General features: G+C 74.3%; 42 protein-coding genes and 3 pseudogenes (1 of these 45 running past the window's edge). 23 read left to right on the top strand and 22 right to left on the bottom strand.

The window, feature by feature from the left end; translation table 11 throughout:
* A pseudogene (locus AB0D08_RS07890) lies at positions 1-92 on the top strand (transglycosylase family protein); the annotation flags it as partial.
* Positions 93-174: 82 nt separating this feature from the next.
* Here AB0D08_RS07890 and AB0D08_RS07885 read toward each other — a convergent pair.
* Together AB0D08_RS07885 and AB0D08_RS07880 are read right to left on the bottom strand one after the other, a co-directional pair.
* Positions 175-555, bottom strand: a pseudogene (locus AB0D08_RS07885) (discoidin domain-containing protein); the annotation flags it as partial.
* A 114-nt stretch (positions 556-669) separates the two neighbouring features.
* Positions 670-3051, bottom strand: a pseudogene (locus AB0D08_RS07880) (discoidin domain-containing protein); the annotation flags it as partial.
* A 318-nt stretch (positions 3052-3369) separates the two neighbouring features.
* Between AB0D08_RS07880 and AB0D08_RS07875 the strand changes: the two are divergent.
* Positions 3370-3564, top strand: a complete 195-nt coding sequence (locus AB0D08_RS07875) for a DUF1918 domain-containing protein (RefSeq protein ID WP_033823726.1) — start codon at positions 3370-3372, stop codon at positions 3562-3564.
* A 37-nt stretch (positions 3565-3601) separates the two neighbouring features.
* The gene (locus tag AB0D08_RS07870) at positions 3602-4291 is read left to right on the top strand and encodes a DedA family protein (RefSeq protein ID WP_359886923.1); all 690 of its coding nucleotides are present in this window, start codon (positions 3602-3604) and stop codon (positions 4289-4291) included.
* On the opposite strand, the gene AB0D08_RS07865 is transcribed toward AB0D08_RS07870, so the two are convergent.
* Both AB0D08_RS07865 and AB0D08_RS07860 read right to left on the bottom strand, forming a co-directional pair.
* Entirely contained in the window at positions 4252-4995 is a 744-nt protein-coding gene (locus AB0D08_RS07865; protein ID WP_033823725.1) for a PIG-L deacetylase family protein, read from the bottom strand. The two genes, AB0D08_RS07870 and AB0D08_RS07865, sit on opposite strands and share 40 nt — an antisense overlap.
* A gap of 44 nt (positions 4996-5039) precedes the next feature.
* On the bottom strand, positions 5040-5696 hold the full coding sequence (locus tag AB0D08_RS07860) for an NAD(P)-binding domain-containing protein (protein ID WP_033823724.1): 657 nt from the start codon (positions 5694-5696) through the stop codon (positions 5040-5042).
* A 278-nt stretch (positions 5697-5974) separates the two neighbouring features.
* On the opposite strand from AB0D08_RS07860, the gene AB0D08_RS07855 reads away from it, so the two are divergent.
* The 5 genes from AB0D08_RS07855 to AB0D08_RS07835 all read left to right on the top strand — a co-directional run bounded on the left by AB0D08_RS07855 (position 5975) and on the right by AB0D08_RS07835 (position 12745).
* Positions 5975-8977: a polysaccharide lyase family 8 super-sandwich domain-containing protein gene (locus AB0D08_RS07855; RefSeq protein WP_359886920.1), complete on the top strand. Its 3003-nt coding sequence runs from the start codon at positions 5975-5977 to the stop codon at positions 8975-8977.
* 176 nt (positions 8978-9153) lie between these two features.
* A complete protein-coding gene (locus AB0D08_RS07850) occupies positions 9154-9561 on the top strand; it encodes a YciI family protein (protein WP_359886917.1) in 408 nt (135 codons plus the stop codon).
* Between the two features lie 8 nt (positions 9562-9569).
* On the top strand, positions 9570-10715 hold the full coding sequence (locus AB0D08_RS07845) for a DUF6596 domain-containing protein (protein WP_359886914.1): 1146 nt from the start codon (positions 9570-9572) through the stop codon (positions 10713-10715).
* A gap of 91 nt (positions 10716-10806) precedes the next feature.
* Complete coding sequence (locus tag AB0D08_RS07840) at positions 10807-11565, top strand: DUF2071 domain-containing protein (RefSeq protein ID WP_149037951.1); 759 nt, start codon at positions 10807-10809, stop codon at positions 11563-11565.
* A 79-nt stretch (positions 11566-11644) separates the two neighbouring features.
* Positions 11645-12745: an ionic transporter y4hA gene (locus AB0D08_RS07835; RefSeq protein ID WP_359886911.1), complete on the top strand. Its 1101-nt coding sequence runs from the start codon at positions 11645-11647 to the stop codon at positions 12743-12745.
* Between the two features lie 29 nt (positions 12746-12774).
* Here the strand turns inward: AB0D08_RS07835 and glmS are convergent, their stop codons facing one another.
* Complete coding sequence (gene glmS, locus AB0D08_RS07830) at positions 12775-14598, bottom strand: glutamine--fructose-6-phosphate transaminase (isomerizing) (protein WP_033818516.1); 1824 nt, start codon at positions 14596-14598, stop codon at positions 12775-12777.
* Positions 14599-14681: 83 nt separating this feature from the next.
* Positions 14682-14957, bottom strand: coding sequence for a hypothetical protein (locus AB0D08_RS07825; RefSeq protein ID WP_359886908.1), 276 nt, complete (start codon positions 14955-14957; stop codon positions 14682-14684).
* A gap of 163 nt (positions 14958-15120) precedes the next feature.
* Between AB0D08_RS07825 and asnB the strand changes: the two genes are divergently transcribed.
* The 7 genes from asnB (at position 15121) to AB0D08_RS07790 (ending at position 25259) form a co-directional block, all read left to right on the top strand.
* Positions 15121-16980, top strand: a complete 1860-nt coding sequence (gene asnB, locus AB0D08_RS07820; protein ID WP_033818514.1) for an asparagine synthase (glutamine-hydrolyzing) — start codon at positions 15121-15123, stop codon at positions 16978-16980.
* 168 nt (positions 16981-17148) lie between these two features.
* Complete coding sequence (locus AB0D08_RS07815) at positions 17149-18267, top strand: hypothetical protein (RefSeq protein ID WP_033818513.1); 1119 nt, start codon at positions 17149-17151, stop codon at positions 18265-18267.
* A gap of 300 nt (positions 18268-18567) precedes the next feature.
* A complete protein-coding gene (locus AB0D08_RS07810) occupies positions 18568-20004 on the top strand; it encodes a pyridoxal-dependent decarboxylase (RefSeq protein ID WP_359886905.1) in 1437 nt (478 codons plus the stop codon).
* 94 nt (positions 20005-20098) lie between these two features.
* Positions 20099-21484: a GNAT family N-acetyltransferase gene (locus AB0D08_RS07805; RefSeq protein WP_359886903.1), complete on the top strand. Its 1386-nt coding sequence runs from the start codon at positions 20099-20101 to the stop codon at positions 21482-21484.
* A gap of 302 nt (positions 21485-21786) precedes the next feature.
* The gene (locus tag AB0D08_RS07800) at positions 21787-23049 is read left to right on the top strand and encodes a MurT ligase domain-containing protein (protein ID WP_051814153.1); all 1263 of its coding nucleotides are present in this window, start codon (positions 21787-21789) and stop codon (positions 23047-23049) included.
* An 80-nt stretch (positions 23050-23129) separates the two neighbouring features.
* The gene (locus tag AB0D08_RS07795) at positions 23130-23858 is read left to right on the top strand and encodes a glutamine amidotransferase (RefSeq protein WP_033825146.1); all 729 of its coding nucleotides are present in this window, start codon (positions 23130-23132) and stop codon (positions 23856-23858) included.
* A gap of 375 nt (positions 23859-24233) precedes the next feature.
* Positions 24234-25259, top strand: coding sequence for a 6-phosphofructokinase (locus tag AB0D08_RS07790; protein WP_033825147.1), 1026 nt, complete (start codon positions 24234-24236; stop codon positions 25257-25259).
* Between the two features lie 70 nt (positions 25260-25329).
* Here the strand turns inward: AB0D08_RS07790 and AB0D08_RS07785 are convergent, their stop codons facing one another.
* From AB0D08_RS07785 to AB0D08_RS07775, 3 genes are all read right to left on the bottom strand, one after another.
* Positions 25330-26862 (bottom strand): M28 family metallopeptidase, encoded by a 1533-nt coding sequence (locus AB0D08_RS07785; RefSeq protein WP_359886900.1) that lies wholly within the window; start codon positions 26860-26862, stop codon positions 25330-25332.
* 193 nt (positions 26863-27055) lie between these two features.
* Positions 27056-28003: a hypothetical protein gene (locus tag AB0D08_RS07780; protein WP_359886898.1), complete on the bottom strand. Its 948-nt coding sequence runs from the start codon at positions 28001-28003 to the stop codon at positions 27056-27058.
* Between the two features lie 168 nt (positions 28004-28171).
* Positions 28172-29545: a hypothetical protein gene (locus AB0D08_RS07775; RefSeq protein ID WP_051814155.1), complete on the bottom strand. Its 1374-nt coding sequence runs from the start codon at positions 29543-29545 to the stop codon at positions 28172-28174.
* A 501-nt stretch (positions 29546-30046) separates the two neighbouring features.
* Here AB0D08_RS07775 and AB0D08_RS07770 point away from each other — a divergent pair.
* On the top strand, positions 30047-31570 hold the full coding sequence (locus tag AB0D08_RS07770) for a sigma-70 family RNA polymerase sigma factor (protein WP_359886895.1): 1524 nt from the start codon (positions 30047-30049) through the stop codon (positions 31568-31570).
* A 21-nt stretch (positions 31571-31591) separates the two neighbouring features.
* Here AB0D08_RS07770 and AB0D08_RS07765 read toward each other — a convergent pair whose 3' ends face one another.
* Complete coding sequence (locus tag AB0D08_RS07765; protein ID WP_359886894.1) at positions 31592-32263, bottom strand: DUF4232 domain-containing protein; 672 nt, start codon at positions 32261-32263, stop codon at positions 31592-31594.
* Between the two features lie 242 nt (positions 32264-32505).
* On the opposite strand from AB0D08_RS07765, the gene AB0D08_RS07760 reads away from it, so the two are divergent.
* Positions 32506-32925 (top strand): VOC family protein, encoded by a 420-nt coding sequence (locus tag AB0D08_RS07760; protein WP_359886892.1) that lies wholly within the window; start codon positions 32506-32508, stop codon positions 32923-32925.
* Between the two features lie 273 nt (positions 32926-33198).
* Here the strand turns inward: AB0D08_RS07760 and AB0D08_RS07755 are convergent, their stop codons facing one another.
* The gene (locus AB0D08_RS07755) at positions 33199-34299 is read right to left on the bottom strand and encodes a glycoside hydrolase family 3 N-terminal domain-containing protein (protein ID WP_359886889.1); all 1101 of its coding nucleotides are present in this window, start codon (positions 34297-34299) and stop codon (positions 33199-33201) included.
* A gap of 154 nt (positions 34300-34453) precedes the next feature.
* On the opposite strand from AB0D08_RS07755, the gene AB0D08_RS07750 reads away from it, so the two are divergent.
* Complete coding sequence (locus AB0D08_RS07750; RefSeq protein WP_359886887.1) at positions 34454-35332, top strand: DUF1906 domain-containing protein; 879 nt, start codon at positions 34454-34456, stop codon at positions 35330-35332.
* A gap of 15 nt (positions 35333-35347) precedes the next feature.
* Here the strand turns inward: AB0D08_RS07750 and mgrA are convergent, their stop codons facing one another.
* Positions 35348-36388, bottom strand: coding sequence for an L-glyceraldehyde 3-phosphate reductase (gene mgrA, locus AB0D08_RS07745; protein ID WP_033825151.1), 1041 nt, complete (start codon positions 36386-36388; stop codon positions 35348-35350).
* A gap of 165 nt (positions 36389-36553) precedes the next feature.
* Here mgrA and AB0D08_RS07740 point away from each other — a divergent pair, with 165 nt between their 5' ends.
* From AB0D08_RS07740 to AB0D08_RS07730, 3 genes are all read left to right on the top strand, one after another.
* Entirely contained in the window at positions 36554-37138 is a 585-nt protein-coding gene (locus AB0D08_RS07740; RefSeq protein ID WP_033825152.1) for a TetR/AcrR family transcriptional regulator, read from the top strand.
* Complete coding sequence (locus tag AB0D08_RS07735; RefSeq protein ID WP_033825153.1) at positions 37135-37971, top strand: oxidoreductase; 837 nt, start codon at positions 37135-37137, stop codon at positions 37969-37971. Before AB0D08_RS07740 ends, AB0D08_RS07735 begins: the two co-directional genes overlap by 4 nt.
* Positions 37972-38135: 164 nt before the next feature.
* A complete protein-coding gene (locus AB0D08_RS07730) occupies positions 38136-39092 on the top strand; it encodes a cytochrome c oxidase assembly protein (RefSeq protein ID WP_359886928.1) in 957 nt (318 codons plus the stop codon).
* 249 nt (positions 39093-39341) lie between these two features.
* Here the strand turns inward: AB0D08_RS07730 and AB0D08_RS07725 are convergent, their stop codons facing one another.
* The 8 genes from AB0D08_RS07725 to AB0D08_RS07690 form a co-directional block, all read right to left on the bottom strand.
* Complete coding sequence (locus AB0D08_RS07725; protein WP_033825154.1) at positions 39342-39929, bottom strand: hypothetical protein; 588 nt, start codon at positions 39927-39929, stop codon at positions 39342-39344.
* Between the two features lie 53 nt (positions 39930-39982).
* Complete coding sequence (locus AB0D08_RS07720) at positions 39983-40720, bottom strand: urease accessory protein UreD (protein WP_359886883.1); 738 nt, start codon at positions 40718-40720, stop codon at positions 39983-39985.
* Positions 40704-41405, bottom strand: coding sequence for an urease accessory protein UreG (ureG, locus tag AB0D08_RS07715; RefSeq protein ID WP_033825155.1), 702 nt, complete (start codon positions 41403-41405; stop codon positions 40704-40706). Before ureG ends, AB0D08_RS07720 begins: the two co-directional genes overlap by 17 nt.
* Entirely contained in the window at positions 41395-42072 is a 678-nt protein-coding gene (locus tag AB0D08_RS07710) for an urease accessory UreF family protein (protein WP_033825156.1), read from the bottom strand. Before AB0D08_RS07710 ends, ureG begins: the two co-directional genes overlap by 11 nt.
* Positions 42073-43815, bottom strand: coding sequence for an urease subunit alpha (locus AB0D08_RS07705; protein ID WP_359886880.1), 1743 nt, complete (start codon positions 43813-43815; stop codon positions 42073-42075). It lies immediately after the preceding gene.
* Positions 43808-44119 (bottom strand): urease subunit beta, encoded by a 312-nt coding sequence (locus AB0D08_RS07700; protein ID WP_033825159.1) that lies wholly within the window; start codon positions 44117-44119, stop codon positions 43808-43810. Before AB0D08_RS07700 ends, AB0D08_RS07705 begins: the two co-directional genes overlap by 8 nt.
* Positions 44116-44418: an urease subunit gamma gene (locus tag AB0D08_RS07695; protein WP_033825160.1), complete on the bottom strand. Its 303-nt coding sequence runs from the start codon at positions 44416-44418 to the stop codon at positions 44116-44118. The genes AB0D08_RS07700 and AB0D08_RS07695 overlap by 4 nt, the downstream gene beginning before the upstream one ends.
* Before the next feature lie 321 nt (positions 44419-44739).
* Entirely contained in the window at positions 44740-45666 is a 927-nt protein-coding gene (locus AB0D08_RS07690; RefSeq protein ID WP_033825161.1) for a TetR/AcrR family transcriptional regulator, read from the bottom strand.
* Between the two features lie 77 nt (positions 45667-45743).
* Here AB0D08_RS07690 and AB0D08_RS07685 point away from each other — a divergent pair, with 77 nt between their 5' ends.
* On the top strand, positions 45744-46628 hold the full coding sequence (locus AB0D08_RS07685; protein WP_033825162.1) for a siderophore-interacting protein: 885 nt from the start codon (positions 45744-45746) through the stop codon (positions 46626-46628).
* A 60-nt stretch (positions 46629-46688) separates the two neighbouring features.
* On the opposite strand, the gene AB0D08_RS07680 is transcribed toward AB0D08_RS07685, so the two are convergent.
* Positions 46689-47240, bottom strand: a complete 552-nt coding sequence (locus AB0D08_RS07680; RefSeq protein ID WP_033825163.1) for a DUF4240 domain-containing protein — start codon at positions 47238-47240, stop codon at positions 46689-46691.
* A 66-nt stretch (positions 47241-47306) separates the two neighbouring features.
* Positions 47307-48404, bottom strand: a complete 1098-nt coding sequence (locus AB0D08_RS07675) for a DUF5937 family protein (RefSeq protein ID WP_359886875.1) — start codon at positions 48402-48404, stop codon at positions 47307-47309.
* 101 nt (positions 48405-48505) lie between these two features.
* On the opposite strand from AB0D08_RS07675, the gene AB0D08_RS07670 reads away from it, so the two are divergent.
* Positions 48506-48871, top strand: partial view of an MFS transporter gene (locus AB0D08_RS07670; protein ID WP_359886872.1) — the 5' portion only. 981 nt of this gene lie beyond the right edge of the window; the window shows 366 of its 1347 coding nt (coding positions 1-366); its start codon is at positions 48506-48508; the stop codon falls past the right edge of the window.

Below are 48871 nucleotides of genomic sequence, written 5' to 3'. Positions count from 1 at the left end.
AGGCCCAGCAGATCAACGTCGCCGAGAAGGTCCTCGCCTCCCAGGGCCCCGGCGCCTGGCCGGTCTGCTCCGTCAAGGCCGGCCTCACCAAGTAAGGCCGAGGCACGACACACCGACGCCCCGCCCACCCGACCAGGGTGCGCGGGGCGCCGGCGCGTCCGGCCGCGGGTGCGGCTACGAGCCGAACGCCTGGAGCTCGGAGAGCTGGCCGGCGGGCCAGCCGGAGTTGGCGGTGAAGGTCAGCCGCAGGTAGCGCGCACCGGTCGCGGGCAGGTTCACCGTGACGGTGTTCCCGCTCGCCGGGTCGAACCCGTACGCGGTCGCGCCGACCACCGTCGCGAAGCTCACGCCGTCCGCCGAACCCTGCACCGCGACCGTCTCGCTGCGCGCCCCCCAGGCCGCGGCCGGCGGCAGCTCGAGGACCAGCCGCTTGACCGCCGCCTGGCAGCCGAGGTCGACCTGGACCCACTGCGGGAAGGCGTTGTTGGCGCTCTCCCAGTACGAGTCCGCGTTGCCGTCCACCACATTGCCCGCGCCGTAGGTCTGCGTGGAGCCGGACGCGGTCGCCGGACGCCCCTGCGCCAGGTTGCCGGTGGCCGGGCAGGCCGGCGTGGTCGGCGAGGAGCTGGGCGAGGAGGACGGCGACGGCGAGCCCGTCCCCGTGCCGCCGTAGACCTGGAGCTCGGAGAGCTGGCCGGCGGGCCAGCCGGAGTTGGCGGTGAAGGTCAGCCGCAGGTAGCGCGCACCGGTCGCGGGCAGGTTCACCGTGACGGTGTTCCCGCTCGCCGGGTCGAACCCGTACGCGGTCGCGCCGACCACCGTCGCGAAGCTCGCGCCGTCCGCCGAGCCCTGCACCGCGACCGTCTCGCTGCGCGCCCCCCAGGCCGCGGCCGGCGGCAGCTTCAGTGTCACCGAGCTCAGGTTCTGCAGGCAGCCGAGGTCGACCTGGACCCACTGCGGGAAGGCGTTGTTGGCGCTCTCCCAGTACGAGTCCGCGTTGCCGTCCACCACGTTGCCCGCGCCGTAGGTCTGCGTGGAACTGGACGCGGTCGCCGGGCGGCCCTGCGCCAGGTTGCCCGTGGTCGGGCAGGCCGGCGGCGTCGAGGGTGAGGAGGACGGTGACGGCGACGGGGAGTTGGACAGGGACGGGCTGGGCGAGGAGGTCCCCTGGCCGCCGCCCGGCACGCCGTCGTACGTCCAGACCGGTGCGGGCCAGGTGCCGGTGCAGGTGGAACCGGTGTTCCAGCCGGAGTTGCCGCCGCCGTCGGTGATCGCGAAGCCGGTGCCGACGCAGTTGTGGACCGGGGTGGCGGCCTGGGCGATGTTCTTCGCGGTCACGTTGGTGAACCGCATGGTGGCGTTGGCCTGGGCCTGGACGGCGTAGGTCCCGGCGCCGTTGATGGTGACGTTGGTGAAGTTGATGCCGTTGGCGGCGCCTTCGATGGTCTGGATCGCCTCGTAGGAGCTGTCCAGGATGTCGGTGTCGGTGATGTTGACGGTGGCGCCGGAGATCGGCTCGTTGAGGCCGCTGAACCAGACGGCACCGACCCCGAAGTTCCAGTTGAAGTCGCTGTTGCCGGTGCGGATCAGGGTGTTGCGGGCGGCGGTGATGGTGCCCGCGACGGCGGTGCCGCTGCCGGAGTTCACCCCGGGGTAGCGGTTGGCGATGTGCAGGCCGCCGCCGTTGGTGATGGTGTCGGACATGACGTTGTCCGAGATGGTGAAGTCCTTGCCGCCGTAGGTGACGATGTTGTTCGCCAGGATCGGCAGCACCACGGTGTTGTGGGTGAAGCTGTCGTTGACGTTCGGCTTGTCCTGCGGCCAGGAGGCCAGGCCGTCGTCGCCGGTGTTGCGCACGAAGGTGTTGGTGACGGTCGAGTTGGTGACGCCAGTGTGGAAGTTCACGCCGTCGGCGGTCTGGTCCAGGATCCGGCTGTTCCTGATGGTGAGCTGGTCCATCGGGCCGTCCATCCAGGCGCCGACCTTGGTGTGCTGGAGCCAGAGGTTGTCGATCACCGAGTTGGACATCGCGCCGCCGATGGCGTTGACCTGGTCCTCGTCAACCCGCTCGCGGATGTCGCCGATGATCGCGAAGTTCTTCAGCGTGACGCCCCGGCTCGGGCCGCCGCTGTTCACGTACTTGCCGTAGATCCCGGCCGCGTGCGAGCGGTTCACCGGGTCCCGGCCGCCGAGCACGCTGTACCAGGGGCCGGCGCCGGTGAGCGTCACGCCGTCCACGATCACGTGGTCGTAGAGGGTGAAGCTGCCCTGCGGGATGTAGACCGGCTTGCCCTGCGCCCGACCGGCGTCGACCGCCGCCTGGAACTTCGCGGTGGAGTCGGTGGCGCCGGTCGGGTCGGCGCCGAAGTCGGCGACCACGTCGAGCGCCCCGGCGGGCCTGGCGATCGGCGCGGCCACGTTCTCGAAGTCGGCCAGGTCGACGGTGAAGCTCGGCGACTGCGCGGTGGACGCCACCTGGAGGCGGATCTTCGTCCCGGCGGGGTAGGTCGTGCCCAGCAGGGTGCGGGTCTCGTCGTAGAAGTGGTGCGGGTTGGTGTCGCCCGGGTTGTTGTTGAACGGGTAACCACCGTAGTACCAGCTGTACTTGGACGTCACGTCGACGCTCTTCAGCCTGCTGCCGTTGACCAGCAGGTCGAGCGAGGCGTCCCGCCCCTTGCCGTCCGCAGTATCCGGCAGGCTGTAGCGGAAGTCGATGGAGTTGGCCGCCGCGGACAACGTGAACTCCACGTACTGGCCGGGCGCGTTCAGCGTGACGGCCTGCCGCCCGGAGGCCTCCGAGGTCAGGTGCCCGTAGAGCCGGTCGGGGCCGATGACGGTGCCGTTGGTGGCCGCGTACTCGGCCTCCTGCTCGACGAACGGGACCGTGGCGCCACGACCGGGCACGGCGAGCGGCGACAGCGCGGGAACGCCGGCGGCGTGCGCCGCCCCGGCGTTGGCCAGTACGGCGGTCAGCAGTCCGGCGGCGCCCAGCGCGGTCGCGGTGAGCGCCGCGACGGTACGGGATCCGCGGGTTCGGGGTGGTGGCTGCATCTGCGGCTGCACATCCTTGCGGCTCGGTGGGGGAGAGCTCGGGGTGGGTGCACCCGGTGGCGGCCGTGGCCGCCCGGGCCTGCCGAGACTACGAGCCGCCGATGCAGGAAGTCCATACACGTGCGCAAAAACAGGACGACTGTCTGCAAGATTCAGCGCACACCCGGAAGTCGACGCGCGCGCGTCAGACCCCGCCGCACCGCACGGCCCGATCCCCGCGCCACGCCGGAGGGGCACGCCATTGCGCCGGGCAGCCGGGCGCAGCACAGTGGAAGACACCAGTCCGTCCGACTTCCCGGAGCAGAGCAGGAGCACAGCATGCAGGCCATGGTTGGCGACCGGCTCCACATCCACAGCAGGTCAGTGGGCATGGAGGACCGGCAAGGCGAAATCATCGAAGTCCGGGGGGCCGACGGTGCCCCGCCGTACCTGGTCCAGTTCGAGGACGGCCACGAGGGTCTGATCTACCCCGGGCCCGACACCAGCATCGAACCGCACCTGGAACACCGGTAGTCCCCGCCCGGCCGGCGCCGGCCGGGAGCCGTCGACCATGACCGCCTCCCTGCCCGGCCCGCTGGCCCAACTGGCCCCGCTGCTGGACGACTACGGTTATCCGGCGGTGGGCCTCTTGGTGTTCCTGGACAACTGCGCCGTGCCCGTCCCGGGCCAGACCATCCTGGTGCTGGCCGCGGTCTACGCCGGCACCGGCCGCCTCTCCATCGCCGCCGTGGCGGTGATCGCCGTCCTGGCGGCCGTCGCCGGGGGCTGCCTCGGCTACCTGATCGGCCGCCGCGGCGGCCCCGCCTTCGTCGGGCGCTGGGGCCGCTACCTGCGGCTCACCCCCGCGCGGATGGCCCGCGCCGAGCACTTCTTCGAACGGCGCGGCAGCCAGGTGGTGCTGGTCGCCCGGTTCGTGGACGGGCTGCGGCAGGCCAACGGCATCGTGGCGGGCGCCGCGCGGATGCCCTGGCACCGCTTCCTCGCCGCCAACGTCGCGGGCGCCGTGCTGTGGGTCGGCGTGTGGGCGGGCGCCGGCTACCTGGCGGGCGACAACATCGCCGCGCTGTACGACCGGGCCGTGCGCTACCAGGTCTACCTGCTGGCCGCGCTCGGTCTGCTGGTGCTCGCGCTGCCGGTCCGGTGGCTGCTGCGGCGCGGGCGGGCCGGGTCCGGCGCCCGGTCCCGCCGGCCCGGCGCCGCTCAGCCGCGCAGCGGTACCACCTCGAAGGACGACGCGTAGCGCACCCCGAGCCGCTCCCCCGTGGCCCGGCCGATCCCGTCCAGGAAGCCGCGCGCGTCGGCCATCGCCCCGCCGAGCCCGGCCAGGTACGCCCCGTGCGCCTCCAGCGAGGCCACCCCGCGGTCGAAGTGCTCGCTGGTGTCCACCGCGTGCCGGGCCTGCGGCGAGGCGGCCGCCCAGACCTGGCGGACGCCGTCCCAGGGCTGGTGGCCCTCGGCGGTCAGCTCGCGGAACACCCAGCGGTTCCCGGCGTCCCGGGCAGCGTCCAGGGTGGCCCGGCCTGTGGCGATGTGGTCCGCCTGGTTGGGGAACGAGCCGAAGTAGGTGTCCCGGAAGTTGGTGGTAATCACGATCTCCGGCCGGTGCCGGCGGACCGCGCGGGCGATGTCCCGGCGCAGCGGCAGCCCGTACTCGACCGTGCCGTCCGGGTACCCGAGGAACTCGACGGTGTCGACGCCAACCAGGGCGGCGGAGGCGATCTGCTCCTGCTCCCGTACGGTGCGGCACTCCTGGGGGTCCATCGAGTCGATGCCCGCCTCGCCGCTGGTCACCATCACGTAGACCACCCGCTTGCCCTGGGAGGTCCACCGGGCGACGGCCGCGGCGGCGCCGTACTCCATGTCGTCGGGGTGGGCGACCACCGCGAGGGCGGTCCGCCAGTCCTCGTCGAGCGGTTCGAAGGGCGGTGGGCTCTGATCGGTCATCGGTGTCCCCGTGGGTGGTCGGTCGCGGTGGCGGGTGGCGGCGGTCAGTCGGCGGTGGTGATCGAGTAGTTGAAGTCGACGTGCCCGAAGTGCCGCATCAGGTCGAGCCAGAACGGCATCAGCATCTCCAGGCCGCGGGCCGCCGTGATGCCGCCGAGGTCGAGGACGGCGGCGCTCGGCCAGCCGAACTCCACCAGCAGGGCCCGTACCACGGCCTTGGCCTCGGGGTCCTCCCCGGCGATGAACAGGTTGTGGGTACCGGGCAGCCGGGCCGGGTCGACCATCACGTCGGCGTTGACCGTGTTGAGCGCCTTGACCACCCGGGCGTCCGGGAACTCCCGCTGGATCTGCTCGGCGACGCTGTCGGTGTTGACCGGGTCCAGGCTGACCTCGCCGGTGGCGGAGAAGACCAGCGGGTTGGAGACGTCGATCAGCACCTTGCCGGCCAGCGGTCCGGCGCCGGCCAGCCGCAGCGCCGAGAGCGCGACCGTGCCCGCGGTCGCATTGATCACCACCTCGCCGAAGTCGGCCGCCTCGGCGAAGGTCCCGGCGTGTCCGTACGGCCCGGAGCGGTCGGCCCACTCGTTGGCGGCGGCGTTGTCCTTGGTCCGGGAGCCGATCGTGACCTGGTGGCCGAGCGAGACCAGCTTCGCCGCCAGCGTCCGGCCCACGGTGCCCGTGCCGATTACTCCGAACCTCATCGATGCTCCCCAGTGCCGTTCCCGCGAAGGGCCTCCCGGTCGGTGGGCGGCTGCCCTCGACCCCTGCGCGAACCATAGCCCGGTGCGGCGCTGAGCCGGGGTCATATCCGCCGCCATGTCGGCCGGGCCGCCGCCGGAACGGGCGGCGAGGACGACGGGCCGCGAGGGCCTTTGACGCGCGGAGGGAAGGCGCTTACCGTCGTCCGCGACCGGAACGGCGGGCGCGATCCCGCCCGCGCCACCGTCCCCGTCCCGGTCCTCCCGGCTTGGAGGCCCCGATGGACACCGCCCCCGCGGCCGGCCCGGCCGCCGACGGACCGGCCGGCCGCCCCGGCGCCGCGCCCGCGCTGACCCGTCGCCGGCTGCTGCGGGCCGGGGGCGCCGCCGCGGTGGCCCTGACCGGGTCCTGGGCGGCCGCCCGCGCCTTCGATCCCGGCACCGAGGGCACCACCGACGCGGCCGCCGACAACCCCGGCGACCCCTACGACACGCTGCGGCAGCGCTGGCGCGAGCTGCTCACCGGCACCGGTTTCGACGCCACCGCCGCGCCCTACGACCGGGCCCTCACCGCCCTCGGCACCCGGGCCGCCGCCGCGCTGGACACCATGGCACCGGCCGCCGGCACGCTCTGGCCCGACCTCCCGCTCGGCACCGCCTCCGCCAACATCACCGCCGGCTACGTCCGGCTCCGCACCCTGGCGCTGGCCTGGGCGCAGCCCGGCACCGGGCACACCGGCGACCCGGCGCTCGCCGCCGCCGTGGCCACCGGCCTCGACCACCTGCACACCCACGCCTTCACCCCCACCGCGACCGCGTACGGGAACTGGTGGGACTGGCAGATCGGCGCCCCGCAGGCCCTGCTCGACACCGTGGTCCTGCTCCACGACCGCCTGACGGCCGAGCAGGTCGCCGCCTACTGCGCCGCCGTCGACCGGTCCGTCCCGGACGACAAGGTGGCCGTCTACGCGGAGACCAGCACCGGCGCCAACCGGGTCGACCTGTGCCGGGTACTGGCCGTGCGCGGTGTGCTGGGCCGCAGTGCGGCCAAGCTCGCCACCGCCTCCGCCGCGCTGTCGCCGGTCTTCCCGTACGTGCTGGCCGGGGACGGCCTGTACGCGGACGGCTCGTTCGTGCAGCACACCTCGGTGCCGTACACCGGCTCGTACGGCGAGGTGCTGCTGGGCGGGCTGAGCAGGCTGCTGGGGCTGCTGGCGGGTTCGCCCTGGGAGGTGACGGACCCGCTGCGGCAGAACGTCTTCGACGCGGTGACCCGCGCGTACGCGCCGTTCGTGTTCAACGGGCTGGCCATGGACGCGGTCGCCGGGCGGGCGGTCAGCCGGGGCTCGCAGAGCTCGGACCAGCGCCACCTCCAGCAGGACGACCACACCCGTGGGCACGCGCTGATGAGCCACATCCTGCGCCTCGCGGACTCGGGCGCGGCCCCGGCCGGGCAGTCGGCCGGCTGGCGGGCGATGGTGAAGGGCTGGATCGCCCGGGACGGGTACCGTCCGTACCTGGCCGACGGCTATCTCGACGTGCCCGAACTCGCCCGGGCCGAGCGCCTGTTGGCCGACCGGTCGGTGACCGGCTCGCCGGAGCCGGCCGGGGCGGTGGTGTTCGGGATGGACCGTGCGGTGGTCCGCCGGGCCGGCTGGGCGGCCTCGCTGAGCCTGTGCTCGGCCCGTACCTCGTTCTACGAGACCGGGAACGGCGAGCACCTGCGCGGCTGGCACAGCAACAGCGGGATGCTCTCCTGGTGGGGTTCCTCCTTCGGCAACGGCCAGTACTCGGACGCCTTCTGGCCCACCGTGGACCCGTACCGGCTGCCCGGCACCACCGTCTCCGCCAAGCACCTGGCGGACGCCGAGGGCGGGGCCTGGGGCGAGGCCCGGCCCGACTCGCTGTGGGCGGGCGGCGCCTGCGACGGCACGTACGCGGCCGTCGGGCAGGACCTGCGCGGGCTGTCCTCCACCCTGCGCGGCCGCACATCGTGGTTCCTGCTGGACGATGCGGTGGTCTGCCTGGGGGCCGGGATCTCCTGCGCCGACGGGGCCGCGGTGCGGACCGTGGTCGACAACCGCAATCTCGGCGCCGCCGGGACCCCCGCGCTGACCGTGGACGGCGTGACGCAGCCCGGCACGCCGGGGCGCGGTGACCGCTTCCCGGCGGCGCGCTGGATGGCGCTGGCCGGGGCCGGCGCCTACCTGTTCCCGGACGGCGCCGCGGTGGACGCGCTGCGCGAGGCCCGGACCGGCAGCTGGCACGACATCAACGGCGGCGGCGCCACCGATCCGCTCACCCGGCACTATCTGACGCTGTGGATCGACCACGGCACCGACCCGGCCGGGGCGGGCTACCACTACCAGCTGATGCCGGGCGCGGACGCCGCCGCGGCGGCCGCCCGGTCGGCCGCGCCGACCGTCACCGTGCTCGCCAACTCGGCCTCGGTGCAAGCCGTTTCGGATTCCACCTCGGGCGTGACGGCGGCCAACTTCTTCGCCGCCGGGACGGCCGGTCCGATCACCGTGTCGGCGCCGTCCTCGGTGCTGCTGCGGGAGCGGGACGGGACGCTGACGGTGACCGTCTGCGACCCGTCCAGGACCGCCGCCACCGTCCACGTCACCGTCGCCCGGTCCGGCTGGCGCAGCGCCGAGCCGGGGCCGGGGGTGAGCGTGCTCGGGCTCGGCGAGGCCGTGACCCTGCTGGTCGAGACCGGCGGCGCGCAGGGTGCCTCCCGGACCGTCACGCTGCGCACGGCCGGCTCCGCCGCACCGCCGGCCCGGGTGGTGCTGGTCCCCGCGGCGCGGGACGCGTACCTGCGGGACGGCCCGTACGGCGACAGCAACTACGGCACCGCCACCACCCTGACCGTGAAGAGCACCGGCACCCCCGGCAGCGGCTTCGACCGGCGGGCGCTGTTCGGCTTCGACGTGCCGGCCCTCGCGGGCGAGGTGCGGCGGGCGGTGCTCTGGGTGCACGGCGCGGTCGCGGACACCGACGGGACGCAGACCGCGCTGCAGTGCTTCGCGGCCTCCGGCGGCTGGACGGAGACGGCCGTCACCTGGAACCGCTCCCCGGCCCTCGGCCCGGCGCTCGGCAGCGGCGCGATCTCCACCACCGCCGACTGGATCGGCCTGGACGTGACCGCGGCCGTCGCGGGCGTCCCGGGCCCGCTCTCGCTGGCGCTGTGGCAGCCGTCCGGCCGCCCCGGGCTCGCCGTCGACCTGGACGGCCGGGAACACCCGGCCTTCGCGCCGTTCCTGCAGCTCGTCACCGACTGACCCGCCGCCCCCGGCCACCCCGGCGGGCCGGTCGGTGGCACGCTCCGGCATCCCGACGAAGGCTGCGGCATCCCGGCCGAGAAAATTCCGGCGGGTGTGTCGAGAACCCGGGACCGGCGCCGTCCCAGTGGTGAACGTGACCACAATGGGTCGCATCAGCACCGAGGAGAGACACCATGGCCAAGTACCTGCTGCTCAAGCACTACCGCGGCGCCCCGGCCCCGGCCAACGACGTCCCGATGGACCGGTGGACCCCGCAGGAGATCTCGGCGCACGTCCAGTACATGCACGACTTCGCGGCCCGCCTCGAGCGGACCGGGGAGTTCGTCGACGGCCAGGCACTCGCCCCCGAGGGCACCTGGGTCCGCTACGACGGCGAGGGCCGCCCGCCGGTGACCGACGGCCCGTTCGCCGAGACCAAGGACCTCATCGCCGGCTGGATGGTGATCGACGTGGACAGCCACGAACGCGCCGTCGAGCTGGCCGGGGAGCTGTCGGCCGCCCCGGGCGCGGGCGGCGAGCCGATCCACGAGTGGCTCGAGCTGCGGCCGCTCCTGGCCGCGCCGCCCACCATCACGGACTGACCCCGTCGATGGACGAGGCACTGCTGCGCGGCCTCACGCCGGGCGTCCTCGGCATCCTCGTCCGCCGCGGAGCCGACTTCGCGGCGGCCGAGGACGCCGTCCAGGACGCCCTGCTCGAGGCCGTCCGGACCTGGCCCGACGACCCCCCGCGGGACCCGAAGGGCTGGCTGGTCACCGTCGCCTGGCGCCGGTTCCTCGACGCGACGCGGGCGGACACCGCCCGCCGCCGCCGGGAGGACCGCCTCGACGAGGAGCCGCCGCCCGGGCCGGCGCCCGCCCTGGACGACACGCTCCGGCTCTACTTCCTGTGCGCCCACCCGTCACTGACCCCGTCGTCGGCGGTCGCGCTCACACTGCGCGCCGTCGGCGGGCTGACCACACGCCAGATCGCCCGCGCCTACCTGGTGCCCGAGGCGACCATGGCGCAGCGGATCAGCCGGGCCAAGCGCACGGTGGCCGGCGTGCGGTTCGACCGGCCGGGCGACGTCGCCACCGTGCTGCGCGTCCTCTACCTGGTCTTCAACGAGGGCTACTCGGGCGACGTCGACCTCGCCGCCGAGGCCGTCCGGCTCACCCGGCAGCTGGCGGACGCGATCGACCACCCCGAGGTGGCGGGACTGCTCGCGCTGATGCTGCTCCACCACGCCCGGCGGGCCGCCCGGACCGCGCCGGACGGCGCTCTGGTGCCGCTCGCCGAGCAGGACCGCGGCCGGTGGGACACCCGGGCGATCGCCGAGGGTGTCGCCGTCCTGCAGGCGGCGCTCGCACGCGACCGGCTGGGCGAGTTCCAGGCCCAGGCAGCCATCGCGGCCCTGCACGCGGACGCGCCGACCGCCGAGGAGACCGACTGGGTGCAGATCGTCGAGTGGTACGACGAACTCGTCCGGCTGACCGGCAGCCCCGTCGTCCGGCTGAACCGGGCGGTGGCCGTCGGGGAGGCGGACGGCCCGCGCGCGGGCCTCAGGGCGCTCGCGGCGCTGGACGACACGCTGCCCCGCCACACCGCGGTGGCGGCGTACCTGCACGAGCGCGACGGCGACCTGGCGACCGCGGCACGGCTGTACGCCGAGGCCGCCCACCACGCACCCGACCTCGCCGAGCGCGACCACCTGACCCGGCAGGCCGCCCGGCTCAACGCCCGGCTGCGCCGATGACGGCCGCTCCCGCCCGGGCGGGGCGGCACCGGCCGTTCCCGCCGGGCCCGGGCCGGCCGGGGCGGCGCAGCCGGGGCGTAGGATCGCGGCCGTGGCCATCCAGCCCGCTCCTCCGGAGCCCGTCACGCCCGGGCCGCCGCGCGCGGTCGGCGCCACGCTGCTCACCCAGTCCTGGCTCGATCTGACCTTCCTGCACTGGGAGGTGGAGCCGGAGCGGGTCGCCCCGCTGCTGCCGGCCGGGGCCCGGCCGGACACCGTGGACGGGGTGAGCCACGTCGGGCTGGTCGCGTTCCGGATGCACCGGATCGGCTGGTTCGGCCTGCCCGGGCTGCCGTACCTGGGGAGCTTCCCGGAGACCAACGTCCGGCTGTACTCGGTGGACCGGCACGGGCGGCGCGGGGTGGTGTTCCGTTCGCTGGAGGCGTCCCGGCTGGTCCCGGTACTGGCGGCCAGGGCCGGCTTCCGGCTGCCGTACGTGTGGGCGCGGATGGCGGTCCGGCACGAGGGCGACACGGTCACGTACACCAGTTCGCGGCGCTGGCCGGGGCCGCGGGGGGCGCGCAGCCGGATCACCGTCGAGGTCGGGCCCGAGCTGGCGGAGCCGAGCGCGCTGGAGCACTTCCTGACCGCCCGCTGGGGGCTGCACAGCTCGTTCGCGGGCCGCCCGCTGTACCTGCCGAACGTCCATCCGCGCTGGCCGCTGCACCGGGCCCGGCTGCTCGGCCTGGACGAGGACCTGATCGCGGCGGCGGGTCTGCCCGGGGTCGGCGGAGAGCCGTGCAGCGTGCTGTACTCGCCGGGCGTTCCGGTGCGCTTCGGTCTCCCCTCGCGGGCCCCGGGCTCCGGCTGACGGTGCGTCCGTCCGGCGCCGCCGCTCGGGCGGGTGTCACTTCCCGGCCGGGGCGCGCCGGTCTGCCAAGCTCGACGGCATGATCACTCGGATCCGCCCGCTCGCCGCGCAGTGGACCACCGTGGTGCCGGTGCTGGCCCTCGTCCTGCTGCTGCTGACCTGGAAGCGTTCGCTGCCGGGCCCGGTGGTGGCGGTGGTGGCCTGTTTCCTGGCCGGGGCGGTGCTCGCGGCGGTCCACCACGCCGAGGTGATCGCGCACCGGGTCGGTGAGCCGTTCGGGTCGCTGGTGCTGGCCGTCGCGGTGACCGTGATCGAGGTCGCCCTGATCGTCACGCTGATGGCCGACGGCGGCGACAAGAGCGCGGGGCTCGCCCGGGACACCGTCTTCGCCGCCGTGATGATCACCTGCAACGGGATCCTCGGGCTGTGCATCCTGGTCGGCGCGCTCAAGCACCGGGTCGCGGTCTTCAACTCCGAGGGCACCGGCGCCGCCTTCGCCACCATCGCGACCCTGGCCACCATGAGCCTGGTGCTGCCGACCTTCACCACCAGCACCCCGGGCCCGCAGTTCAACCCGACCCAGCTGGTCTACGCGGCGAGCGCCTCGATCGTGCTGTACGGCCTGTTCGTCGCCACCCTGACGGTCCGCCACCGCGAGTACTTCCTGCCGGTCACCCCGGCCGGCGACCTGCTCGACCCGGACGACCACGGCGACCGCCCGTCGCAGCGCACCACCCTCGCCGCGGCGGCCCTGCTCGCGGTCGCGCTGACCTCGGTGGTCGGCCTCGCCAAGGGCGTCTCCCCCACCATCGAACGGGGGGTGGCGGCCGCGGGCCTGCCGGCCGCCGTGGTCGGGGTGGTGATCGCCCTGCTGGTGCTGCTCCCGGAGACCATCGCCGCGGTGCGGGCCGCCTCCCGCGGCCAGGTGCAGACCAGCCTCAACCTGGCGCTCGGCTCGGCCCTGGCCAGCATCGGCCTGACCATCCCGGCCGTCGCGGTCGCCTCCGCGTGGCTGTCCGGCCCGCTGCTGCTGGGCCTCGGGGCCACCCACATGGTGCTGCTCGCGCTGACCGTCGCCGTCGGCACCCTGACCGTCATCCCCCGGCGGGCGACACCGCTGCAGGGCGGCGTCCACCTGGCGATTCTGGCCGCGTACCTGGTGCTCGCCGTCAGCCCGTGACGGCGAGCACCGGGGCACAACGGCGCGGACTACTCGACGGTGACGCTCTTGGCCAGGTTGCGCGGCTTGTCGACGTCCCGGCCGAGCGCCAGCGCCGCGTAGTAGGCGAGCAGCTGGAGCGGGATGTTGAGCAGCAGCGGGTCGAGCTCGGGCTCGCTCTTGGGCACCACCAGGCAGTGGTCGATCAGCTTGGCCTCGGGGGTGCGGTGGGCGATGGCGAGGATCCGGCCGGAGCGGGCCTTGATCTCGCCGAGGGTGGTGAGGTTCTTGTCCAGCAGCTCGTCGTCGGGCACCAGGGCGACGGTGGGCAGCTCGGGGCTGATCAGCGCGAGCGGGCCGTGCTTGAGCTCGCTGGCGGGGTACGCCTCGGCGTGGACGTAGGAGATCTCCTTGAGCTTCTGTGCGCCTTCCCGGGCGACCGGGTAGCCGCGGGTGCGGCCGATGAACATCATCCCGGCGTTGTCGGCGTACGCGGCGGCCAGCTCGGCGATCTGCTCCTCCTGCTTGAGGATCTCCCGGATGTGGTCCGGGAGGGCCTTGAGCCCGGCGACGATGCGCCGGCCGTCGGCCGGGGAGAGGTCGTGGATCCGGCCGAAGTGCAGGGCCAGCAGCGCGAAGGCGATCACGGTGGAGGTGAACGCCTTGGTGGAGGCGACCGAGATCTCCGGACCGGCGTGCAGGTAGATGCCGCCGTCGCACTCGCGGGCGATGGCGCTGCCGACGGTGTTGACGACGCCGAGGACGCGGCCGCCCTTGCGCTTGATCTCCTGGACGGCGGCGAGCGTGTCGTAGGTCTCGCCGGACTGGCTGACCGCGACGTACAGGGTGTCGGCCTCGATCACCGGGTTGCGGTAGCGGAACTCGGAGGCGGGCTCGCTGTGGGCGGGGATCCGGGCCAGCTCCTCGATCAGCTGGGCGCCCATCTCACCGGCGTAGTAGGCGGAGCCGCAGCCGAGGATCTTGACCCGGCGGATCTCGCGCAGCTCGCGGGCGTCCAGGTTGAGGCCGCCGAGGTGGGCGGTGGCGAAGCGCTCGTCGAGGCGGCCGCTGAGGGTGCGCTCGACGGCGGCGGGCTGCTCGTGGATCTCCTTGAGCAGGTAGTGCTGGTAGCCGGCGGTGTCGTAGGAGGCGACCTCCCAGTCCACGGTGGACGGCTGGCGGGTGACGGTGCGGGCGTCCTCGGTGAAGGTGCGGAAGCCGTCGGCGCGGACGGTGGCGAGCTCGCCGTCCTCCAGGTGGACGACCTGGCGGGTGTAGCGGACCAGCGCGGCGACGTCGGAGGCGACGAACATCTCCTTCTCGCCGAGGCCGAGCACGATCGGGCTGCCGTTGCGGGCGACCACGATCCGGTCGGGCTGCCGGGCGTCGAGCACGGCGATGCCGTAGGTGCCGACGATCTGGCCGAGCGCGGCGCGCACCGCGTCCTCCAGCTCGACGCCCTCGCCGCTGTGCGCGGCGACCAGGTGGGCGAGCACCTCGGTGTCGGTCTCGGAGGTGAAGACCACGCCGTCGGCGGCGAGCAGGGCGCGCAGCTGGTCGGCGTTCTCGATGATGCCGTTGTGGACGACGGCGATCCGCTCGCTGACGTCGGTGTGCGGGTGCGCGTTGGCGTCGCTGGGCACGCCGTGGGTGGCCCAGCGGGTGTGGCCGATGCCGGTGGTGCCCTTGAAGCGGGCGGGTACGGCGGCGGCGAGGTCGGCGACCCGGCCCTTGACCTTGCAGACCTTGAGCCCGTTCTTGGCGGCGACCGCGACACCGGCCGAGTCGTAGCCGCGGTACTCCAGCCGCTGCAGGCCCTCCAGCAGGAAGGCGGTGGCGTCCTTCGGGCCGATGTAGGCCACAATTCCGCACATTTCGGGCTCCTAGGGTTCTGCTCGACTGCGTCGATGCTCGGATGCAGTGGGACGGGTGGGACGGGCGGGACCGGCCGGAGGGCTCAGCCGTAGACGATGCGGCGCAGCTGCCGGGCGGACAGCTCGGGTGCCGCGACCCGGCGGACGGCGAGTTCGGCGCCGACCCGGGTGAAGATCTGGTCGTTGGTCAGCCCGCGCGCCTGCAGCTCCCCGTGGCGGCGGCGGACGTACTCCTCGACGGGTTCGGAGAAGTAGGCCAGCACCTCCGCGACCACCCTGGCGGCCTCGCCGGGCCCCAGCGGGGTGATCCGGGTGAGGTGCGCGAGGAGGTCTTCGTGGGGGTGGGGCAAGGCGGACACGAGTAGGGAGCCTAGGCGCCGATCCGGCGTTCACCAAGAATCCTGCCCGAAATCGGGCAGATCTTCAGACATTCAGCAGCTGCACACCCCATTGATCTGTTCACCCACCCGGCGTAACGTCACTGTCCGTACACATCAAACTACCGTCAGGGGATGTGCTGATATGTGCGGGATCACCGGCTGGGTGGCCTTCGACCGTGACCTGACCACCGACACCACGGCCCGCGCCGTCCTGGACGCGATGACCGCGACCATGGCCTGCCGGGGCCCGGACGCCGGCGGGGTCCACCTGACGCCGCACGCCGCGCTCGGCCACCGAAGGCTCGCGGTGATCGACATCGAGGGCGGCACCCAGCCGATGACCGCCGAGCAGGACGGCCGCACCCTCGCCGTCCTGACCTACAGCGGCGAGGTGTACAACCACCGCGAGCTGCGCGCCGAACTCGAGGGCGCCGGCCACCGCTTCCGCACCCGCAGCGACACCGAGGTGGTGCTGCGCGCCTACCTCCAGTGGGGCGAGCACTGCGCCGAACGGCTGAACGGCATGTACGCCTTCGCCCTGTGGGACCCCCGCGCCGAGGAACTGCTGCTGGTCCGCGACCGGATGGGCGTCAAACCGCTGTACTTCCACCGCACCCCCGACGGCGTCCTGTTCGGCTCCGAGCTCAAGGCCCTGCTCGCCCACCCCCAGGTCCGGCCCGAGGTCGACCTGGACGGCCTGCGCGAACTGGTCGCCTTCACCAAGACCCCCGGCCACGCCGTCTACCGCGGCATGCGGGAGGTCCTGCCCGGCCACGTGGTGCACGTCCGCCGCGAGGGCCTGACCACCCGCCGGTACTGGTCCCTGGAGGCCCACGAGCACACCGACGACCTGCCCACCACCATCGCGACCGTCCGCGAGCTGCTCACCGACATCGTCCGCCGCCAGCTGATCGCGGACGTCCCGCTGTGCTCGCTGCTCTCCGGCGGCCTCGACTCCAGCGCCGTCACCGCGCTGGCCGCCGCCGCCCTGCGGGAGTCCGGCGCCGGACCGGTCCGCTCCTTCGCCGTCGACTACACCGGCCAGAGCGAGAACTTCCGGGCCGAACCGCTGCGCGCCACCCCCGACGGCCCGTACGCCCGGATGGTCGCCGACCACGTGGGCGCCGACCACCGGGTGGTGGAGCTGGACAGCGCCGCCCTGACCGCCGAACGCACCAGGTCCGAGACGCTGCGCGCGTGGGACTTCCCGATCGGCTTCGGCGACGTGAACACCTCCCTGCTGCTGCTGTTCCGCGCCATCCGGGAGCACTCCACGGTCGCCCTGTCCGGAGAGTCCGCCGACGAGCTCTTCGGCGGCTACCAGTGGTTCCACGTCCCCGAGGTGGTCGCCGCCCCCGCCTTCCCCTGGATCGCCGCGCTCGACGTCCTGAACGGCTCCGGCAGCCTCGGCCCCACCGCACTGCTCTCCCCCGACCTGCTGAAGGCCCTCGACCTGGCCACCTACCGGGCCGACGGCTACCGGCAGGCCCTCGCCGAGGTCGAGCACCTGCCCGGCGCCGACCGGACCGAGCGCCGGATGCGGGAGATCTCGTACCTGCACCTGACCCGCTTCGTCCGGCTGCTGCTGGACCGCAAGGACCGGCTGTCGATGGCCAGCGGCCTGGAGGTCCGGGTGCCGTTCTGCGACCACCGCCTGGTCGAGTACGTCTTCAACGCGCCCTGGTCGATGAAGACCTTCGACGGACGGGAGAAGAGCCTGCTGCGGGCCGCCGTCCGCGACCTGCTGCCGGCGGCGGTGGCCGACCGGGTCAAGAGCCCGTACCCGGCCACCCAGGACCCCCGCTACCCGCTCGCCCTCCGGCAGGGCCTCGCCGCCCTGTCCGACGACGCCGGCGCACCCGTGTTCGGCCTGCTCGACCCGAAGGCGGTCACCGACGCCCTGCGGCCCGGAACCGACCCGCAGGCCAACCGCCAGGGCACCGAACTGGCCCTCGACCTCGACGCCTGGCTGAGGAAGTACCATGTGGCGCTGATGTTGTGAGACGGTGTGCGCGGGGTACCGGGGGACGGGACCGCGCCGACCCGGACGGCCGTTGGGCCGTTGGGCCGAAACCATCCCGAATGGCCGCCCAGCAGCCGCGGTTCTCGGCCCGGGGCGGCCAGGATGGGAGCGCCCGCCGTCCGCGTCCGACCACCGGGGGACCCTGCCATGCACCCGCGAGTATTCGCGATCATCACCGCCGTCCTGCTCGGCGCGCTCGGGCTCGGCGCGGTGGCGCTCACCGACTGGAACCCCTCGGCCCTGCCGGTGGCCTCGGTCGCCGGCCCCGCCCAGGCGGGCGGCAACCCGGCCACCGGCGCGGGCGCGCCGCCCGCGTCCGCGGCCCCCACCGGCGACCCGGCGGTCTGGACCCGCAGCACGCTGCGCAACAAGCTGATGGCCGAGATGGAGGCCACCGACCCCGGCGTGGCCCTGGCCGACCTCGACAAGATCAGCAAGGACAAGCCGTACACCGTGCGGTTCTGCCACCCGATCGCGCACGAGCTCGGCCACGCGGCGGTGCTGCGCTACCAGCAGGACTTCCAGAAGGTCATCTCCTTCCCGCACGAGACCTGCGCGGCCGGCTACCTGCACGGCGCCGTCGAGGAGATGCTGGCCAACTCCAAGACCCCCGAGCAGGACATCCTCACCCTCTGCGCGCCCAAGAACACCGGCCCCTGCATCCACGGCATCGGCCACGGCATCATGTTCGTCACCAAGCAGGACATCCCGGCCGCCCGCGCGCTGTGCAACAAGTTCCCCACCGACACCCGCCGGATCACCTGCTCCGAGGGCGTCTTCATGCAGCTCTTCGCCCCCGACGAGGAGGACGAGAAGGCCAAGGCCAACCTCCCGGCCGACCAGCTCGCCAAGGAACCCCTCTACCCCTGCCCGGAACAGCCCGCCCTGTTCCAGTCGGCCTGCTTCTTCTACGCGCCGACCTTCTACCTCAGCTCGCACGACTACGCCAACCACCCCGAGGCCTTCGCGGACGCCCTCAAGTGGTGCCTGAACGCCAAGGCCAGCGGCGGCGCCAACGACTGCAGCCGCGGCGTCGGCTCCCGCACCATGAAGTACAACCTGGACCGCGAGGACTGGGCCGCCAACCAGTGCGCCACCGCCGCCGACGCCTGGCAGCGGCAGGCCTGCGCCCAGGGCCTGGTCAGCTACTACACCGTCAACTACACCGACGCCGGCGCGGCCGGCCGGCTCTGCGCGAAGATCACCAACAAGGAGATCGCCGGCTACTGCCGCACCGCCGGCGGGCTGCCCAACACCCTTGATTAGGGCTCGGCTCGCCGCCGGGCGCTCTCGATCCGACGCCGACACTCGGCGGGCACTGCGGCCCCTCCTCCGTCGGGGCCTTGGCCCTTCTCGCTTTCGGCGTCGGCGCGCCCTTTGGCTCGCTCGCGGGGTGTGGGCCGGCGATCGAGAGCGGGTGCGGGCGGGGCGGGCCGGGGTCGCAGGGGCGGGCGTCGGCCGGGGCGGGCCTGGGTCCGGATACGGGTCCGGGCGGGGCGTACGATCGTGGCCAGCCTGGTGCGCCGAGGAAGTCGCGCCGCCATTGCACCCTGATGGAGCACCACCGTGAGCGACGACTTCCGCACTGCCGCCCGTACGGCCGCCGAGCTGGTCTCCGACTACCTCGACGCCCTCCCGGACCGCCCGGTCTGGCAGCCGATGGACCCGGCGGACCGGCAGGCACTGCTGGAGCTGGAACTCCCCGAGCACGGTACCGGCCTCACCGACCTGCTCGGCGTGATCGGCAAGCAGGTGATGCCCGCGCCGATGGGCAACGGCAGCCCCCGCTTCTTCGGCTGGGTGAACTCCGCCCCGCAGCCCGCCGGGGTGCTCGCCACCCTCGCCGCCTCCGCCATGAACCCCAGCTCGGCCGGCGGCGACCACGCCGACGTCCACCTGGAGCGGGCCGTGGTCCGCTGGATCGCCGAACTGGTCGGCTTCCCGCACCCGCCCGGCGGCGGCATCCTCACCTCCGGCACCTCGATGGCCACCATCCTGTGCCTGGCCGCCGCCCGGCAGCGGGCCGCCCGCCGGATCGGCCACGACCTGCGCGAGGACGGCCTGGCCGGGCTGCCGCCGATGGTCGGCTACGTCACCGGCGAGACCCACTCCTGCGTCCGCAAGGCCGCCGAACTGCTCGGCCTCGGCAGCCGGCACCTGCGGACCGTCGCCACCGACCACGAGGGCCGGCTGGACACCGCCGCCCTGCGGGCCGCCGTCGCCGAGGACCGCGCGGCCGGCCGCCTGCCGTTCCTGGTGGTCGCCTCGGCCGGCACCGTCGGCACCGGGGCCGTCGACGCGTTCCACCCGATCGCCGACCTGTGCGCCGAGGAGGACCTCTGGCTGCACGTCGACGGCGCGTACGGGGCGTTCGGCGTGCTGGACCCGGCCATCGCACACCGCTACGCGGGCATGGACCGCGCCGACTCGCTCGCCCTCGACCCGCACAAGTGGCTCGGCGTACCGGTCGACTGCGGCTGCGCCCTGGTCCGCGACACCGAGGCGCTGCGCTCCACCTTCAGCCTGGTGCCGTCCTACCTGCGCGACGACGCGGCGGGCGAGCTCGGCTGGTTCTCCGAGTACGGCATGGAGCAGACCCGCCCGTTCCGCTCGCTGAAGGTGTGGGCCACCATCGCGCACCGCGGCCGGGCCGGCATCAGCGCCGACATCGCCCGCTGCACCGCGCTGGCCAGGCACCTCGGCGCCCTGGTCGAGGCCGACCCGGAGCTGGAGCTGCTGGCCCCGGTGGAGACGTCCATCGTGGCGTTCCGCCACCGGCCCGCCGGACTCACCGAGCAGGAGCTCGACACGCTGAACGCGCGCCTGCCCGCCGCCGTCCAGCAGCGCGGACGGGTCTTCGTCACGGGGGCCCTGCTGGCGGGGCGGGAGATGCTCCGGGCGTGCCTCCTCAACGCCGCCACCACCGAGGACGATCTGCGGCTGCTGCTCGCCGAAGTGCGGTCCGCCGGAGCCGAACTGACGGACCGTCCGGTGACCGGCTGACCACTCTCGGCCATCGGGCAGCCATTCGAGGACATTAACCAACAGGTCACGGGGGATTCGTGATCGTGAAACACCGGCGCGACACCATGACGACATGGACGTTTCCTCGCACACCCAGCGCTCCGCCCCCTCCCGCGCGCAGCGCCGCGGCGCCCGCCGGCACGGCTGGCGCAGAGACACCGTCGAGCTGGCGGCGGTGTTCGTCGCCGTCGCCGCGGCCGACCTGGTGGCCAACGTCGTGGTGCACGGCCACGACGGGCCGGTGCTGCTCGCCGTCTCGGCCGCCGCACTGCTCGCCACGGCGCTGTTCCACAGCTGGTGGGCGCACCGGCACCCGCACGGGCCGCCCGCGCCCGACACCCCGGCACCGCCCGGCGAGGCCGAGGCGACCGGCCCGCTGGACGCGTACCGGGCAAGCACCCTGTGGCGGATCCGCGCCACCGTCGAGGACTCCCCCGGCAGCCTGGCGCGGATCTGCACCGCCCTGGCCGGGCACGGGGTCAACATCGTCTCCATGCAGGCGCACCCGCTGCCCACCGGCACCGTCGACGAGTTCTTCGTCCGGGCCCCGCAGAGCCTCGGCCGGGCCGAACTCACCGCCGCCGTGGCCGCGGCCGGCGGGCACGACATCTGGACCGACCGGGCCGACGCCCACGACCTGGTGGACGGGCCGACCCACGTCCTCGCGCTCGCCACCCGCACCGCCCTGGACGCGGCGGAGCTGCCGGTCGCGCTGCGTCAGCTGTTCGGCCGGTGCACGATCCGGCAGTACCCGGCGCTCGGCGCGGCGACCCCCGCCGGGGTGGCCGGCCACGTGATGCGGCTGCCGGTGCCCGGCGGCGACCTGATCGAACTCACCCGGCCGCACCTGCCCTTCACCCCGACCGAGTTCGCCCGCGCCCAGGCCCTGGTCGAGCTGGACAGCCTGCTCGGCCCCCGGGTGCCCAAGGTCGAGGCCAGGCTCACCATGCCCGCCGGGGCCGACCTCACCGTCCGCCGGGCCGAACCGGCCGACAAGGCCGCGGCGCTCGAGATGCACCACCGCTGCTCCCCGGACACCCTGCGCAAGCGCTACCACGGGCCGGTCCGGGACGCCGACCGCTACCTCGACCACCTGCTCGACCCGCGCCACGGGCAGACCCTCGCGGTCGAGACCCAGGACGGCCGGATCGTCGCGCTCGCACACCTGCTCTGGGACGACGAGGGGGCGGAGGTCGCCCTGCTGGTCGAGGACGACTGGCAGCGACGGGGGCTCGGCGTCGACCTGCTCCGCCGGATGGCCGCCCTTGCACTGGAGGCGGGCGTCCCCACCGTGTACGCCGTCACCCACGCCTCCAACGGCGGCCTGATCGCCACCATGCGGCGCCTGTCCGCCCCCCTCGACTACCAGGTCGAGGACGGCACCCTGGTCATCACGGCCCACCTCGCCGAGGCCACCGAACAGCTCCCCACCCCCTGGCCCACCCGCCCCCGCCGCTGACCCTGCGGGAGCCCGTTGCGGAGGCGGTCACCTCCAACGCCGGCGGCCGCCCACCCTTCGCGCGGTTCCCCGCGCCCCGCGAGATGCCCCCGGCCCCGGCCCGGCACCTCCCAGGAGCGCGGGGAACCGCGCGAAGAACCACCCACCGGCCCCCGGAGGGGTCCGTCAAGGCACTCGCGGCAGGCCGCACCGGGTCCGGGGATCATCCCGGCCGTGTGGAGTGGGTAGGCTGGCCCCGTCCCCACCGCCCGACGGTCACTGCTCGACCCGGGTGGTGCCGCAGCAAGGAGGAACCACTGAGCATGCCAGGCACCGATTCGGAAGCCACGGGCGCGCGCGACGCCTCGCTGCCCGCCCGCGCCAAGATCGCCGTGACGGCCGGCCGGATGGCCGCTGCCCTCTCCCAGAAGGCGGGCCGCGGCAGTGGCTCGGTGATCGGCGGCAAGGTAGCCCTCAAGCTGGACCCCGACCTCCTCGCGACCCTCGCCGAGAACCTCGACGTGGTCCTGGTCAGCGCGACCAACGGCAAGACCACCACCACCCGGCTGATCGCCGAGGCGCTGCGCGCCGCCGGCCCGGTCGTCTCCAACGCGCTCGGCGCCAACATGCCAGCCGGCATCACGGCCGCGCTGGCGGGCGGCGGCGAGGCGAAGTTCGGTGTGATCGAGGTCGACGAGAAATACCTGCCGATGGTCGCCCGGGACACCCGTCCCAAGGCCATAGCGCTGCTGAACCTCTCCCGTGACCAGCTGGACCGCGCCGCCGAGACCCGGATGATGGCCGAGAAGTGGCGCGAGGGCCTCAAGGACACCGATGCGGTGATCATCGCGAACGCGGACGACCCGCTGGTGACCTGGGCCGCCTCCTCCTGCAAGAAGGTGGTCTGGGTGGCCGCCGGACAGGCGTGGAAGGAGGATGCCTGGTCCTGCCCGTCCTGCGGTGGTGTGATGCAGCGGCCCGGCGACGACTGGTTCTGCCAGGAGTGCGGTTTCCGCCGTCCCAACCCGCACTGGGCGCTGCAGGGCACCCACGTCATCGACCCGCACCGCGGTGCCTGGCCGATCACGCTCCAGCTGCCCGGCCGCGCCAACCTGGCCAACGCCACCAGCTCGGCCGCGGTGGCCGCCGTGTTCGGCGTCGCCCCGCAGGTCGCGCTGCAGCGGATGCAGTCGGTCGCCGCGGTGGCCGGCCGCTACGACGTGGTCTCCTACCTCGGCCGCGACGTCCGCCTGCTGCTGGCCAAGAACCCGGCCGGCTGGCTGGAGACGTTCTCGCTGATCGACGGCCCGCCGGCGCCGGTGATCCTCTCGGTCAACGCGCTGGACGCGGACGGCACCGACACGTCCTGGCTGTGGGACGTGGACTACGAGCGCCTGTCCGGCCACCCGATCTTCGTGATGGGCCAGCGCAAGCTGGACCTGGCCGTCCGGCTGGAGGTCGCGGGTCTGCAGTTCCAGGTCGTGGAGTCGCTGGAGGAGGCCGTCCGGGTCGCCCCGGCCGGCCGGATCGAGGCCATCGCGAACTACACCGCGTTCCAGCAGCTGCGGAAGGCGGTGGCGAGCTGATGTCCGTCCCCTCCTACCAGAACCCCGGTTTCGGTTCGGCCCCGCAGTACGGGTCCCAGCAGCAGGGAAGGCCTTCCAGGATGAGCGAGAGCAGCCTGCGGGTGGTCTGGGTCTACCCGGACCTCCTGAGCACCTACGGCGACCGCGGCAACGCCCTGGTCGTCGAGCGCCGGGCCCGCCAGCGCGGCCTCGGGGTCACCCGGATCGACGTGCGGTCCGACCAGTCGGTGCCCACCAGCGGTGACATCTACCTGATCGGCGGCGGCGAGGACCGGCCGCAGCGGCTGGCCGCCGAGCGGCTGCGCAACGACGGCGGCCTGCAGCGGGCGGCCGAGAACGGCGCGATCATCTTCTCGGTGTGCGCCGGGTACCAGATCCTCGGCCGGGAGTTCATCAACGACCTCGGTGAGCGCGAGGCGGGCCTCGGCCTGCTGGACGTGTGGACCACCCGCGGCGAGGGCGCCCGGTGCGTCGGCGACGTGCTGGCCACCGTCGACCCGCAGCTCGGCCTGCCGCAGCTGACCGGTTTCGAGAACCACCAGGGCGTCACCCACCTCGGCCAGGGCGTCAAGCCGTTCGCCTCGGTGCAGGTCGGCCGGGGCAACGGCACCGGAGACGGTACCGAGGGCGCCTGGCGGGACACCGTCTTCGGCACCTACCTGCACGGTCCGGTGCTGGCCCGCAACCCCGCCGTCGCGGACATGCTGATCAAGCTGGCGCTGGACGTGAACGCGCTCCCGCCGGCCGACACCACCTGGTACGACGCGCTGCGCGCGGAGCGGATCGCCGCCACCGGCCGTCCGGCCTAGGGCTCGCCGGGGCACGCCCCGCACCTCGCCGAGGTCCCGGCCCACGCCGGGACCTCGGCCACACCGACCGGGAGAAGACCAGCATCCGGTCCACCCGTGCCCTAGTGGCCGTCGGCATAACAGAATAGGTAGCGCTGGACGCACACCCTCCTCGGCGTCCAGCCGCAGTTTCGCGCGGAGGCGTCGACGATGCCGCTCCCGCGCCGGTGCCTGCTCGGCCGGAGGCAGGAACCGTATGCTGTGCTGAACGGTCGATTTCGGGACAAAATGTCCGAAATCGCCCGGCCGCGGTGGCGACACCGAGGTGGTCGTCCGGCCGTCCGGTTACTCCCCCAGCCTGACGGCTGGGGGTGCCCCCTGGGGAGTTGCAAAGCAATGCGTATTGGTGTCCTGACCAGCGGCGGTGACTGCCCCGGCCTGAACGCCGTGATCCGATCCGTGGTCCACCGGGGGGTGGTCGACCACGGCGACGAGATCATCGGTTTCCAGGACGGCTGGCGGGGTCTCCTCGAAGGCGCCCACCGTCCGCTGACCCTCGACTCGGTGAGCGGCATCCTCGCCCAGGGCGGGACGATACTGGGTTCCTCGCGGGTCCAGCCGAGCCACCTGCGCGACGGTGTGGAGCGCGCCAAGCGGTACTGCGCGGACCTCGGCATCGACGCGGTCATCCCGATCGGCGGCGAGGGCACCCTCAAGGCCGCGAAGCTGATGAGCGACGGCGGCCTGCCGGTGGTCGGTGTGCCGAAGACCATCGACAACGACATCGCCTGTACCGACGTGACCTTCGGCTTCGACACCGCCGTGTCGGTGGCCACCGACGCGCTGGACCGGCTGAAGACCACCGCCGAATCGCACCAGCGGGTCATGGTGGTCGAGGTGATGGGCCGTCACACCGGCTGGATCGCGCTCAACGCCGGCATGGCGGCCGGTGCCCACGCGATCGTGGTGCCGGAGCGGCCGTTCCACATCGACAAGCTCACCGAGGTGGTGCGCGAGCGCTTCGAGCGCGGCAAGAAGTTCGCCATCGTGGTCTGCGCGGAGGGCGCCAAGCCCGAGCCCGGCACCATGCACTGGGAGGAGGGCACCCGGGACATCTACGGGCACGAGCGGTTCACCGGGATCGCCACCCAGCTCTCCGGCGAGCTGGAGCACCGGCTCGGCAAGGAGGCCCGCCCGGTGATCCTCGGCCACACCCAGCGCGGCGGCACGCCCACCGCGTACGACCGGGTGCTGGCCACCCGGTTCGGCTGGCACGCGGTGGAGGCCGCCCACAAGGGTGCGTTCGGGCACATCACGGCGCTGCAGGGCACCGAGATCAGGCTGGTCCCGCTGGGCGAGGCCGTCGCCGAGCTGAAGACCGTCCCCGCCGAGCGCTACGTCGAGGCCGAGACCGTCATCTGACCCGCCGTCCGACCGGGCCCCCTGCCGCGCACCCGCGGCCGGGGGCCCGTCGTCGTTCCTCGGCCGCGGTCTACTCCGCGGCCTCCTGGTGGCCGTCGTGCAGGCCGCCGTCACCGCCCTGGCCGGTGGTGTCCTCGGGTGCCACCGGCACGGACAGCGGGGCGAGGTCCCAGGCGTACGCGCCGACCGAGTCGGCGATGGCCTCGATGTTCACCGCGAAGACCTTCCGGTCCAGGTTGGTGAGGGTGTCGCAGGCCTGGTGGTAGCAGGTGTCGTAGGCCACCCCGGCGACGCCGCCGTAGCGGGCCGCCTGGGCCTCGGTCTTGATGCCCTCGGCGCCGGTGAAGGTGCCGCCGGAGGGGATGCCGGCGTCGATGAACGGGCCGTAGTCGGAGCGGCCGGTGAAGTCGCTGCCCTCGTGGGCGAGGTGGTGGCGGTCCAGGTAGCCGGTGAGCCGCCGCTCCAGCTGGGCGGAGCTGGCCGGGCCGGGGCCGGAGCCGGCGTGGTCGGAGTCGTCGCCGTCGTAGACGAAGCGCACCGGGTTGGGCGAGGCGATCATGTCGAAGTTGAGGTACAGCTTGATCTTCGCGCGGTCCGCCTCGGACAGCGAGGCGACGTACTTCTCCGAGCCGACCAGGCCGAACTCCTCGGCGGACCACCAGACGAACCGCACCTTGTTGCCGACCTGGTGGCCCGCCAGCTGCTCGGCCACCTCCAGGATGCCCGCGGAGCCGGAGCCGTTGTCGTTGATGCCGGGCCCGGCGAGCACGGAGTCCAGGTGGGCGCCGACCACGACGGTGTTGCGTTCGTCGCCGCCGCGGGTCTCGGCGATCACGTTCCAGGTGTGGCGGGTCTCGTGGAAGGTCCGGATCTCCAGGGCGAGGGTCACCGGGCCCGCCGCGGCCCGCGCGGCCAGCGCCCGGCCGGCGTCCCTGGTGATCCCGCCGGTCGGGACGCGGGCGACGGCCGGGTCCCCGAGGGTGCCGTTGACCGGGCCGTCGGCGTTGTTGTACACCAGCGCGCCGACCGCGCCGGCGGCCGCCGCGGCGGCCTGCTTGACCGCGAAGGTGCATCCGCCGCGCTGGATCAGCGCGATCTTCCCGGTGAAGGCGCCGGGCGCGTAGTCGCCGTCCTCGCAGCCGCTGGTGGCGTCCTCGGGCACGGCCGCGAGCTGCGCGGTGAGCCCGCCGGCCGGGGTGCTCGCGGAGTACGTCATGGCCGAGACCGGGACCTCCTCGGCGGCGGGCGCGACCAGCGCGAGGTGCTCGGCCAGGGTCTGCGCGAAGACGTAGTCGAACTCGTGCCGCGAGACCTTCAGTCCGGCCCGGCGGGCCCGGTCGGCGACGTACTCGGCCGACTCCCGGTGGCCGGGGGAGCCGGCGACCCGGGTGCCGCCGTTGCGGTCGGCGATCCGCTGAAGGGCCTTCAGGGTGCGGTAGGCGTCGTCCGCGTCGCTGCTGCGGACCAGTTCCCGGGCCAGCCGCTCGCCGCGGTCGGCGCGGGTGGTGGCGGCAGACGCGGGCGCGGCGGCCAGCACCAAGGGGGCGGCCAGCGCGGCGGCGGCGAGCGCCGCTTGCGCGGCCCTGCGGTGTCGTCGGTTCAAGGCGTGTCCTTCCAGCGGTCCGTGACGGTGCGTGGGGTGACGCGAGGACGGGGAGGCGCTGGAGGGGAAACTACCGGCAAAGAGATGGCATGGACATCCCCATGACACGGCCATGGGGACGAATTCACGCCTGTGCCGTCCGGCGCCGCCCCGGGCACGATCCCGGGGCGGCGCCGAGGCGGACCGGCCGGGCTCAGCCCTGGTAGACCCGGGCCGCCGCGATCGGCCGCTCGCTCACGGGGTGCGCCACCGTGGAGTTGACGCCCCAGCGGTACCCGGCGAACAGCTTGGTCGTGGCGTCCGCGTAGAACACCAGATGCCCGTAGCCGACGCCGTTGTACTCCTTCCAGCCCGGCGTCTCATCCGGACGCTCCTCGATCCGGGTGTCGGGGAACGCCCGGTAGAGGGCCTCCGCACCCGCCGAGGCGGCCGGGTTGCCGTGCGGGTTGCTGGTGCAGTCGATGACCTCGAAGACGTACGGGACGACGCCGGCGCCGACCCGGGCGTCCGCCGACGAGGCCCAGGTGCCCTTGCGCTCCCTGATCATCACGATGTGCCCGGTGTACGGGGTGGTGGTGGCGTCCTCGTCGTAGTCGAAGGCCACGAAGTCGCCCGGACGCAGGTTGACCGGCTTGGTGACGGCGGTGAAGTGCGGGATCGCGGCGGCGTTGGCGAAGCCCGCCCGGAACTTCTCGGCGGTCGGGAAGAGCTTGCCGGGCTCGGTGCCGAAGTAGTCGCGGAAGTACTGCTTCGTCGCCCAGCGGGCCGGGTCCTGCTCCTCGGTCGCCGAACGCGGCCCGTAGGTGCGCTCCAGCACCAGCGAGACGAAGGACGAGCACTGCGCCAGCACCCGGAACTGCTCCGGGTGGCCGGGCTCGCCCCACACCGCGGTGGAGTTGTCGTCCGGGAACTGCCCGGCCAGCTTGTAGCGGTTGGCCTCGGTGCCCCAGGGCAGCGTGCGCAGGTACTCGACCAGGGTCTCGGCCTCGATCTGGTGCGGCGGCTTGACCTGGTACGGGCTGGGCGGCGGGACCTCGGCGGCGGCCGCGCGGGCGGCCGGTGCGGCGGCCAGCAGCGCGGCGCCGGCCGTACCGGCGGTACCGGCCATCAGGGCCCTGCGGGTGAGGCGGTGTTCGGACATGGCGGATCCCCCGTAGCAGAACTGTCGGACTGTCGTTCGAGCGATCATGATCCTAGAGAGTTGATCACCCGTCCGACCGGCGTTCCGACAGATCGGCCCGGCCCTCCGCTCCTGGGCCGTATCCGACCCGTGACGGGCCGCCACGCGGGGGCGGCGGCCTGCCGGGGATCAGTGCTTGCGGTGGGTACGGCGCCTGCGCACCAGCAGGACGGCGCCGCCGCCGGCGGCGATGAGAGCGGCCCCGATGACGCCGGCGCCGGTGGCACCGCCGCCGGTGGAGGCGAGCACTCCGTCGCCGGCGCGGGTACCCGGCGTCGTGCCGTCAGGGACGGGGTTGAAGGTGGAGCCGATGACGGTGTGGTCGTCCGACTGGTCGGAGGTGGGCGGGACCGCCGGCGTCGGGGAGTGCGAGGCCTTCGCCGTGGCGGTGGCCGGGCCCGTGGGGCTGGGGGCCGGGGTGGTGGGCCTACCGGTCGGCGGGGTGCCGGCGTCGTCTCCGAGCTGGATGCGGACATCCGCACCGGCGGCGGTGGTCTGGGTGACGCTGACCGACAGGTGCGCGGAGGTGTCGACGAGCGCGCCACCGCCGGTGCTGAACGAGCCCGTGCCGGTCTTGTCGTCGCGCTTGACGTTGCTGATCATGATCGCGCGGTCGTAGTGCCCGCCCGGGACCTGGTAGACGTCCACGCCCTGGGCGACGTCGCGGTCCGCGGTGGCCGCGTCGGGCGTGCGGTACTCGACGACGATCCGGTCGCCGCCGGTCCCCAGCGGGAGGTCGACGGCGCGTACGCCGGAGGTCCCGGGTGCGTGCAGCGGGGTGAGGTGGACGGAGGTGGTGGCCGAGGGCGTGGTGACCTGCTGGGCGGTGAGCCACTTCAGGGACAGCAACTCCGGTGCGGTCAGGCCCTTCTTCTCGCCGCCCGCGCCCATGGGGGTCCGGTAGCTGTAGCCGTCCGCGGTGCAGGCGGTGAAGGTGCCGGCCGGGCACAGGTGCCGTTCCTGGTGGGCGAAGCCGAGATTGTGGCCGGCCTCGTGGACGATGGCCGCCTTGTCGCCGACGGCGCCCTCGTGGAACCAGGTCTTGGGGCCCGGCATGGAGCCGAGGCCCCACCACTCGCTGCAGAACTTGGTGTTCATGACGACCGAGATGTGGTCGTACGTCACATCGGGGATCGCCTTGCGGGCGAGGTCCGCCATCTTTCCGGTGTCGCAGGCCGCGGAGTCGTCCATGTCGATGGTGAACGGCCCGAAGACGCCGTCGCCCTTGGCGGGAACGATGCTCAGCCGCCCGCCGGAGTTGTCGGCGTAGTACGACGCGAGCGAGTCCGTGGCACCGAAGAAGTTCCGTACCGCCTGGTCGTGGGCCTTCTGCGGGTCGGCCAGTGCCAGGTTGCGAAAGTTGACGAGCACCACGGCGCGATGATCGACGCTCTGCGGGGCCGGCTCGGCCGACGCCGGTGCGGCGAGCAGACCGAGGGACGCGGCGGCGGCGCCGGTGGCGGCGACGCAGCGCCGGCTCCTCTTCGGACGGTGGTTGGCCACGGTGCGTTCTCCTTCTGGGTGGTCGGTCGGTGCGGGTGCCCGGCAGGCGGCAGCGCGCCGCGGGGCCGGGCCGGACGGGTGTCGGCCGATCGTCATGGCGTGCTCCCTCCCGGTCCGTCGGTTCCTGCGATGGGAGACCGGGCCGGTGAGCGGGCGACCTGCGACTTTGCCGAATCTTTACCCGGCGGGGTCCCTGCGGCGCTCCGCACCGGCGGTGCGTGCGCGGATCAGCCCGGCACCACGCTCCCGCCGGCCCCCGCGCCCTCATCGACGGGCACCCGCCCACCCGGCACCCGCCCCGCGCCGCGTACCGGAACGGCCGGGTCCGCGGCAGAGCGCCCGTTGCCGGACAGGTCGGCGGACATGGCACACTTGCGCGCTATCCGGTCGGCGCAGCCCGTCCTCGCGCGGCGGACATGGCCGTCGGCCAGGACCGACCGGGCATCGGCGAGCAGACAGGAGTGGGCGTTGCGCGTACTGGCGACGGAGACCCGGACGGACTTGACCGATCTGACCGATGCGCAGCTGGCCGTCCTGCTGCGCGAGCCCGCGTCCCCGGCGGGGCCGACCGTCCGCGATGTGATGGGCGAGGTGTTCGCCCGTCACCACCCGGCCGTGCTCGCCTACGCCCGCACCTGCTGCCGGGACGCCGCCACCGCCCACGATCTCGCGGCCGAGGCCTTCGCCCGCACCTACCGTTCGGTCGTCTCCGGGGCCGGACCCCAGCACGCCTGGCGCGCCTACCTGCTGACCTGCGTCCGCCGCACCGCCGTGGACTGGGCACGCGAGGGCGCGCGCACCCAGCTGTCGGACGACTTCGAGTCCTGGGCCGACACCCTGCCCGCGGGCCACGACGCGGAAGGGGCCGTGCTCGCCGCCGAGGAGGTGTCGCTCGTCCTGCGCGCCTACCGGTCGCTGCCCGAACGCTGGCAGGCCGTGCTGTGGCACTCGGTCGTCGAGCACGAGGCCGCCGATGCGACCGCCCGGCGTCTCGGCATCACCGCGGGCGGCGTCGGTTCACTGGTCGCCCGCGCCCGCGAAGGCCTGCGCGAGGCCTATCTGCGGGCCCACCTCGACCAGACCGCCAGCGAGGAGTGCCGGCACTTCGGCGCGCTGATCGCCACCTCCGTCCGCAGGCCGGACAAGCGCGTCGCCCGCGACCTCGACCGCCACCTCCGGTCCTGCGCCGACTGCGCGCGGGCCAGCCGCGACCTGCGGGACCTCAACGGCCGCCTCGGCGCCATCCTGCCCGCGGGGATCCTGCTCTGGCACCCCGTGAGCCTCTGGCCGTCGGCGGCGGGGCACGGCGTCCACCTGGCTGCCGCCAAGTTCGGGGTCGCACGCCGGCTGGCCAGTGCGAAGGTCGCGTGGACGGCGGCGGCCGTCACCGGTGCGACCGTCGCCGCCGTCGCCATCGCGCCGAACCTGTCACACCCGTCCCACCCGGCTGCGGCGCCGACCGCCGCCCCGGTGCGGGAGCCCGCGGGCCAGGACCCGACCGTGTCGGCCACGCCGGCCGCCGCCTTCGCCCTGCCGCCCGCGGCGCGGTCCTCCTCCGCCCCCTCGGCGTCCGCTCCCCCGGGCTCGTCCGCCGCTTCCCCGTCGTCGCCCCCGGGTTCGCGGTCCATGGTCAACGCCATGACCGGCCTGTGCGCCCAGGCGGACCCCGGTGGCGCCATCACCCAGCACGACTGCGACCGGAGCGCCGACCAGACCTGGATCCTGCTTCCCGCCGGTGGCAACGCCCGCATCAAGAACCTCGGCACCGGCCGCTGCCTGGGCACCGGGGGCAGCACGACCGACGGCGCCCTCCTGGTCCAGGAGGACTGCGCGGCCTCGAACGCGGATCAGGTCTGGACGTTCTGCGACAACGGCATGGTCGTGAACGCCGCCGACGGCCTGCTCATCGGCCTGAAGCACTGGCCGAAGGCCGACCATCCGGGGTCCGGCGATCAGCTGACGCAGAGTCAGAACTACTACGACAGCCAGGCGTTCCGCTGGCAGCAACGCCCGTTGGGTACCTGAGTGGCGGGCCCCCGCGCCGGGTCATTCGCCCTGGCCGGCGCTTCCCATCGGGCCGATCTTCACCGGGGATCCGCTGCCGTCCGTGACCGGCAGCGAGCCGGCGCCCGGCCAGGGCAGGGTGACCGGGTGGGTCTCGTCCGGCGGGGTCACCACCAGACCGGTGATCCGGACGCCTGAGCCGCCCGAGGTGTTGGCCGGGTAACTGATGCCGAAGTACGTCGACTTGCCGGTCTTCACGACGCCCGTGACGACCGGCTCGCCGGAGCGCTTCGCGGACAGCGTGCCCGCGGAGGTCTTCAGGTCCACGCCCGCGTATCCGGAGAGCGTGCAGTCCTTGCCGCTGTGGTTCTTCAGCTCGACCACGACGGTGTTCTCCGCGTCGCCGGTGATGGTGCGATCGGCGGCGGTGATGGTCAGGTCCGAGGTCTTGCACTTGGTGCTCTGCCCGCCCCCGGCGGGGCCGGTCGGAGCGGCGGTGGGCGAGGTGCCGCCCTTCCCGGGAGCCCCGGAAGCCGGCCCGGTCGAGGCCTGCCCGCCCGAAGCCGGCCCGCCGCCGGGGGAGGCGCCGGTGGCCGTGGTCGGGGCAGCGGCCGGGGCGCCTTGCGCGGTGCCCGAACCGTCGTCCTGGCAGGCGCTGAGCGTGAGGGCCGCGCAGGCGGCCAGGACGGCGAAGGCGAACTTGCGGACGCGCACGGTGTGTTCCTCCGGGTGAGGTGGCGGTGCCTGGTGCTCGGTGCGAGCGGGATTCCGAAACCCAGGACCGCCCGCCCGGACGAACCGTTCCGCCCGGGCCACCCTCGGGACAAGGCTGTGACATGTACGGATGGAAACCACCCGCGCCGCCCGCGCATCGCCACCCGCTACGGAGCCGCGACGGCGGTGTCGGCCGGGGATGGCAGGATGACGGGCCGAGTGCCGGTTCCCAGGAGGACGAGATGCGACAGCGGCTCAATCTGATTCTGCTCGGTGTGCGCGATGTCGCCGCCTCGGTCGCGTTCTACCAGGCGCTGGGCTGGAAGAGGTCGACGGCGGGCTCGGACGGGCTCGCACTGTTCGAACTGGGCGGGGTCGCGGTCGCGTTCCAGTCCCGGGCGGCCTTCGCAGCCGACGCCGGTCTGCCCGACCGGGACCAGGGTGGCTTCGCCGGCTTCGCGCTGGCGTACGTGGCCCGCAGCGCCGAGGAGGTGTACCGGGTGATGGCCAGGGCCGCCGAGCTGGGCGCCACCGTGACCCGTCCGGCCGGCCCGAACGCCTGGGGCCACAGCGGGTACTTCACCGATGCCGACGGCCACCTGTTCGAGGTCCTCCACGAAGACGGCTGGATCTTCGACGACCACGACGACCTGGTGCTCTGATCGCCCGCCCCTGAGCTCCTCGGGAGGCCGCTGGCCAGGCCAGGCCTCCCACGGAAGTGGCAGGGCAGGCCTGTTGCCCGGCACCCGGCTCCGGCGCACCTCGTTCCCGCCCGCCGCGAGCGGGGCCGCTCGCTTGCCGCCGGGCCAGGCCCGGCCCACGTCAAGGCCGTTCGCCCCCGATGAGCGGCGGGACCCACTCGGGCGGAGGCCCGCCTCCCGTTCACCGTCCGTCGCGGTGCCGGCCGGGCCGGTCGTGCGAACGGTCCGGCCCGGTCAGTCCAGGTGTGCCTGGAGGTCGGCGATCCGGTGGGTGGCGAGGGCGAAGGCGGCGGGGTCGAGGCGGCCGGAGGTGAGGGCGTCGGCGAGGGCGGTCGTGGCGTCGCGGCCCTGGGCCGGGTCGCCGGACGAGCAGAGCAGCAGGTCCACGCCGGCCGTGGCGGCGGCCACCGCGCGGTGGCCGGTGTCGCCGAAGTCCCGTAGCGCGCCCGCTTCCAGGGCGTCGGAGAGGGTGACACCGCGGAAGCCGAGCCGGCCGCGCAGCTCCTGCCCGACCACGGCGGGCGACAGGCCCGCCGGCCGGTCCGCGTCCAGGGCCGGGTAGACGGCCCAGGACAGCATCACCAGGCGTACCCCGGCGGCGACGGCGGCCCGGTACGGCGCCTCGTCGACGGTCCGCAGGGTGGCCTCGTCGACCGGCAGGGTGACCGGTGCCAGGTCGGTGTTCTCGGCGGTGGCCGCGGTGCCCAGGCCCGGGAAGTGCTTGGCGGTGGCGGCGACGCCGGTGCGCTGCTGGGCGGTGAGGAAGGTGCCGCCGAGTTCGGCGACCGCCTGGGGGTCGCTGCTGAAGGAACGTTCCTTGCGGTCGATGAAGTTGCCGGGCGTCCGGTAGACGTCCAGGACCGGGGCGAGGTTGACGTTGAGCGCGAGGCCCGCGAGGTTCTCCCCGGCGCCGCTCCCGGCCGAGGCCGCCGCGGCCCGCGGGTCGGCGGAGGAGCCGACGGCCCGCGCGGACAGCTCCGGCGCGCCGGGCACCCGCCGTACCGGGCCGCCCTCCTGGTCGGTCATCAGCAGCAGCGGTGTCCGGACGCCGCTGGTGCGCCGCGCCTCGCGCAGCTGCCGGACCGCCGATCCGAACTGGCGGGCGTCCGCGTAGTTGTCCTTGAAGAAGATGACGCCCGCGGCCCGGCCGCCGCGGATCTCCGCCAGCAGGTCCTCGGGCGGAGCGAGGCCCTGGTACGAGTAGATCACCCGCTGTCCGGCGAGCTGTCGCGCCGTCAGCCCGGCGGGCGGGCTCGGTGCGGCTGCGGCGGCCACCGCGACCAGCAGCAGCGCCAGCGCGGTGACGGTCCATCGGGTGGGTACGGGTGCGCGCACGGGCCTCTCCTTCGTACCCCCCGTCGACCCGGCCACCCTACGGCGGGCCCGCGGTGGCGCCGGGTGCGACGCGCCCCGCCGTACGGGTGCGACATGCCCGGCCGTACGGCGCGCCCGCCGGGCGGGCGGGGACCGGTGGCGCAGGCTCGCGGGCATGCGCCCACCGTCCCGACGGACCGCCCTCGCCGCGGCCGCCCTGGCCCTGCTGCTGCCCGCGGCGAACGCGACCGCACGGGCCGACGAGCCCGGCCCGCCGGTGGAGGTGGTGGACGGGCTCGGCTTCGACGCCTGTACCGCGCCGCCGCTGGGGACGATGCAGGCGTGGTGGGACGACTCGCCGTACGAGGCGGTCGGGATCTACCTCAGTGGAAGTCAGCGGGCCTGCAAGCAGCCGGAGTTGACGGCCTCCTGGGTACGGGAGGTGCAGGCGATGGGGTGGCGGCTGATCCCCACCCACGTCGGCCTGCAGGCCCCCTGCAACGTCAGCGCCGGCAAGCCCGCGAAGTTCGACCCGGACCGCGCCCGGGAGCAGGGCCGGCAGGAGGCCGAGGAGGCGGAGGCCGCCCTCGCCGAGCTCGGCCTGGGCGAGGGCAGCCCGGTCTACCTGGACATCGAGGCGTACGCCCCGGGGGCGGACCCGGCCTGTGGCGACGCCGTGGCGGACGCGGCCGCCGGCTGGACCGAGGAGCTCCACCGGGCGGGCTACCTGTCCGGCGTCTACTCCAGTCTCGACTCCGGCGTCCGTGACCTGGCGGCCGCCGCCCGGGCCGGCCGCACCCCGGTGCCGGACGCGCTCTGGTACGCGCGCTGGGACGGCCGCCAGGACACCGGCGGCACCGGCAGCACCGGCGGCCTGTCCGACGACCTGTGGGCCGGTCACCGGCGGATCCACCAGTACGCGGGCGATGTGCGGGAGACCTGGGGCGGGGTGACCCTGAGCATCGACCGCAGCCGGGTCGACGGCCCGGTGGCGGTCGCCGCCGGGCCGTCGGGCGAGTGGAGCGGGCAGTCCGGGAGGAGCGGCGGCCGGTGACCCGGCCGGCGGCGCTCAGCCCTCGGTCGAGCGGGCCCAGAGGTTGAGGCCGGCGTCGGTGGCGTACCGGTCGATCTCGGCGATCTCGTCGTCGCCGAGCGCGGGCCCCTGGAGGGCGGCCACGTTGGCCTCCAGCTGGGCGACCGAGGAGGCGCCGATCAGGGCGGAGGTCATCCGGGGGTCGCGCAGCAGCCAGGTGAGGGCCAGCTGGGCCAGGGACTGGCCGCGGCGGGCGGCGATGTCGTTCAGTGCCCGCAGCTTGTGCAGGGTCTCCTCGGTGATCGCCCCGGGGTCGAGCGACTTGCCCTGGGCGGCCCGCGAGTCGGCGGGGATGCCGGAGAGGTAGCGGTCGGTCAGGATGCCCTGGGCGAGCGGCGCGAAGCCGATGCAGCCCGCGCCCTCGGCCTCCAGCACGTCGAGCAGCCCGTCGTCCTCGATCCACCGGTTGAGCATCGAGTACGACGGCTGGTGGATCAGCAGCGGAACCCCGAGGCCGCGCAGGATGTCCGCCGCCTCCTTGGTCTTCTCGGCGTTGTACGAGGAGATGCCGGCGTACAGCGCCTTGCCCTGGCGGACCGCGGACGCGAGCGCGCCCATGGTCTCCTCCAGCGGGGTCCGCGGGTCGAAGCGGTGCGAGTAGAAGATGTCGACGTACTCCAGGCCCATCCGGCGCAGCGACTGGTCGAGGCTGGCCGTCAGGTACTTGCGCGAGCCCCACTCGCCGTACGGGCCGGGCCACATGTCGTAGCCGGCCTTGGTGGAGATCACCAGTTCGTCGCGGTAGGGGTGCAGGTCGGCGGCCAGATGGCGGCCGAAGTTGGCCTCGGCGGAGCCGTACGGCGGGCCGTAGTTGTTGGCCAGGTCGAAGTGGGTGATGCCGAGGTCGAAGGCCCGGCGCAGGATCGCGCGCTGGGTCTCGAAGCTGCGGTCGTCGCCGAAGTTGTGCCACAGGCCGAGCGAGATCTCCGGCAGGTCCAGGCCGCTGCGGCCGCTGCGGCGGTAGCGCATGGAACCGTCGTAGCGCTCTTCGGCGGCCCGGTACGGGGCGGTGGTCATCAAGGCCTCCAGACGTGATTTGTTTCGAGCAAGAACAATATCGGACCGGACATTCCACCCCGACACGGGAGTCCACCACGGCCGCGCGGCCCGCTCCACCGGACTCGCCGGGCGGAGGCCGGCCGGGCCCTTGACGTTCTGACATTCTGTGCAAACATTGTCAGTATGTCGGAGGACGAGAAGGTCACCCTGATCCTGGACGCGGCCTACGCCTGCTTCGCCCGCCACGGCGTACGGCGCACCACGATGGAGGACATCGCCCGCGAGGCGGGGATGTCGCGCCCGTCGGTGTACCAGTACGTGCGCAACAAGGAGGACGCCTTCCGCCGGCTCGCCGGGCAACTGCTCGACCGGGCCCTCGCCGAGTCGCGCGCCGCCGCGGCCCGACCCGCCGACGACCCCGCCGACCGGCTCGCCGCCGCGCTGGCCGGCAAGCTCGGCCTGGTCCAGCGGATGTGGCAGGACAGCCCGGCACACGCCGCCGAGCTGCTCGGCGTCGACGCCAGGCTGTCCGCCGAGCTGATCACCGCGTACGAGGCGGCCATGCGCGAGCTGCTCGCCGACCTCGCCCCGGCCGGCCTCTCCCGGGCCGCGGCGCTCGAGCTGGCCGAGCTCCTGCTCGCCTTCACCCGCGGCCTGGAGGCCGACCTCACCGACCCCGACGCGCCGGCCCGCCGGCTGCGCCAGGGCGTGCGCCTGATGGTCACCGGCCTCGCCCACTCCCCCACCACCTCCCTGGAGCCGTCATGACCACCGCAGTCCTGATCACCGGTACCTCCTCCGGCATCGGCCGGGCCACCGCCGAGCGCCTGCTGAACCGCCGCGACCTCACCGTCTGGGCCACCGCCCGCAGCACCGACTCGATCGCCGACCTGGCCGCGGCCGGCGCCCGGGTGCTGCCGCTGGACGTCACCGACGAACAGTCGATGGCCGCCGCCGTCCGGGCCGTGGAGGCCGAGCACGGCGCGGTCGGCGCGCTGGTCAACAACGCCGGGTACGGCGAGTACGGCACCATCGAGGAGACCGACCTGGACGGGGTGCGCCGCCAGTTCGAGACCAACGTCTTCGGGCTGGCCCGGATGACCCAGCTGGTGCTGCCCGCCATGCGCGCGGCCGGCCACGGCCGGATCGTCAACGTCGGCTCGATGGGCGGCCGGATCGTCTTCCCGGCCGGCGGCTACTACCACGCAAGCAAGTACGCGGTGGAGGCGCTCACCGACGCCCTGCGGTTCGAGGCGGCGCCCTTCGGGATCAAGGTCAGCCTGATCGAGCCCGGCCTGATCCGCACCCGGTTCGGCGACACCGCCGCCCGTACCCTGGCCGGCTCGGCCCCCGCGGCCGGACCGTACACCGCCCTCAACACCACCGCCGACCAGCAGATGGCCGACGGCTACCGCAACGCCCTGCTCTCTGCACCGCCGGAGACCGTCGCCAAGGTGATCGAGCAGGCCGTCCGCTCGCCCCGCCCGCGCACCCGCTACCTGGTCACGCCCGCCGCGAAGGCGCTAGTGCACACCCGCCGGCTGTTCGGCGCCCGGGTCTTCGACGGGTTCCTGCGGATGCAGTACCGCAGCGCCGCCTGACCACCCGGCCGGGCGGCGGGTACGGGGGCGGGTACGGGCCGCGGTTAAGCCCCGCCTAGGGTGGGTCCGAAGCAAAACGGAGGAAACCGGACCCGCCGGGGCCGGCCCGCCCGACGCACCACGAGGGAAAGCAGGACGCGCCGATGGGCGACGGCATGGCAGGAATGCACCACCACGGGACGACGCTCGGCCCGTTCACCCTCTCCTCCAGCCTCAGCTGGTCACCCGACTGGCCGTTCCTGATCGGCGCCCTGCTCGCCCTCGGCCTGTACACGGCGGGCGCCGTCCGGCTGTGGCGCCGCGGCGACCGCTGGCCGGTCGGCCGCATGATCGCCTGGGTGGCGGGCATCGGCACCCTGGTCCTGGTCACCAACACCGGGCTGAACGACTACGGCATGGTGCTGTTCAGCGCGCACATGATCCAGCACATGGTGCTGAGCATGCTCTCCCCCATCCTGCTGCTGCTCGGCGCCCCGATCACGCTCGCCCTGCGCGCGCTGCGCCCGGCCCGCAAGGGCAGCGGGAAGGGCCCGCGCGAACTGCTGGTGGCGCTGCTGCACAGCCGGTACGTGCGGATCGTCTCGCATCCGGCCTTCACCATCCCGCTGTTCATCGCCAGCCTGTACGCGCTGTACTTCAGCCCGCTGTTCGACCTGCTGATGCAGTACCGGCTCGGGCACATCGGGATGATGGTGCACTTCCTGGCGGTCGGGATGCTGTTCTTCTGGCCGATCATGGGCGTCGACCCGGGGCCGCACCGGCCCGGTTTCGTGATGCGGATCATCGAGCTGTTCATGGGGATGCCGTTCCACGCCTTCTTCGGCGTCGCGGTGATGATGGCCACCCACCCGCTGGTCACCACCTTCACCGCCGCGACCGCCCCGCCCGGCACCGACCTGCTGAACGACCAGAAGATCGCCGGCGGCATCACCTGGGCGTTCGGCGAGATCCCGACCGCCATCGTGCTGATCGCGCTGACCCTCCAGTGGGCCAAGTCCGAGGAGCGCCAGGCCCGCCGCCGCGACCGCGCCGCCGACCGCGACGGCGACGCCGAGCTGAACGCCTACAACGCCTACCTGGCCTCGCTCGACCGGCGCGGCCGGCAGGCCGAGGCCGGCTGAGCCGGCCCCCGCCGCGCCACGGGCCCCGTTCCACCTCCGGGTGGGACGGGGCCCGTGGCGTGTCCGGCGGACCTCCAGCCGGTCCGTCGCCCAGGCCGGCCCCACCGCCGCCACCCGGGCCACCAGCGGCGCGCCCCAGCACGACTCCCGCAGGTGCTCGCGCAACGCCGACAGCGGGCCGGCACCGGCGCGGCCGCCCCGGGCGCGCGGCCGCCCGCCGGTGTCCTCATCCCGTCCGGGCCGGGGCGGTCACGAGTACACCAGGGGGCAGCCGCGCCGGATCGAGTGCTGGGCCGCGCGCAGGAAGAGCGCGACGTAGAAGGCCGCGTCCAGGTCGGCGCCCCACGGGCCCGGGCGGACGGCGGCGAGCTCCTGGGCCGTGCCGTCCAGGAACCAGTTCGTCAGATCGAGGTTGTCGCACATCTGCGGCACTTCCGCGGGCAGCCCGACGGCGGCGGCCAGCCGCTCCGCGAGCGCCAGCACCTGCGGGGCTCCGGCCACCAGGTGCAGCTCCGGGTCGTCGGCCTCCAGCGGCACCCAGCAGTCCTCCTCCAGGGGGACCGGCAGCAGCACCGACCAGCCGCAGAGCGTCTCGGTCTGCTCCGGCGTCAGCTGCGCCTCGCACAGCGCCAGGAACCCGGCCATCGGCGGGACCAGCTTCTCCTCGAAGGCCTGCCCCGAGCCCCGGACGAAGGCCGGCTCCTCCGGGACGTCCACGTACGGTGGCCGCCCGCGCCGCACCAGCTCGGCGTTGACGGCCGTGGCGGCCACCGCCCATCCTTCCTCGTCCTCGCCGAACCACTCCGACCCGCCGATGCTCACCAGGTAGATCCCCATGGCCCGGACCGTAGGGCGTCCCACTGACAGCCGGGACCGACGGGCGGGCACGGTCAGCGGGCGGGCGCGGTCAGCAGGCGGCGCAGGGCCAGGGCGTCCGGGGCGAGGGCCGTGAGCAGGGTGGCGGCCGTTCCGGGGAGCATGAGCAGGGCGGCGTCGGCGTCGGGCGGGGGCGCCGGGGGTGCGGGCAGGCCGACGGTGAGCAGCTGGCCGAGGGTGCGGTGGCCGCCGAGGGAGGCCGGGCCGTCCCAGCCGGGGGCGCCCGGGCCGAGGTCGGTCTGCTGGTCGAGGATCGGGTACCCGGCCTGGTGGACCGTCAGCCGGGAGGTGAGGCGGCCGGGCGGTGCGCCGCGGGCGTGGTCGTGGTGGCGGCCGAGCACCTGCTCCTCGCGCAGGCGCAGGACGGCGCCGGGGGCCAGGGTGATGCGGGTGGTCAGCACCAGGTGGCTGCCGGTGGCGGCGACCACGGGTTCGGGCAGCCAGTCGAGGCGGGCGCCCTCCGCGACGGTGAGGTCGACGGTGAGCCGGGCGGGACCGGGCTGCGCGCCGGGGAGGCTGATGGTGGCGGCGGCGCTGGTGAGTTCGAGGACGGCGCCGGGCCGCAGCTCGGCGCGGACGGCGAGCCGGTCGCCGCCGAGCGGGGCGGCCATCGATCCGATCATGGTGACCCGGTGGCCGCGGGTGCGGCGCAGCGCGATCGGACCGGCGCCGGCCAGCACGGGCAGGGCGGTGCCACCCCGTCCGTCCGGCTCGGCGACGATCCGGGCGAGCGCCTCAAGCGTGCTGGTCAACGGCGGTCCAGGCGTGCAGCCGGGCGCGTACCCAGGCGGCGATCGGGTCGATGCCGTCGGGGGCGGCGAGGGAGCAGAACAGGGTCGGCAGGTCGCCGCGCTGGGCGGCGGCGTCGCGGGCCATCACGCCGAGGTCGGCGCCGACCAGGAGGGCGAGGTCGGTCTTGTTGATCACCAGCAGGTCGGAGGTGGAGACGCCGGGGCCGCCCTTGCGGGGGATCTTGTCGCCGCCGGAGACGTCGATGACGAAGATCTGGTGGTCGACCAGGCCGCGGCTGAAGGTGGCGGTGAGGTTGTCGCCGCCGGATTCGACCAGGATCAGGTCGAGCGGGCCGAGTGCGTCCTCCAGTTCCTCGACGGCCTCCAGGTTGGCGGAGATGTCGTCGCGGATGGCGGTGTGCGGGCAGCAGCCGGTCTCCACCGCGATGATCCGCTCGGGCGGCAGGACGGCGTTGCGCAGCAGGAACTCGGCGTCCTCGGTGGTGTAGATGTCGTTGGTGACGACGGCGAGCGAGAGTTCGTCGCGCAGGGCGCGGCAGAGCGCGGCGACGGTGGCGGTCTTGCCGGAGCCGACCGGTCCGCCGAGGCCGATCCGCAGGGCGCGGCGCCGGTCGTCGCCGGTGCGGTGGTCGGTGTAGCCGTGGTGCGCGGGGGCGTCGTGGAGGTCGACGTGGTCACGATGCAAAGAGACGCACCTTCCAGGAGGCGTGCTGCTCGGCGTAGACGTCGAGCAGGGGGGCGGAGGTGGTGGGCAGGTCGCCGGTCCGGGCGGCGGCCAGCGCGTCGGCGGCGACCGCGTCCAGCTGCGGGCCGAGCCGGGCGAGTGCGGCCGCGACCTGGTAGGGGTCGAGGCCGAGCAGCCGGACGCAGGCGGTGGCCGGGCCGTTGACGCTCTCGTACGCGGCGAGGGCGGCGGCCTGGCCGGGTCCGAGTCCGGCGGCGCGTGCGGTGACGCCGAGCGCGACGCTCTGGTGGGCGCCGCGCGGGTGGCGGTGGTGGAGGGTGTCGAGGGCGGGGTGCGGCCAGGCGGCGCGGGCCGCGCGCAGGAGCTGGCGGCCCAGGCGCCGGCTGGTGGCGCGCTGGGCGGGCGAGGGGGTGCGGGCGTCGGCGGCCCGGTCCAGCGTGTCGAGGTCGGGGTCGACGTCGGCCGCGGCGGCGGCGAGGGCTGCCGCGACCAGTCCGGTGGTGTGCAGTCGGCCGGTGAGGAAGGCCGTCATGCTCGGTACGTCGTGGATCCGGCCGGCCTTGACGGCGGCCTCGGCGCCGCCGGAGTGGGCGTGGCCGCCGGCCGGGAAGCGGCCGTCGGCGAGCAGTAGCAGGGCGGACACCGGCGGCATCGGGGCGGTGGTCATCTAGAAGAGGAAGTACCGCTGCGCGAGCGGCAGTTCGGTGGCCGGGGCGGGAGTGACCGGCTCGCCGTCGATGGTCACGGTGAAGGTGTCGGGGTCCACCCGGACGTCGGGGCGGGCGGTGTTGTTGACCATGTGGTCCTTGGTGACGGCCCGGGTGCTGCGGATCGGCCGGAACGCCTTGCCGAGGGCGAGCCGCTCCGGGAGCCCGTCGTCGATCGCGGCCTGGGCGGTGAAGTTGACGGAGTTGGCGGCCGGGGCCCGGCCGGTGGCGCCGAACATCGGCCGCGGCAGCAGGGGTTGGGGGGTGGGGATGGAGGCGTTGGCATCGCCCATCTGCGCCCACGCGATCTGGCCGCCCTTGAGCACCAGGTCGGGTTTGACCCCGAAGAAGGCGGGCGACCAGAGCACCAGGTCGGCGAGCTTCCCCGGTTCGACCGAGCCGATCTCGTGGTCCACGCCCTGGGCGACGGCCGGGTTGACGGTGTACTTGGCGACGTAGCGGCGCGCCCGGTGGTTGTCGGCCCGCCCGTCGCCGGGCAGCGCGCCGCGGCGCCGCTTCATCACGTGCGCGGTCTGCCAGGTGCGCATCACCACCTCGCCGATCCGGCCCATCGCCTGGGAGTCGGAGCTGATGATGGAGATCGCACCCAGGTCGTGCAGGACGTCCTCGGCGGCGATGGTGGAGGGGCGGATCCGGGACTCCGCGAAGGCCAGGTCCTCGGGGACGTGCGGGCTGAGGTGGTGGCAGACCATCAGCATGTCGAGGTGTTCGTCGACGGTGTTGACGGTGTGCGGGCGGGTCGGATTGGTCGAGCTGGGCAGCACGTTGGGCTGCGAGACCACGGTGATGATGTCGGGGGCGTGGCCGCCGCCCGCGCCCTCGGTGTGGTAGGCGTGGATGCCGCGCCCGGCGATCGCGGCCAGGGTATCGGCGACGAACCCGGCCTCGTTCAAGGTGTCGGTGTGGATGGCCAGTTGGGCGCCGGTGAGGTCGCAGACCCGCAGGCAGGCGTCGATCGCGGCGGGGGTCGCCCCCCAGTCCTCGTGGATCTTGAAGCCGAGCGCCCCGGCGCGCAGCTGGTCGTGCATGGACTCGGTGTTGACGGTGTTGCCGCGGCCGAGCAGGCCGATGTTGACCGGCAGGCCGTCCATGGCCTCGAACATCCGGGCCAGGTGCCAGCGGCCCGGGGTGATGGTGGTCGCCTTGCTGCCCTCGGCCGGGCCGGTGCCGCCGCCGATCAGGGTGGTGACGCCGGAGGCGAGCGCCTCGTCCACCAACTGCGGGCAGATGAAGTGCACATGGGCGTCGACCGCACCGGCGGTGAGGATCTTGCCGTTGCCGGAGATCACCTCGGTCTCCGGGCCGATCACCAGCTCCGGGTGGACGCCGTCCATGGTCTCCGGGTTGCCCGCCTTGCCGAGCGCGGTGATCCGGCCGTCCCGGATGCCGATGTCGGCCTTGACCACGCCCCAGTGGTCGAGCACCACCGCGCCGGTGATCACGGTGTCGGGCGTGCCGTCGGCGCGGCCGGCCCGGGACTGGCCCATCGACTCCCGGATCACCTTGCCGCCGCCGAACACCGCCTCGTCGCCGCCGGCGCTGCGGTCCTCCTCGACCTCGATCAGCAGGTCGGTGTCGGCCAGCCGGATCCGGTCGCCGACCGTCGGCCCGTACAGGTCGGCGTAGCGTTCGCGGGACAGGTGCAGCGCGTGGCCGCTCGCGTGCGCCGGGCGGTCAGCCATCGAGCGCTCCGGCGACCTCGCCGCGCAGCCCGTACACCTCGCGGCGGCCGGCGATCGGGACCAGCTCGACCTCCATCGGGATGCCCGGCTCGAAGCGGACGGCGGTGCCGGCCGGGACGTTCAACCGCAGGCCGTACGCGGCCCGGCGGTCGAACTCCAGGCCGGGGTTGGCCTCGGCGAAGTGGTAGTGGGAACCGACCTGCACCGGGCGGTCGGCCGCGTTGACGGCGGTCAGCCGGGTCACCGGCCGGCCGGCGTTGAGGCCGATCTCCCCGTCGCCGTACAGGATCTCACCGGGGGTCACAGGATCGGTCCGTGCACGGTGACCAGCTTGGTCCCGTCCGGGAAGGTCGCCTCGACCTGGACGTCCGGGATCATCTCGGCGATCCCCTCCATCACGTCCTTGCGGCCCAGCACCTGACGGCCGGACTCCATCAGCTCGGCGACCGTGCGGCCGTCCCGGGCGCCCTCCAGTACGTGCGAGGTGATCAGGGCCACCGCCTCGGGGTGGTTGAGCCGCAGGCCGCGGGCGCGGCGGGCGCGGGCCACGTCGGCGGCCACGTGGACGAGCAGGCGCTCCTGCTCGTGGGGGGTGAGCTTCATCGGCGCGTACCTCGGGTGGGAAGGTCACGGTGGGGGCGGGCACCGCACTGTGCCCCGAGCGCTCCCCCCGGCCCGCGCGGTACGGCTGCGCGGTGCGGCTGCGCCGACGGCCGTCGCGCGCTGACGGGCGGCCCGTCCGGCGCGACCGCCCCCGGGCTGGTACGCGGGAGGATCCGGTCTCGTGGCGGTTACGGTAGCCGACGAACTTCCCGGCTCCAACGCCCTCACCGGGCCACGGCCGGTGAATTTACCCAGAATTGCCACAGCACCGGTGGTCCGTGCCGACGCCTGAAACATTCCGGCGGCGGCGGGCGGCGCGGGTCAGTCGGGGCGGGCCGCGGGATCCGGCCCGGCGGCCGCGACCGCCGCCGCGAGGCCGTCCAGCAGCAGGACCAGCCCGGCCCGGAAGGTCGCCGCGGCCTCGCCTTCCAGGTACGGGACTGGCTCGCCGTCCGCGCCACGGTCGGGCGGGCCGAAATCGGCCGCGCGGTCCTGCTCCACGGCCGTCAGCAGCGGGTAGCGCTCGGCGAAGTCCGGCGCCAGCTCCGGCAGCAGGGACGCCCGCGCGAACCACCACTGCTCGTCCGACACCCCGGTCGCCGCCGCGGCCTGTCGGGACTCGGCCACCGCCTGCGCCGATCCGCGGACGTGGTTGACCAGCACGCCGGCGGCCCGGCGCAGCACCCCGGCGCCGAGACCGGTCCCGGCGAGGGCCCGCAGCAGCGCCTCCACCACCGCGTACTCGTTGGGTCCGAGCACCGGCCTGGCCTGCGAGATCAGCAGGACCCAGGGGTGGCGGAGGTGGAAGGCCCAGCAGCGCTCGGCCCAGCGGGTGACGTCCGCCCGCCAGGACGGTCCGGCCGGGTGCGGCGGGAGTCCACGGCCGACCGCAGTGCCGGGCTCGGGCTCGGCGGGCGCCGGCTCGGCGGTGGGCCCGGGTTCGGCGGACAGGTCGGCGAGCAGTTCGGCCAGCACCCGGTCGTGCATCAGGTCGAGCAGTTCGCCCTTGCCGGGGACGTAGGTGTAGAGGGCCATCGCGGTGCGCCCGAGGCGCTCGCCGACGGCGCGCATGGACAGCGCGGCCATCCCCTGTTCGTCGGCGACCGCGATGCCCGCGTCGACCACCGCGCCGACGCTGAGGGCGGGCTTGGGTCCCGGGCCGGTGCGCGGCCGGTCGGCCGGGCCCGGGGGGAGCCAGAGCAGGGCCATCGAGCGGCGGGGGTCGCCCTGCCCGGCGAATACCGTCACCGCACATCTCCTTATGTCGTAAAGTGGCGCAGCCGAGAGGATCTCTTTACGGCATAAAGATATCAGGAGGAGGGCTCATGGAGCAGCTGCCGGTATCACTGATCCGAGTGACGGCGGTCAACCGGATCACCCCGCGTACGACGCGGGTGACCTTCACCGCCCCGGCCCTGGCCGAGCTCGGCGAGGGCTGGCCCGACCAGCAGATGAAGCTCTGCTTCCCCCGGCCCGGCCAGGCCGGGCCGAGGCTCCCGGCGGCCGAACCGGACGGCGACGTGATGCGCTGGTACCAGGCGTTCCTGGCGATCCCCGAGCACGAGCGTCCGTGGATGCGCAGCTTCACCGTCCGCGCCCGCCGCCCCCACCGCGCCGAGATCGACGTCGACTTCGTCCTGCACGGCGACTGCGGCCCGGCCGGCCGATGGGCGGCCGCCGCCGCGTCCGGCGACGTGCTGGGCATGGTCGGCCCCTCCGCCGCGTACGCCCGGGCGCCCCGACCCGCCGACTGGCTGCTGCTGGCCGGGGACGAGACCGCGCTGCCCGCCGTCGCCGGGCTGGCGGAGGCGCTGCCGGAGGGCGCGCGGGCCATCGCGTACCTGGAGGTCGCCGACCGCGACGAGGAGCAACCCTTCCCCACCCGAGGCGAGTTGACCGTGCACTGGCTGCACCGCGACGGCGTCCCGGCGGGCCGGGGCACCGCGCTGGTCGACGCGGTACGCGGCGCGCTGCTGCCGCCGGGCACCGGGTCCGCCTGGCTGGCCGGGGAGGCCGGCACCGTCCGGGCTCTGCGGCGGCACCTGGTCGGCGAACGCCGCCTGGACCGCCGGTCGGTGGAGTTCGCCGGGTACTGGCGGCTCGACCTCACCCAGGACGACGCCCCGACCCCCGAGGACCTCGCCGAGGCCGGCGAGCGGCTGGCGGACCTCCGGGCCGACGGCGACGCGCCGGGCGTCGCCGGCGCATGAGAGCAGGCGGCAGGGGAACGGGCGGCCGGCGGAGGACCGGCCCGGGAGCCCCGGCCGCCGCTACTCGGCGAGGAGCGCCGTGAGCCGGGGCAGCCGGGCCGCCATCTCGGCGTCGTCGTCGAAGTCCCAGAAGCCGCCACCGTCACCGTCTCCACCGCCCGGCGTGGGGTAGGTGATGGTGAAGGCGTCGTCGGGGAGTTCGCTTCCGGTGGCCGCGAGGTGGGCGTCCCAGGCGATGCCCAGGGCCTCCTCGCACTCCAGTTCCGCCGACCCGGCCACCGCCGCCCGCACGGCGGGCAGTCCGGCCAGCGTGTCGGGCCGCTCGACGGCGCATTCGAAGGCTTCCCGGCCCTGGGTGATCAGCCAGCCGCGGAAGTAGTCGAAGCCGTCGTCGGAGCAGCCGCCGTTGAGCAGGTAGGCGGCGGCCCACAGCGGGGTCCGGTAGGACTCGGCCATCAGGTCCCAGAACACCTGCTGAGCCGCGAGGATCTCCGCGCGCGGCCGGGCGGCGAGCAGACCGGCGGCCCGCTCGGCCACCGCCTCGCCGTCGGACGGGTCGAGAACGCCTCCACGGGCAACCGCGATCAACTGCCAGAACTCCGCCTTGTCCATGGCCCCGAGCCTGCCACCCGGCACCGACAGCCCCGGCCCGACAGCGGCCGGCCACCCTCCGGACGGCTACCGCAGGACGGCCTCCAGCAGGTCGGCGCCGAGCCGCCCACTGGTCGTCAGGTCGAGCCGGTGGAGCAGGTAGCGGCCGCGCCGGGAGGTGCTGAGCAGGCCGGCCTTGCGCAGGACGGCGAGGTGGCGGGAGACCTCGGGGGCGGTGAGCTGCCAGGCCTCGGCCAGTTCCCCGGTGGTGTGCGCGCCGCGGGCCATGGTGCGGGCCAGCCGCAGCCGTACCGGGTGGGCGAGCGCCTCCAGCCGTTGCTGGACCAGGGCCAGCGAGACCGGTTCGGGCAGGCCCGGTTCGGCGACCGGGTACTGCAGGACGGGCCGCCAGCCGCGGGCGTACACGACCACCAGGTGCGGGCGGCCGAAGGCGGTGGGGATGAAGGTGACGCCGCCCGCGCCGACCGCGCTGGTGGAGTTGTCCTGCAGCTTGTCGACGACGATGCGGGCCGGACCGGCCTCCTCCGCGTGGTGGGCGACGGCGGGCGAGATCGACGCCAGCGCCTCGGCGGGACCGCGCCGGGCGAGCAGATCCGCCTTGTGCCGGGCGTCGGCCGCCAGCCCGGGCAGGACCTGCCGCCAGGCGTCGGCGAAGAACGCCTCCGCGCAGTCCTCCAGCAGCCGGCGGATCCGCGCGCGGACGGCCGGCGGGTCGGTGAGCAGCCGGTCCGCGAACGCCGCCTGCCGGGGACCGCGGGCCAGCGCGAGGTCGCGGGCGCGCTCCCGGGCCGCCGGGTCGGCCAGCGGGGAGCGGGAGCGCAGGGACAGCCGGGAGGAGCCGCAGGTCGCGACCAGGGAGGCGGCGGCGTACGTCTCGTCGTCGAGCCGGTCAACGGCGTCGAGTTCATCGGCGAGGCTCGCGCCGGGCAGGCCGGGGACCAGGAAGTCGGCCCGGGAGGAGCGCCACAGGAAGTCCGCCTCCAGCAGCCGGTCGGCCAGTTCGGGGCAGATCGCGGCCGTGGTCGCGGCGGCCCAGCCGTGCAGGTCCGGGTGGTGCGCGGGCTCGGCGAGCACGTGCAGCATCGCGGACAGTTCGGCGAGCGGCGAGGGGGTGAAGAGCAGCCGCTCGGGCGGCAGTCCGGTGATGTCGATGGTCAGGCTCACCCGGCCGATCCTCGCAGGTGGACCGGCGCGGGCCGACGCCGGTTGACGAAAACCGTCAACCCGCGTGCCCGGGCGGGCGGACCGGACGCAGGGTGACGCCCATGACCGTGATCGACGAGAAACCCGCCCCCGCTCCGTGCCCCGCCCCGACCTCCCGCCCCGGGCCCGCCGCGCGCCCGGGACGCGGCGGGCCCGGCGCCGTCCGCTCGCTGGCGGCGGCGGGCGGCGCCCGGTACGCGGTGGCGCTGGTGGTGGACGCGCTGGGGGCCGGCCTGCTGCGGCCGTTCCTGCTGCTGTACGGCGTGAGCGTGCTCGGGCTGAACGCCGGACGGGCCGGGCTGGCACTGTCGTCGGGCATGCTCGCCGGGCTGGCCGTGGTGCCGCTGACCGGCCGTTGGATCGACCGCGGTGCCCGGAGCCGGCCGGTCGCGGCGACCCTGCTGGTCCGGGCGGCCGGCGTGGGGGTG

Source organism: Kitasatospora sp. NPDC048540 (assembly GCF_040651175.1).
Taxonomy (GTDB): Bacteria; Actinomycetota; Actinomycetes; order Streptomycetales; family Streptomycetaceae; genus Kitasatospora.
This window is presented reverse-complemented; position numbering and strand designations above follow the sequence as displayed.

Excerpts from the sequence above, each read along its gene's own strand:
- AB0D08_RS07685 (WP_033825162.1), top strand. The coding sequence starts at position 45,744 with ATGGAGCAGCTGCCGGTATCACTGATCCGAGTGACGGCGGTCAACCGG.
- AB0D08_RS07795 (WP_033825146.1), top strand. The coding sequence starts at position 23,130 with ATGAGCGAGAGCAGCCTGCGGGTGGTCTGGGTCTACCCGGACCTCCTG.
- AB0D08_RS07855 (WP_359886920.1), top strand. The coding sequence starts at position 5,975 with ATGGACACCGCCCCCGCGGCCGGCCCGGCCGCCGACGGACCGGCCGGC.
- glmS (WP_033818516.1), bottom strand. The coding sequence starts at position 14,598 with ATGTGCGGAATTGTGGCCTACATCGGCCCGAAGGACGCCACCGCCTTC.
- AB0D08_RS07850 (WP_359886917.1), top strand. The coding sequence starts at position 9,154 with ATGGCCAAGTACCTGCTGCTCAAGCACTACCGCGGCGCCCCGGCCCCG.
- AB0D08_RS07870 (WP_359886923.1), top strand. The coding sequence starts at position 3,602 with ATGACCGCCTCCCTGCCCGGCCCGCTGGCCCAACTGGCCCCGCTGCTG.
- AB0D08_RS07835 (WP_359886911.1), top strand. The coding sequence starts at position 11,645 with ATGATCACTCGGATCCGCCCGCTCGCCGCGCAGTGGACCACCGTGGTG.
- AB0D08_RS07750 (WP_359886887.1), top strand. The coding sequence starts at position 34,454 with ATGCGCCCACCGTCCCGACGGACCGCCCTCGCCGCGGCCGCCCTGGCC.
- AB0D08_RS07845 (WP_359886914.1), top strand. The coding sequence starts at position 9,570 with ATGGACGAGGCACTGCTGCGCGGCCTCACGCCGGGCGTCCTCGGCATC.
- mgrA (WP_033825151.1), bottom strand. The coding sequence starts at position 36,388 with ATGACCACCGCCCCGTACCGGGCCGCCGAAGAGCGCTACGACGGTTCC.
- AB0D08_RS07815 (WP_033818513.1), top strand. The coding sequence starts at position 17,149 with ATGCACCCGCGAGTATTCGCGATCATCACCGCCGTCCTGCTCGGCGCG.
- AB0D08_RS07865 (WP_033823725.1), bottom strand. The coding sequence starts at position 4,995 with ATGACCGATCAGAGCCCACCGCCCTTCGAACCGCTCGACGAGGACTGG.
- AB0D08_RS07740 (WP_033825152.1), top strand. The coding sequence starts at position 36,554 with ATGTCGGAGGACGAGAAGGTCACCCTGATCCTGGACGCGGCCTACGCC.
- AB0D08_RS07680 (WP_033825163.1), bottom strand. The coding sequence starts at position 47,240 with ATGGACAAGGCGGAGTTCTGGCAGTTGATCGCGGTTGCCCGTGGAGGC.
- AB0D08_RS07725 (WP_033825154.1), bottom strand. The coding sequence starts at position 39,929 with ATGGGGATCTACCTGGTGAGCATCGGCGGGTCGGAGTGGTTCGGCGAG.
- AB0D08_RS07760 (WP_359886892.1), top strand. The coding sequence starts at position 32,506 with ATGCGACAGCGGCTCAATCTGATTCTGCTCGGTGTGCGCGATGTCGCC.
- AB0D08_RS07735 (WP_033825153.1), top strand. The coding sequence starts at position 37,135 with ATGACCACCGCAGTCCTGATCACCGGTACCTCCTCCGGCATCGGCCGG.
- AB0D08_RS07730 (WP_359886928.1), top strand. The coding sequence starts at position 38,136 with ATGCACCACCACGGGACGACGCTCGGCCCGTTCACCCTCTCCTCCAGC.
- AB0D08_RS07780 (WP_359886898.1), bottom strand. The coding sequence starts at position 28,003 with ATGTCCGAACACCGCCTCACCCGCAGGGCCCTGATGGCCGGTACCGCC.
- AB0D08_RS07875 (WP_033823726.1), top strand. The coding sequence starts at position 3,370 with ATGCAGGCCATGGTTGGCGACCGGCTCCACATCCACAGCAGGTCAGTG.
- AB0D08_RS07710 (WP_033825156.1), bottom strand. The coding sequence starts at position 42,072 with ATGACCACCGCCCCGATGCCGCCGGTGTCCGCCCTGCTACTGCTCGCC.
- AB0D08_RS07860 (WP_033823724.1), bottom strand. The coding sequence starts at position 5,696 with ATGAGGTTCGGAGTAATCGGCACGGGCACCGTGGGCCGGACGCTGGCG.
- AB0D08_RS07705 (WP_359886880.1), bottom strand. The coding sequence starts at position 43,815 with ATGGCTGACCGCCCGGCGCACGCGAGCGGCCACGCGCTGCACCTGTCC.
- asnB (WP_033818514.1), top strand. The coding sequence starts at position 15,121 with ATGTGCGGGATCACCGGCTGGGTGGCCTTCGACCGTGACCTGACCACC.
- AB0D08_RS07800 (WP_051814153.1), top strand. The coding sequence starts at position 21,787 with ATGCCAGGCACCGATTCGGAAGCCACGGGCGCGCGCGACGCCTCGCTG.
- AB0D08_RS07790 (WP_033825147.1), top strand. The coding sequence starts at position 24,234 with ATGCGTATTGGTGTCCTGACCAGCGGCGGTGACTGCCCCGGCCTGAAC.
- AB0D08_RS07805 (WP_359886903.1), top strand. The coding sequence starts at position 20,099 with ATGGACGTTTCCTCGCACACCCAGCGCTCCGCCCCCTCCCGCGCGCAG.
- AB0D08_RS07695 (WP_033825160.1), bottom strand. The coding sequence starts at position 44,418 with ATGAAGCTCACCCCCCACGAGCAGGAGCGCCTGCTCGTCCACGTGGCC.